Origin of the sequence: Ectopseudomonas oleovorans (genome assembly GCF_003052605.1) — a bacterium.
GTDB classification, from domain to species: domain Bacteria; phylum Pseudomonadota; class Gammaproteobacteria; order Pseudomonadales; family Pseudomonadaceae; genus Aquipseudomonas; species Aquipseudomonas oleovorans_A.
In genome coordinates, this window is the sequence record NZ_QASO01000121.1 from 1 (window position 1) to 55,774 (window position 55,774).

General features: G+C 60.2%; 57 protein-coding genes and 3 pseudogenes (1 of these 60 cut by a window edge). 39 read left to right on the forward strand and 21 right to left on the reverse strand.

Annotated elements, in window-relative coordinates:
* Positions 1-242 precede the first annotated feature (242 nt).
* The 6 genes from leuA to DBO86_RS20650 all read right to left on the reverse strand — a co-directional run bounded on the left by leuA (position 243) and on the right by DBO86_RS20650 (position 7,602).
* A complete protein-coding gene (gene leuA / locus DBO86_RS20625; protein ID WP_108234698.1) occupies positions 243-1,913 on the reverse strand; it encodes a 2-isopropylmalate synthase in 1,671 nt (556 codons plus the stop codon).
* A gap of 307 nt (positions 1,914-2,220) precedes the next feature.
* Positions 2,221-2,886: a glutathione S-transferase family protein gene (locus DBO86_RS20630; RefSeq protein WP_074856582.1), complete on the reverse strand. Its 666-nt coding sequence runs from the start codon at positions 2,884-2,886 to the stop codon at positions 2,221-2,223.
* Positions 2,887-2,954: 68 nt separating this feature from the next.
* A complete protein-coding gene (locus DBO86_RS20635; protein ID WP_108234699.1) occupies positions 2,955-4,217 on the reverse strand; it encodes a mechanosensitive ion channel family protein in 1,263 nt (420 codons plus the stop codon).
* A gap of 119 nt (positions 4,218-4,336) precedes the next feature.
* Positions 4,337-5,155 carry a peptidoglycan DD-metalloendopeptidase family protein gene (locus DBO86_RS20640; RefSeq protein WP_108234700.1) on the reverse strand — a complete coding sequence of 273 codons (819 nt, stop codon included), beginning with the start codon at positions 5,153-5,155 and terminating at the stop codon, positions 4,337-4,339.
* 91 nt (positions 5,156-5,246) lie between these two features.
* Positions 5,247-6,626 (reverse strand): exodeoxyribonuclease VII large subunit, encoded by a 1,380-nt coding sequence (gene xseA / locus DBO86_RS20645; RefSeq protein WP_074856574.1) that lies wholly within the window; start codon positions 6,624-6,626, stop codon positions 5,247-5,249.
* Positions 6,627-6,669: 43 nt separating this feature from the next.
* On the reverse strand, positions 6,670-7,602 hold the full coding sequence (locus DBO86_RS20650) for a LysR family transcriptional regulator (protein ID WP_104727013.1): 933 nt from the start codon (positions 7,600-7,602) through the stop codon (positions 6,670-6,672).
* Between the two features lie 34 nt (positions 7,603-7,636).
* Here DBO86_RS20650 and DBO86_RS20655 point away from each other — a divergent pair, with 34 nt between their 5' ends.
* Positions 7,637-8,104, forward strand: coding sequence for a multidrug/biocide efflux PACE transporter (locus DBO86_RS20655; protein ID WP_104727014.1), 468 nt, complete (start codon positions 7,637-7,639; stop codon positions 8,102-8,104).
* 55 nt (positions 8,105-8,159) lie between these two features.
* Complete coding sequence (locus tag DBO86_RS20660) at positions 8,160-8,714, forward strand: sugar ABC transporter ATPase (protein ID WP_104727046.1); 555 nt, start codon at positions 8,160-8,162, stop codon at positions 8,712-8,714.
* Between the two features lie 107 nt (positions 8,715-8,821).
* Here DBO86_RS20660 and DBO86_RS20665 read toward each other — a convergent pair.
* Positions 8,822-10,925: pseudogene (locus tag DBO86_RS20665) on the reverse strand (TonB-dependent siderophore receptor).
* A gap of 144 nt (positions 10,926-11,069) precedes the next feature.
* On the opposite strand from DBO86_RS20665, the gene guaB reads away from it, so the two are divergent.
* The 12 genes from guaB (at position 11,070) to DBO86_RS20725 (ending at position 22,828) form a co-directional block, all read left to right on the forward strand.
* A complete protein-coding gene (gene guaB, locus DBO86_RS20670; RefSeq protein WP_108234701.1) occupies positions 11,070-12,539 on the forward strand; it encodes an IMP dehydrogenase in 1,470 nt (489 codons plus the stop codon).
* A gap of 262 nt (positions 12,540-12,801) precedes the next feature.
* Positions 12,802-14,379, forward strand: a complete 1,578-nt coding sequence (gene guaA, locus DBO86_RS20675) for a glutamine-hydrolyzing GMP synthase (RefSeq protein WP_108234702.1) — start codon at positions 12,802-12,804, stop codon at positions 14,377-14,379.
* A gap of 308 nt (positions 14,380-14,687) precedes the next feature.
* The gene (locus tag DBO86_RS20680; RefSeq protein WP_011785209.1) at positions 14,688-15,875 is read left to right on the forward strand and encodes a tyrosine-type recombinase/integrase; all 1,188 of its coding nucleotides are present in this window, start codon (positions 14,688-14,690) and stop codon (positions 15,873-15,875) included.
* 201 nt (positions 15,876-16,076) lie between these two features.
* Positions 16,077-16,301, forward strand: coding sequence for a helix-turn-helix transcriptional regulator (locus tag DBO86_RS20685; RefSeq protein ID WP_011785208.1), 225 nt, complete (start codon positions 16,077-16,079; stop codon positions 16,299-16,301).
* 4 nt (positions 16,302-16,305) lie between these two features.
* Positions 16,306-17,190, forward strand: coding sequence for a helicase RepA family protein (locus tag DBO86_RS20690; protein WP_011785207.1), 885 nt, complete (start codon positions 16,306-16,308; stop codon positions 17,188-17,190).
* Positions 17,180-18,088, forward strand: a complete 909-nt coding sequence (gene repC, locus DBO86_RS20695; protein ID WP_011785206.1) for a replication protein C, IncQ-type — start codon at positions 17,180-17,182, stop codon at positions 18,086-18,088. Before DBO86_RS20690 ends, repC begins: the two co-directional genes overlap by 11 nt.
* A 1,125-nt stretch (positions 18,089-19,213) precedes the next feature.
* Complete coding sequence (locus DBO86_RS20700; RefSeq protein ID WP_011785205.1) at positions 19,214-19,405, forward strand: FitA-like ribbon-helix-helix domain-containing protein; 192 nt, start codon at positions 19,214-19,216, stop codon at positions 19,403-19,405.
* 147 nt (positions 19,406-19,552) lie between these two features.
* Positions 19,553-20,332, forward strand: coding sequence for a P-type conjugative transfer protein TrbJ (trbJ, locus tag DBO86_RS20705; protein WP_104097032.1), 780 nt, complete (start codon positions 19,553-19,555; stop codon positions 20,330-20,332).
* A gap of 12 nt (positions 20,333-20,344) precedes the next feature.
* Entirely contained in the window at positions 20,345-20,581 is a 237-nt protein-coding gene (gene trbK / locus DBO86_RS20710; protein ID WP_011785202.1) for an entry exclusion lipoprotein TrbK, read from the forward strand.
* Positions 20,582-20,592: 11 nt separating this feature from the next.
* Complete coding sequence (trbL, locus tag DBO86_RS20715) at positions 20,593-22,245, forward strand: P-type conjugative transfer protein TrbL (protein ID WP_011785201.1); 1,653 nt, start codon at positions 20,593-20,595, stop codon at positions 22,243-22,245.
* Positions 22,246-22,257: 12 nt separating this feature from the next.
* Entirely contained in the window at positions 22,258-22,524 is a 267-nt protein-coding gene (locus DBO86_RS20720) for a hypothetical protein (RefSeq protein WP_011785200.1), read from the forward strand.
* 67 nt (positions 22,525-22,591) lie between these two features.
* Positions 22,592-22,828, forward strand: coding sequence for a type I toxin-antitoxin system ptaRNA1 family toxin (locus tag DBO86_RS20725; protein WP_011785199.1), 237 nt, complete (start codon positions 22,592-22,594; stop codon positions 22,826-22,828).
* Between the two features lie 40 nt (positions 22,829-22,868).
* On the opposite strand, the gene DBO86_RS20730 is transcribed toward DBO86_RS20725, so the two are convergent.
* The 6 genes from DBO86_RS20730 to DBO86_RS20755 form a co-directional block, all read right to left on the reverse strand.
* Entirely contained in the window at positions 22,869-23,282 is a 414-nt protein-coding gene (locus DBO86_RS20730) for a very short patch repair endonuclease (RefSeq protein ID WP_011785198.1), read from the reverse strand.
* A gap of 12 nt (positions 23,283-23,294) precedes the next feature.
* Positions 23,295-23,882 (reverse strand): DUF4928 family protein, encoded by a 588-nt coding sequence (locus tag DBO86_RS20735; protein ID WP_341865950.1) that lies wholly within the window; start codon positions 23,880-23,882, stop codon positions 23,295-23,297.
* Between the two features lie 6 nt (positions 23,883-23,888).
* The gene (locus DBO86_RS20740) at positions 23,889-24,509 is read right to left on the reverse strand and encodes a glutathione S-transferase family protein (protein ID WP_104097033.1); all 621 of its coding nucleotides are present in this window, start codon (positions 24,507-24,509) and stop codon (positions 23,889-23,891) included.
* 37 nt (positions 24,510-24,546) lie between these two features.
* A complete protein-coding gene (locus DBO86_RS20745; RefSeq protein ID WP_104097034.1) occupies positions 24,547-25,014 on the reverse strand; it encodes a MarR family winged helix-turn-helix transcriptional regulator in 468 nt (155 codons plus the stop codon).
* Between the two features lie 10 nt (positions 25,015-25,024).
* Positions 25,025-25,450 (reverse strand): organic hydroperoxide resistance protein, encoded by a 426-nt coding sequence (locus DBO86_RS20750; protein WP_108234704.1) that lies wholly within the window; start codon positions 25,448-25,450, stop codon positions 25,025-25,027.
* A 429-nt stretch (positions 25,451-25,879) separates the two neighbouring features.
* Entirely contained in the window at positions 25,880-26,851 is a 972-nt protein-coding gene (locus tag DBO86_RS20755; RefSeq protein ID WP_104097036.1) for an IS5 family transposase, read from the reverse strand.
* A gap of 384 nt (positions 26,852-27,235) precedes the next feature.
* Here DBO86_RS20755 and DBO86_RS20760 point away from each other — a divergent pair, with 384 nt between their 5' ends.
* The 3 genes and pseudogenes from DBO86_RS20760 to DBO86_RS26875 all read left to right on the forward strand — a co-directional run bounded on the left by DBO86_RS20760 (position 27,236) and on the right by DBO86_RS26875 (position 29,612).
* Positions 27,236-28,606, forward strand: a complete 1,371-nt coding sequence (locus DBO86_RS20760; RefSeq protein ID WP_108234746.1) for a multicopper oxidase family protein — start codon at positions 27,236-27,238, stop codon at positions 28,604-28,606.
* Positions 28,607-28,647: 41 nt separating this feature from the next.
* Positions 28,648-29,124, forward strand: a complete 477-nt coding sequence (gene tadA / locus DBO86_RS20765; protein ID WP_108234705.1) for a tRNA adenosine(34) deaminase TadA — start codon at positions 28,648-28,650, stop codon at positions 29,122-29,124.
* Positions 29,125-29,145: 21 nt separating this feature from the next.
* Positions 29,146-29,612, forward strand: a pseudogene (locus DBO86_RS26875) (hypothetical protein).
* 4 nt (positions 29,613-29,616) lie between these two features.
* Here the strand turns inward: DBO86_RS26875 and mltF are convergent.
* Positions 29,617-31,083 carry a membrane-bound lytic murein transglycosylase MltF gene (gene mltF / locus DBO86_RS20775; RefSeq protein ID WP_108234706.1) on the reverse strand — a complete coding sequence of 489 codons (1,467 nt, stop codon included), beginning with the start codon at positions 31,081-31,083 and terminating at the stop codon, positions 29,617-29,619.
* A gap of 167 nt (positions 31,084-31,250) precedes the next feature.
* On the opposite strand from mltF, the gene purL reads away from it, so the two are divergent.
* The 3 genes from purL (at position 31,251) to DBO86_RS20790 (ending at position 36,327) form a co-directional block, all read left to right on the forward strand.
* A complete protein-coding gene (gene purL, locus DBO86_RS20780; RefSeq protein ID WP_108234707.1) occupies positions 31,251-35,147 on the forward strand; it encodes a phosphoribosylformylglycinamidine synthase in 3,897 nt (1,298 codons plus the stop codon).
* Between the two features lie 310 nt (positions 35,148-35,457).
* On the forward strand, positions 35,458-35,634 hold the full coding sequence (locus tag DBO86_RS20785; protein WP_082065012.1) for a CDGSH iron-sulfur domain-containing protein: 177 nt from the start codon (positions 35,458-35,460) through the stop codon (positions 35,632-35,634).
* Positions 35,635-36,009: 375 nt separating this feature from the next.
* Positions 36,010-36,327 carry a hypothetical protein gene (locus tag DBO86_RS20790; RefSeq protein WP_108234708.1) on the forward strand — a complete coding sequence of 106 codons (318 nt, stop codon included), beginning with the start codon at positions 36,010-36,012 and terminating at the stop codon, positions 36,325-36,327.
* 276 nt (positions 36,328-36,603) lie between these two features.
* Here DBO86_RS20790 and DBO86_RS20795 read toward each other — a convergent pair whose 3' ends face one another.
* The 3 genes and pseudogenes from DBO86_RS20795 to DBO86_RS27360 all read right to left on the reverse strand — a co-directional run.
* On the reverse strand, positions 36,604-36,930 hold the full coding sequence (locus tag DBO86_RS20795; RefSeq protein ID WP_108234709.1) for a recombinase family protein: 327 nt from the start codon (positions 36,928-36,930) through the stop codon (positions 36,604-36,606).
* Between the two features lie 38 nt (positions 36,931-36,968).
* Positions 36,969-37,439, reverse strand: a complete 471-nt coding sequence (locus DBO86_RS20800) for a hypothetical protein (RefSeq protein ID WP_167399151.1) — start codon at positions 37,437-37,439, stop codon at positions 36,969-36,971.
* Between the two features lie 24 nt (positions 37,440-37,463).
* Positions 37,464-37,595, reverse strand: a pseudogene (locus DBO86_RS27360) (DUF6538 domain-containing protein); the annotation flags it as partial.
* A 109-nt stretch (positions 37,596-37,704) separates the two neighbouring features.
* On the opposite strand from DBO86_RS27360, the gene DBO86_RS20805 reads away from it, so the two are divergent.
* On the forward strand, positions 37,705-38,022 hold the full coding sequence (locus DBO86_RS20805) for a YqfO family protein (protein WP_108234711.1): 318 nt from the start codon (positions 37,705-37,707) through the stop codon (positions 38,020-38,022).
* Between the two features lie 136 nt (positions 38,023-38,158).
* Here DBO86_RS20805 and DBO86_RS20810 read toward each other — a convergent pair whose 3' ends face one another.
* The gene (locus tag DBO86_RS20810) at positions 38,159-38,662 is read right to left on the reverse strand and encodes a L,D-transpeptidase family protein (RefSeq protein WP_003462732.1); all 504 of its coding nucleotides are present in this window, start codon (positions 38,660-38,662) and stop codon (positions 38,159-38,161) included.
* An 18-nt stretch (positions 38,663-38,680) separates the two neighbouring features.
* Positions 38,681-39,235 carry an NUDIX hydrolase gene (locus DBO86_RS20815; RefSeq protein ID WP_108234712.1) on the reverse strand — a complete coding sequence of 185 codons (555 nt, stop codon included), beginning with the start codon at positions 39,233-39,235 and terminating at the stop codon, positions 38,681-38,683.
* Between the two features lie 148 nt (positions 39,236-39,383).
* Between DBO86_RS20815 and DBO86_RS20820 the strand changes: the two genes are divergently transcribed.
* The 5 genes from DBO86_RS20820 to DBO86_RS20840 are packed head-to-tail and all read left to right on the forward strand — an operon-like array spanning position 39,384 to position 42,662.
* Positions 39,384-39,989 carry a CoA pyrophosphatase gene (locus DBO86_RS20820; protein ID WP_108234713.1) on the forward strand — a complete coding sequence of 202 codons (606 nt, stop codon included), beginning with the start codon at positions 39,384-39,386 and terminating at the stop codon, positions 39,987-39,989.
* 21 nt (positions 39,990-40,010) lie between these two features.
* Positions 40,011-40,538, forward strand: a complete 528-nt coding sequence (locus tag DBO86_RS20825; RefSeq protein ID WP_108234714.1) for a gamma carbonic anhydrase family protein — start codon at positions 40,011-40,013, stop codon at positions 40,536-40,538.
* Positions 40,531-40,728 (forward strand): DUF1289 domain-containing protein, encoded by a 198-nt coding sequence (locus tag DBO86_RS20830; protein ID WP_108234715.1) that lies wholly within the window; start codon positions 40,531-40,533, stop codon positions 40,726-40,728. Before DBO86_RS20825 ends, DBO86_RS20830 begins: the two co-directional genes overlap by 8 nt.
* Before the next feature lie 21 nt (positions 40,729-40,749).
* The gene (purT, locus tag DBO86_RS20835) at positions 40,750-41,931 is read left to right on the forward strand and encodes a formate-dependent phosphoribosylglycinamide formyltransferase (protein WP_108234716.1); all 1,182 of its coding nucleotides are present in this window, start codon (positions 40,750-40,752) and stop codon (positions 41,929-41,931) included.
* Positions 41,928-42,662, forward strand: a complete 735-nt coding sequence (locus tag DBO86_RS20840; protein WP_108234717.1) for an SGNH/GDSL hydrolase family protein — start codon at positions 41,928-41,930, stop codon at positions 42,660-42,662. Before purT ends, DBO86_RS20840 begins: the two co-directional genes overlap by 4 nt.
* Here DBO86_RS20840 and DBO86_RS20845 read toward each other — a convergent pair.
* Positions 42,634-43,920, reverse strand: coding sequence for an HlyC/CorC family transporter (locus DBO86_RS20845; protein WP_108234718.1), 1,287 nt, complete (start codon positions 43,918-43,920; stop codon positions 42,634-42,636). The two genes, DBO86_RS20840 and DBO86_RS20845, sit on opposite strands and share 29 nt — an antisense overlap.
* 10 nt (positions 43,921-43,930) lie before the next feature.
* Positions 43,931-44,731: a cytochrome C assembly family protein gene (locus DBO86_RS20850; RefSeq protein ID WP_108234719.1), complete on the reverse strand. Its 801-nt coding sequence runs from the start codon at positions 44,729-44,731 to the stop codon at positions 43,931-43,933.
* Between the two features lie 157 nt (positions 44,732-44,888).
* Between DBO86_RS20850 and ffh the strand changes: the two genes are divergently transcribed.
* The 13 genes from ffh to DBO86_RS20915 form a co-directional block, all read left to right on the forward strand.
* Positions 44,889-46,268, forward strand: a complete 1,380-nt coding sequence (ffh, locus tag DBO86_RS20855; RefSeq protein WP_108234720.1) for a signal recognition particle protein — start codon at positions 44,889-44,891, stop codon at positions 46,266-46,268.
* 141 nt (positions 46,269-46,409) lie between these two features.
* Entirely contained in the window at positions 46,410-46,661 is a 252-nt protein-coding gene (gene rpsP / locus DBO86_RS20860) for a 30S ribosomal protein S16 (RefSeq protein WP_003246162.1), read from the forward strand.
* Positions 46,662-46,669: 8 nt separating this feature from the next.
* Positions 46,670-47,206 carry a ribosome maturation factor RimM gene (rimM, locus tag DBO86_RS20865; RefSeq protein WP_003462707.1) on the forward strand — a complete coding sequence of 179 codons (537 nt, stop codon included), beginning with the start codon at positions 46,670-46,672 and terminating at the stop codon, positions 47,204-47,206.
* Between the two features lie 5 nt (positions 47,207-47,211).
* The gene (trmD, locus tag DBO86_RS20870; protein ID WP_092377102.1) at positions 47,212-47,955 is read left to right on the forward strand and encodes a tRNA (guanosine(37)-N1)-methyltransferase TrmD; all 744 of its coding nucleotides are present in this window, start codon (positions 47,212-47,214) and stop codon (positions 47,953-47,955) included.
* Positions 47,956-47,997: 42 nt separating this feature from the next.
* Positions 47,998-48,348: a 50S ribosomal protein L19 gene (gene rplS / locus DBO86_RS20875; protein ID WP_045734872.1), complete on the forward strand. Its 351-nt coding sequence runs from the start codon at positions 47,998-48,000 to the stop codon at positions 48,346-48,348.
* An 81-nt stretch (positions 48,349-48,429) separates the two neighbouring features.
* Entirely contained in the window at positions 48,430-48,843 is a 414-nt protein-coding gene (locus DBO86_RS20880; RefSeq protein ID WP_092377099.1) for an acyl-CoA thioesterase, read from the forward strand.
* A 106-nt stretch (positions 48,844-48,949) separates the two neighbouring features.
* Positions 48,950-49,846: a site-specific tyrosine recombinase XerD gene (xerD, locus tag DBO86_RS20885; protein WP_108234721.1), complete on the forward strand. Its 897-nt coding sequence runs from the start codon at positions 48,950-48,952 to the stop codon at positions 49,844-49,846.
* 119 nt (positions 49,847-49,965) lie between these two features.
* Positions 49,966-50,691, forward strand: coding sequence for a bifunctional protein-disulfide isomerase/oxidoreductase DsbC (dsbC, locus tag DBO86_RS20890; RefSeq protein WP_003462695.1), 726 nt, complete (start codon positions 49,966-49,968; stop codon positions 50,689-50,691).
* 361 nt (positions 50,692-51,052) lie between these two features.
* Complete coding sequence (locus DBO86_RS20895) at positions 51,053-52,357, forward strand: homoserine dehydrogenase (RefSeq protein WP_108234722.1); 1,305 nt, start codon at positions 51,053-51,055, stop codon at positions 52,355-52,357.
* Between the two features lie 58 nt (positions 52,358-52,415).
* A complete protein-coding gene (gene thrC, locus DBO86_RS20900) occupies positions 52,416-53,825 on the forward strand; it encodes a threonine synthase (RefSeq protein WP_108234723.1) in 1,410 nt (469 codons plus the stop codon).
* Between the two features lie 216 nt (positions 53,826-54,041).
* The gene (locus DBO86_RS20905) at positions 54,042-54,626 is read left to right on the forward strand and encodes a GNAT family N-acetyltransferase (RefSeq protein WP_096825762.1); all 585 of its coding nucleotides are present in this window, start codon (positions 54,042-54,044) and stop codon (positions 54,624-54,626) included.
* A 30-nt stretch (positions 54,627-54,656) separates the two neighbouring features.
* On the forward strand, positions 54,657-55,382 hold the full coding sequence (locus DBO86_RS20910; protein WP_096825763.1) for an iron-containing redox enzyme family protein: 726 nt from the start codon (positions 54,657-54,659) through the stop codon (positions 55,380-55,382).
* Positions 55,383-55,420: 38 nt separating this feature from the next.
* Positions 55,421-55,774, forward strand: the beginning of a protein-coding gene (locus tag DBO86_RS20915; RefSeq protein ID WP_096825764.1) for an MFS transporter. 867 nt of this gene lie beyond the right edge of the window; 354 of the gene's 1,221 nt are visible here — the first part of the coding sequence; it begins with the start codon at positions 55,421-55,423; the stop codon falls past the right edge of the window.

A 55,774-nucleotide genomic window follows, 5' to 3' on the forward strand; every position in this document is an offset into this window, starting at 1 on the left:
CGCAGCCAGCGTAACCGGCTCCAGTGGTCACGCTTTGGTCGTCTCGCAGACATCTACATACCGAAGCCCAGAACTGCACATCCCTATCCGGAGGAACGCTTCGCGTCACGAACCTGAGGCAGGAGCCGTATGCGGTAGTTCCGCACGTACGGATCTGTGCGGGGGGCGGCAGGTAACTGCCGTCCCTACCGCGACCACAAAAACGCCGGGCATTGCCCGGCGTTGTGCGTTCAGCTCAGGGCTCAGGCCGCTTGCGACTCGGCCTGGCTCAGGGCTCGGTTCAGCGCGCTGAACAGGGCGCGGAAGCTCGCGGTGGTCAGGTTCTCGTCGATGCCGATGCCGTGCAGGGCACGACCGCCGTTGACGCGTAGCTCGATGTAGGCAGCCGCCTTGGCATTGGTGCCGGCGCCGATGGCGTGCTCGCTGTAGTCCATGACTTCCACCGCGACGGGCAGGGCTGCGGCCAGGGCTTCCAGTGGGCCCTTGCCAATGCCGCGCCAGTGGTGTTTTTCAGCGCCTTCGATAACCTCGATATCCACCGCGCTGGTGCCGTTTTCTTCCTGCAGACGATGGCCTTTCAGGGTGTAGGGGCTGCGCGCTTGCAGGTATTCGGTTTCGAGCAACTGATAGATCTGCGCAGCAGTCATTTCCAGGCCGAGGCGGTCGGTTTCACGCTGCACCACCTGGCTGAACTCGATCTGCATGCGCCGCGGCAGGCTGATGCCGTATTCCTGCTCGAGCAGGAAGGTGATGCCGCCCTTGCCCGACTGGCTGTTGACGCGAATCACCGCCTCGTAATCGCGGCCAATGTCGGCCGGGTCGATCGGCAGGTACGGCACTTCCCACAGCGCATCGTCCTTCTGCTGGGCGAAGCCCTTGCGGATGGCGTCCTGGTGCGAGCCGGAGAAGGCGGTGTGTACCAGGTCGCCGACGTACGGGTGGCGCGGGTGTACCGGAATCTGGTTGCAGTCCTCGACCACCTTGCGTACGGCATCGATGTCGGAGAAGTCCAGCTCCGGGTCAACGCCCTGGGTGTAGAGGTTCAGAGCCAGGGTCACCAGGCAGACGTTGCCAGTGCGCTCGCCGTTGCCGAACAGGCAGCCTTCGACGCGATCGGCACCAGCCATGACGGCCAGCTCGGAAGCGGCGACGCCGGTGCCACGGTCGTTATGGGTGTGTACGCTGATCAGCACGCTGTCGCGGCGGTCGACGTGGCGGCCGAACCACTCGATCTGGTCGGCGTAGTTATTCGGCGTGGCGCACTCGATGGTGGCCGGCAGGTTGAGGATCAGCTTGTTCGCCGGGGTCGGCTGGAACACGTCGATCACTGCGTTGCACACCTCGACGGCGAAGTCGATTTCGGTGCTGCTGAACACTTCCGGCGAATACTCGAAGCCCCACTGAGTTTCCGGCGCAGCATCGGCCAGGCGCTTGATGGTGGTACCGGCAGCCACGGCGATGGCTTTCACACCGGCCTTGTCCTGGTTGAAGACAATCTTGCGGAAGCTCGGCGCACAGGCGTTGTAGTAGTGGACGATGGCCTTCTTGGCGCCTTTCAGCGACTCGAAGGTGCGCTCGATAAGGTCGTCACGGGCCTGGGTCAGCACCTGGATGGTCACGTCGTCGGGGATGTGGCCGCCTTCGATCAGCTCGCGGACGAAGTCGAAGTCGGTCTGCGAGGCGGACGGGAAGCCCACTTCGATTTCCTTCAGGCCCACGGCCACCAGGCATTTGAAGAAGCGCATCTTCTTCTCGGCATCCATCGGCTCGATCAGTGACTGGTTACCGTCGCGCAGGTCGGTGGACAGCCAGATCGGCGCCTTGTCGATGATCTTGTCCGGCCAGGTGCGGTCCGGAATCTGGATCTGGGTGAAGGGGCGGTACTTCTTCGACGGGTCTTTGAGCATGCTCATGAGAGGATCCTGCGAAATGGGAGTCGAACACGAGGCCGGGCGGCCATGTAAAACGGATTTTCAGGCGGGGCTTCGCAGTCGCGGGCTGACCAGTCGCAGGCATGCGAGCTGGCGGACGAGAAAGATGTTTTTCATGTGGGCACCCTATCCATAGCAGGTGGATATGGCAATGCTTGCTTAAAAAACGCCGATTTATTGCTGGATAGCTTTTGTTGGCGGATTTTATTGCTTTGAAAGTGATGTTTTCGGCGAATCGTGTTTCCAGGGGGCGTGCACAGGCTCGCCTCCGTCCCTCGATGATCCGTCTTCAGTCGGCGTAGTCGTAGGCGCCGCCTTTTTCCAGGGCACGGCGATAGGCTGGCCTGGCATGGATGCGTTGCAGGAAATCGCTCAGGCGCGGGTGGTTGTTGAGTACGCCACGGGCGGCAGCTGCTTCAAGCGGGAAGCTGAGCTGAATATCGGCAGCGCTGAAGGCATCACCGGCAAACCAGTCGCGCTCGCTCAGTTGGCTCTCCAGGTAGTCGAAATGCAGCTTCAGCTGCGGCGAGATGAACGCCTGACTGACCTTGTTCGCGATGCCTCTGGCGATGGGTTTGATGAAGAACGGCATTGGCGCGCTACGCAACTTGTCGAACACCAGCTTGAGCAACAGTGGTGGCATCGCCGAACCTTCGGCGTAATGCAGCCAGTAGCGGCAGCGCAGGCGCTCCGGGCTGTCGGCGGCCGGTAGCAGCCAGTCGCCGTAGCGTTCGGCCAGGTATTCGATGATGGCGCCGGATTCGGCCAGGGTTAGCTCGCCGTCGGTGATCAGCGGCGACTTGCCCAGAGGATGCACTTGGCGCAACTCGGCAGGGGCGAGCATGGTCTGCGGGTCGCGCAGGTAGCGCTTGATCTGGTAGTCAATACCTATCTCTTCGAGCATCCAGAGAATGCGTTGCGAGCGCGAGTTGTTCAGGTGATGCAGGGTAATCATGGCAAGCTCCGACCGATTTTGGGGCAAAGGCTCTGTAACACGTCGTTCAGGGACGCACCACTAGCGTTTCATTGAGCCGCCCCGCGCTGTTCGACGATTGCTGGCCGCAGTTCGCGCATGTCTGCACCGCTCGGATGCTGGAACACGCGCAGGCCGAACTCGGGGAGGATGGCCAGCAGGTGGTCGAAGATGTCCGACTGGATCCCTTCGTAAGCATTCCACGCCACTGTATTGGTGAAACAGTAGATTTCCAGCGGCAGGCCGTCGGCGGTCGGGCTGAGCTGGCGTACCAGCAGGGTCATGTTCTGGTGGATGTTGGGGTTGTGACGCAGGTAGTGCTCGACATAGGCGCGGAAGCTGCCGATGTTGGTGATGCGGCGGGTGTTCACCGCTTCCTTACCGTGCTCGGCCAGCTTGGCGTTCCACTCCCGCAGTTCCTGGTTCTTGCGATCTAGGTACTCATCCAGAAGCATGAAGCGGCGCAGCCGTGCGATCTCCTCGTCGCTGAGGAAATGTACGCTGGTCTGATCCAGAAACAGCGCACGTTTGATCCTACGCCCACCGGATTCCTGCATGCCGCGCCAGTTCTTGAACGGGTCGTTGATGAAGCGCTTGGTCGGGATGGTGGTAATGGTCTTGTCCCAGTTCTGCACCTTGACCGTGTGCAGGGCGATGTCGATCACGTCGCCGTCAGCGTTGAGCTGAGGCATCTCGATCCAGTCGCCGACACGGATGATGTCGCTGGAGGAGATCTGCACGCTGGCCACCAGCGACAGCAGGGTGTCCTGGAAGATCAGCATCAGCACGGCGGCCATGGCGCCGAGGCCGGAGAGCAGGATCAGCGGCGAGCGGTCGATCAGCGCCGCCACCATGAGGATCGCGGCAATGGCGAAGATGGCGATCTTGATCACCTGCAGGTAGCCCTTGATCGGCTTCAGGTGCGCATTGGGCCGGCGCTGATAGAGCGTGTTGAGAATGTCCAGCAGGGCGCCGATGGCCAAGGCGATGGTCAGCACGATGAAGGCGCCGCAGACGTTCTGCGTGACCGTTACCACGGCTTCGGGCATGCCCGGCACCACGGCTACACCGGAGGACAGCACCAGCGCCGGGACGATGTGCGACAGGCGCTTGATGATGCCGCTTTCCTTGATCTGGCCATGGCGACCCAGGGTGGTCGCGCCGACCACGCGGTAGATGGCGCGCACCAGGATACGTTTGACGATCCAGTTCGACAGCCAGGCGGCGACGATCAGGGCAAAGGTGGCGGTGAGGGTGAGCAGTTCAGGCTGTTCGTTCAGCCAACCCATCCAGGTATCGAACTCATTCGGCATTTCCGGCTCCGAAGCAGGCAGGAGGAAAGACCGACGCTTAAAGCCGGTCATTTTGGCCGCCGTACCCTAACAAAAATACGCCAGCAACCCAAACCGCAGGTATTGCAGGCTGCGTAGTTTCAGGGCTTGAACGCACCGATGAAGATCGCCGGGTCAACCCGTGCGTCGTTGAGGCTGACGTTCCAGTGCAGGTGCGGGCCGGTAGCGCGCCCGGTGGCGCCGACCTTGCCGATATGGCCGCCACGGGCGATCTCGTCGCCGAGCTGCACATCGATCTCGGACAGGTGGCAGAACATGCTGATCAGCCCCTGGCCGTGATCGATAAATACCGTCTTGCCGTTGAAGAAGTAGTCGCCGATGAGGATGACCTTGCCGGCGGCTGGCGCCTTGATCGGCGTGCCACGGTTGGCGGCGAAATCCAGGCCCGAATGCGGGTTGCGCTCTTCGCCGTTGAAGAAGCGCCGCAAGCCGAAGGGGCTGGACAGCGGGCCGTTGACTGGCCGGTCGAACAGCAGGTTGCTCGGCTGGCGTGCGCTGAACTGCTGGTAGGCGCGGGTCTGCTCGGCCAGTTCGCGTTCGATGCGCTTGAGGTTCTCGGCGTTGGGGGTGACCTGCTGCTGGTTCTTGATGGTGATGCGCTGCTCGGTGTAGTGCTTGGCACCGACCTGGAAATTCAGCTTCTGGCCGCCCTCGACCTCTATCTGCTGAGTGCCCGGCTTGACGCTGAGTGGAATGCCGACGATGGCGATCCAGCGCTTGCTGTCCTCATGCACGGTCAGCACCGGCTTGCCCTGATAGCGCACCTTGGGCGCCTGCGCCGGGTTGCCCAGGTCGACCACCGCCACGCCACCCGGCACCGGCTTGTTCAACAGGCGGGTGATAAAGCCTTCGGCGTGGGCGGGCAGGGCCAGGCACAGAGCCAGGACGAACAGACACAACTTGTGTAGGAGCGAGCTCTGCTCGCGAAAAGAGGGGCTGAAAAAGCTTCGCGAGCAGAGCTCGCTCCTACGCAGAGATGCTGGCATTAGTTCAATCCAGTAGCGACAAGGTCGCCGGTTGTATGTGGTTGTCTTCGATGCGCACGTCTAGCTCACCCTCGCCAAGGCGCGCCTTGAGGCGCTGGCCGGGCTGGGTCTGCGCGGCGCTGCGTACGGCCTGGCCACGTTCGTCTAGAAGGATGCTGTAACCGCGGCCCAGGGTGGCCAAGGGGCTGACGATCTGCAGTTGCGCAGCCAGGGCACCCAGTTGCTGGCGCTGGCTGCGGAGCTGGCTGTGCATGGCGCGCGGCAGGCGCGTGGCCAGGCCATCCAGGCGCTGGCGCAACAGAGCCAGGCTGCGCCCCGGATGCTGCGCGGCGAGGCGTGCGTCGAGGCGGGCCAGGCGTTCGCGTTGATTGGCCAGTTGCTGGTTGAAGGCGCGGCGCAGGCGCATGTCCAGGTCATCCAGGCGCTGGGCCTGCTGGCGCAGGCGTTCGCCGGGGTGGCGCAGGCGTCGGCTGGCGCCTTCCAGGCGCAGGCGTTCGCGGGCTAGACGGCCCTGCATGTGCAGCGCCAGGCGCCGTTGCAGGTTGTGCAGGCGCTGCACCAGCTCGCTGCTGTCCGGGGCCAGCAGTTCGGCGGCGGCCGAGGGCGTCGGCGCGCGCACGTCGGCGACGAAGTCGGCGATGGATACATCGGTCTCATGGCCCACGGCGCTGACGATGGGCGTGACACAGGCGGCCACGGCGCGGGCCACGACTTCCTCGTTGAAGCACCAGAGATCTTCCAGCGAACCGCCGCCACGGGCCAGGATCAGTGCGTCGTAACCTTGCGCATCGGCGCGCTGCAGGGCGCGGACGATCTGCGCCGTGGCCTCGCGGCCCTGTACGGCGGTGGGGATCAGGTTCAACTCCACCTGCGGCGCGCGGCGGCGGAACACGCTGATGATGTCGCGGATCACTGCGCCGGTGGGCGAGGTGACGATGCCGATGCGCTTGGGATGAGCGGGCAGGGCAATCTTGCGTTCGGTAGAGAACAGACCTTCGGCGCCGAGCTTTTCCTTGAGTGCCTCGAAGGCCAGGCGCAGGGCGCCGTCACCGGCTGGCTCGACGGCATCGAGAATCAACTGGTAGTCGCCGCGGCCCTCGAACAGCGAAACCTTGCCGCGCACCTTCACCGCCAGGCCATCACGCAGGGCCTGGCGCACGCGTGCGGCGTTCTGCCGGAACAACGCGCAGCGCACCTGGGCCTGGCTGTCTTTCAGGGTGAAATAGATGTGGCCGGACGCCGGGCGGGCGAGGTTGGAGATTTCTCCCTCGACCCAGATGCCGGCGAACACGTCCTCCAGCAGCAGGCGGGCGCGGTTGTTGAGCTGGCTGACACTGAGTACCTCGCGGTCGAGGTTCAGGCGGGCAAAAGGGTCATTGATCATGGGGCGGCATGATAAGTCGAGAGCGACATCAGCGCGACCTTCATCAGGCGTCTTGCTGCAGGCGGTCGAGCAACCAGGCCGCGACTGGACCGAGTTCGCGCTGGCGCGACCAGATGGCGTCCACCGTTACCTGCCGTGGCCAGCCACTGCAGGGCAGTTCATGCAGGCCGCGAAAGCCGTAGGCATCGACTAGTTGCCTGGGCAGTTCGGCCCAGCCGAAGCCCAGGCGGGCCATCTCCAGCAGCATCAGGTAGTCCGGCGCGGCCCAGCAGCGTCCGCCGCTGCCGGGCAACTCGTCCGTGTTCGCATCGACATGGGCAACGCTGCTCAGGCGCAGCAGACGCCAGCGCGACAAGTCGTCCTGACGCACTCGTGGCAGCTTGCTCAGGGGATGATCCTTGGCGACGAACAGGCCGAACTCGCTGCTCATTTCCAGGCGGGCGTGGGCGATATGCGGTGGATAGGCCGCTTGCGCGGCGAGCAGTCCCAGCTGCGCGCGGCCCTGGGTGATCAGGTCGAGCACATCGGCCTGTTCGGCGATCAGGCTTTCGAACTGCAGATCGGGGAAGCGCTGATCCAGTTCCTGCAGGCGAACTTCGTATTGTTTCGGCTGGTAGGCGTCGGACAGTGCCAGGGTCAGTCGCGCCTCCTGGCCTCTGGCCAAGCCTGCGGCGTGTCGCGCCAGGCGGTCGCTGGCGCAGAGCACTTCTTCAGCGTGGGCCAGCAGGCTGGCACCGGCTTCGGTCAGCTGCAGCTTACGTGGGCCGCGTTCGAACAATGCCACGCCCAGATCGATCTCCAGGCGCGCGACGGCCTCGCTGATGGTCGACTGGCTTTTGCCCAGGCGCCGCGCTGCAGCGCTGAGCGAGCCGCTGTTGGCGGCTTGGGCGAAGGCCTGGAGGGAGTCGGGGGAAATATTCATATCGGTTTTGCCGATGGCAGCTGCCTTTGGATTGGCTGATATTCCGATGATCATAGCGCTCGTTGTCACCTATCACGAGGTTTGTTTCATGACTCACCCCCTGCCGCGCTCCCTGCGTGAGCGCATCGGTCACGCCCTGGCCTTCGAAGGTATTGCCGTGCTTATCTGCGCGCCGGCCATGGCCTGGTTCATGGACAAACCGCTGCTGCACCTGGGGGTGCTGACCCTGATGTTCTCCACCGTGGCGATGCTGTGGAACATGCTGTTCAACTACCTGTTCGACCGCGCACAGAGTCGTCTGGGCTTCGAGCGCGGCTTGTGGGCGCGGGTCGGTCATGCGCTGCTGTTCGAGGTGGGCTTGATCATCGTACTGGTGCCACTGGCCGCCTGGTGGCTGTCGATTGGTCTGCTCGAGGCGTTGCTGCTGGATATCGTGCTGATCCTGTTCTTCCTGCCGTACACCCTGGCATTCAACTGGGTTTATGACGTGTTGCGTGCTCGCTGGGTGGCCCGCCGTGAAGCACAGGCGACTGCCGTGATTTGTCGCGGGGCTTGATTTGCCGGCGGCAGCGCCTAAGCTGCCGCCTTTCTTCGCCGACCGTTCGAACACCATGACCGCGCAACTGATCCTCGTCCCGCAGATATCCACGCTTCCCGCTCACGAGCAAAAGGCCCAGGCTATGCTGCGCTGGCTGGTCAGGCGGGAGATCGTCGAGGCGTTGCCGACCACCTGCGGCCAGGGCGGCAATGGCATGGCCTACGCCATCGGGCCGGGCGCTCGGCGTATCGCCCAGCGCCCAGAGTTGCTGCCCTATGGCCAGGCTCACAATGGCCTGGAAATCATCACCCACCGCTGCATCTATATGCCGACACGCAGCTTCCTCGAAGAAGCGGGCTGTGCCGAATGCCGCAGGGAAGTGGGCGTGCCGCTGTTCGACAGCCTGGAGGTGTGGTGGCCAGGGGAAACCGACAACTTCACCTGCCCGGAATGCGGGCATGAAGATGACATCAACGGCTTCCTGTTCCTGCAGCCGTGCGGCTTTTCCAACCTGGGTTTCATCTTCAACGGCTGGGCTGAGGCAGGCCTGCGCCCGGCGTTCGTCGAAGAATTCGGCGAACGCCTGGGCTTTGCCGTGAGGCAGGTGCGGGTCGACGATCCGGCTTGAGCGGTTTTCAGCCGATTGTGGGAGGGGCTTTAGCCGCGACTTCATATGGTTTCAGTCGCCGCTGAAGCGCCTCCCACAGGCGCTCAGCAGTTGCCATCGGGATTGGCTCAAAACTCGACGCTGGCCGACAGGCGCAGCTCGCGCGGCTCGCCTACGGCAACGCGTAGATTGCCGCCGCTGGAGGGGTAGTAGCGCTCGTTGAACAGGTTACGTACGTTCAATTGCAGGCGTGTCTTTTCTCCAAGCAATTGGCTGTCCCAAGTGACGAAGGCATCGGCCACGGTGTAGCTATCCAGCCAGAATGTGTTGGCGTTGTCGCCAGCACGCTCGCCGACGTAGCGGGCGCCACCACCCAGTTTCCACTGACCCAGCTCCAGGGGTAGATGCAGGTGATGGACGAGGTAGAGACTGCCGACATTGCGTGCGGCGTTGACCAGCTCGTTGCCTTCGTCGCTCGGGTCATCGAGGATTTCCGTATCGGTGTAGGCATAACTGCCAAGCAGCTCCCAGCGCTCGCTCAGGCGGCCACTGATATCCAGTTCCACGCCGCGCGAACCAACCTTGCCGGCTGCTTCCGATACGGAATTGTTGGTGACCACGACGTTTTTCTTCTCGATATCAAACAGCGCCAGACTGGCGCCGATACCCTGAGGCAGATCGAGTTTCACGCCCAGTTCGTAGCTGCGACCTTCTTCGGGATCGAATGCCTGGCCAGTACTGGTATCCGAGGCATTGGGCACGAAGGAGCGGCTGTAATTGCCATAGAACACCACCTGGTCGCTCAGCTGGAATACCAGGCCACCGAAGGGCAGGAAGGTGGTATCGGTACGGTCGGTGGTGCGGGTATAGGTAGCGCCGCGGCCCTGTTCCACGAGTTGCCCGAAGCGCTGGTAGCGGCCGCCCAGTACCAAAATCCATTGATCGCTCAGGTGCCAGTTGTCCTTGGCGTAGATCGAGCGCGAGTGCAGTTCGTCGCTGCGGTCACTGTCTTTGAGGCTCAGCGTTGAGGGCGCGGCGAGATTACCGTACACGGGGTTGTAGATATTGAAGCCGCCGACTGCCGAGCCCCGCCAGGTATCGCCACGAAAATTATCGACTCGCTCGGTGTCGGCACCGATCAGCAGGTCATGACGCTGGCCGAACAGGCTGGCGTTGCCGATCCAGTCCCAGGCCAGGTACTGGGTCTGGTTGTCATGCGTGCTGCCATCGGAGCGGCGGCTCATTGCGCCCGTGCTGGCATTGAGCACATTCGGCCGTGCTTCGGCATAGTCGTAGCGCTCGTTGTTCCAGCCATAGGTGAGGCGGGTCGACCAGTCGTCGCTGAGCTGATATTCGGCGGTGGCAGTAAGCAATTCGTCGATGCCCTCTGCCTTCGACCAGCTCTCGCCGAAGCGGTCGTTGTAGGACACATTGGCTGGCTTGCCATTGACGATCACCGTGCCGCGATCCACTGGCGTGCTGTATTCCTTGTATTCATAGGCGATGTTGAGGCGCAGGCGTTCACCTTCTCAGCTTAGCGAGGGTGCAATCAGGCTGTTTTCCTTGGTGCCGAAGTTGCGCCAGTAATCCTCGTTCTGCCTCTCGGCGATTAGGCGAAAGGCCAGGCCACTGTCTGGCAATCGGACCGGTCACGTCGACTGCCAGGCTGCCGCCGCCGAAGCTGGAACTGTCCGCGCTCAGTTGCGTGCCCCATTTGTACTGCGGCTTCTTGCTGATGACGTTGATCAGGCCGCCTGGCTCCAGCGCGCCATATAGCAGCGAGGCCGGCCCTTTGAGCACTTCCACGCGCTCGGTGGTGGCGCTGAAGTTGCGCGACAGGCTGGATCGAATGCCGTCGCGCAGGATGGAGCCATCGGCGCTGCTACCAAAACCGCGTTTGACGAAGCCATCCTGAGTACCGGCCAGGGTGTTGCTCTGGGTCATGCCGCTAACGAATTTCATCGCATCGTCCAGCGATCTGACCTGAAAGTCCTCGATGGTCTGTGGCGTTACCACCTGTACCGACTGGGCTTCATCCTTGAGTGCCACTGAAGATTTGCTCGCCGTACTGGCGCGCTTGGCCTGGTAGCCATTCTCGTCAGCCACGGGCGCCGCGACGACTTCCTGGCTGGGCAGCTCCAGCTCCTGGGCCAGCAGGTGGCCTGCTGGAAGCAGGCAAAAAGTGAGAAGGGCGGCGCCTTGGCCACTCAAGGAAAAGCGGTTGAATTTCATTTGGCACTCAAGTGCAAGAGTTTCTGAGAATCATTATTTTATGTGTTTCGAGGTATGACTGCCTAGAGACACACTTTGCATTGAGTGAAATGAGCTCGCTGGGTATAATGCCGCGCTTCTTATTTTCCCGCTCGGGAGCCCTCCATGCTGCGCATCAGCCAAGAAGCACTCACTTTCGACGACGTCCTGCTCATCCCCGGTTATTCCGAGGTGCTGCCCAAGGATGTCAGCCTCAAGACCCGCCTGACGCGCGGTATCGAACTGAATATCCCGCTGCTGTCCGCTGCCATGGACACGGTCACCGAGGCACGCCTGGCCATCGCTATGGCACAGGAAGGCGGCATCGGCATCATCCACAAGAACATGACCGTCGAGCAGCAGGCTGCCGAAGTGCGCAAGGTCAAGCGCTTCGAGTCGGGCGTGGTGAAAGATCCGATCACCATCGAGGCCGATGCCACCGTGGGTGATCTGTTCGACCTGACCCGGCAGAACAATATTTCCGGTGTGCCGGTGCTGCATCATGGCGATCTGGTCGGCATCGTTACCAGTCGGGATGTGCGTTTCGAAAGCAATATGGCTGCCAAGGTGCGCGACGTGATGACGCCCAAAGAGCGTCTGGTCACCGTCAAGGAAGGCGAAGACACCCAGGTGGTGCGTAAACTGCTGCACAAGCACCGCATCGAGCGCGTGCTGATCGTCGATGACCAGTACCGCCTCAAGGGCATGATGACCGTCAACGACATCGAGAAGGCCAAGGCCTACCCGCTGGCGAGCAAGGATGATCAGGGCCGTCTGCGCGTGGGCGCTGCCGTGGGTACCGGTGCCGATACCGGTGACCGTGTTGCGGCGCTGGTCGCAGCCGGCGTCGATGTGATCATCGTCGATACTGCCCACGGCCACTCCAAAGGCGTGATCGACCGCGTGCGTTGGGTGAAAGAGAACTTCCCTGAAGTTCAGGTGATCGGCGGCAATATCGCCACGGGCGCCGCTGCCAAGGCGCTGGTTGAAGCCGGCGCCGATGGCGTCAAGGTCGGCATCGGCCCAGGCTCGATCTGCACCACCCGTATCGTCGCCGGTGTCGGCGTGCCGCAAATCAGTGCTGTGGCCAATGTGGCCGCTGCTCTGGCCGGCACTGGCGTACCGCTGATTGCTGACGGTGGTATCCGCTTCTCTGGCGACCTGTCCAAGGCCATCGTCGCTGGCGCTTCCGCCGTGATGATCGGCTCCATGCTGGCCGGTACCGAAGAAGCTCCGGGCGAAGTTGAACTGTTCCAGGGCCGCTCCTACAAGGCATACCGTGGCATGGGTTCGCTGGGTGCCATGGCGCAGGCGCAGGGCTCTTCCGACCGTTACTTCCAGGACTCCTCGGCCGGTGCCGAGAAGCTGGTGCCGGAAGGTATCGAAGGTCGTGTCCCCTACAAGGGCGCGATGAGTGCCATCGTTCACCAGCTGATGGGCGGCCTGCGTGCCTCCATGGGCTACACCGGCTGCGCCACCATCGAAGAGATGCGTACCAAACCTGAGTTCGTGCGCATCACTGGCGCCGGCATGGCTGAGTCGCACGTCCACGACGTGCAGATCACCAAGGAGGCGCCGAACTACCGCGTCGGCTGAAAAAATCGATTTGACGCTGCTGCGCTTGCGCATGCGGCGTTGGAGAAAAACTCGACACTGGCTCGCCAGTGAACGTCCGAAAGGACGGCCCGGAGGGCGAACGTAGTGAGTAAATGCTTGCTTCAGCAAACTCCGCTTTCTCGTTTCTCTCCGCCTTGCCTGTCCGGCGCTCGCGACGCGGCAAATCGATTTTTACAATGTATGAATAACGGGGCTGTTCGATCAGCCCCGTGTCATTTCTGAATACCTACGAGAGACGGCCATGGCCCACGACATTCACGCCCACCGCATCCTCATTCTGGACTTCGGTTCCCAGTACACCCAGCTGATCGCGCGCCGTGTGCGCGAGATCGGCGTCTATTGCGAACTGCACCCCTGGGACATGAGCGACGAAGACATCCGCGCCTTCGCTCCGCGCGGCATCATCCTCGCCGGTGGTCCGGAGTCGGTGCACGAAGCCAATAGCCCGCGCGCACCGCAAGCGGTGTTCGACCTGAATGTGCCGGTGCTGGGTATCTGCTACGGCATGCAGACCATGGCCGAGCAACTCGGTGGCAAGGTGGAAGGTTCCGACCTGCGTGAGTTCGGCTACGCCCGTGTCGACGTGGTCGGCAAGAGCCAACTGCTGGCCGGTATCGAAGACCATGTCGACGCTGACGGCGTGCTTGGTCTCGACGTGTGGATGAGCCACGGCGACAAGGTCACCCGCCTGCCGGAAGGCTTCAGCATCCTGGCCAGTACCCCGAGCTGCCCGATCGCCGCCATGTGCGACGATACGCGCCACTATTACGGCGTGCAGTTCCACCCGGAAGTGACCCACACCAAGCAGGGCGGTCGCATCCTGTCGCGCTTCGTGCTGGAAATCAGCGGCTGTGAAGCCCTGTGGACGCCGGCCAACATCGTAGAAGACGCCATCGCCGCCGTGCGTGCCCAGGTTGGCGACGCCAATGTGCTGCTCGGCCTGTCCGGCGGTGTGGACAGCTCGGTGGTTGCAGCGCTGCTGCACAAGGCCATCGGCGACCAACTGACCTGCGTGTTCGTCGACAACGGCCTGCTGCGCCTGCACGAAGGTGATCAGGTTATGGCCATGTTCGCCGAGAACATGGGCGTCAAGGTCATCCGCGCCAATGCCGAAGAGCAGTTTCTGTCCAACCTGGCCGGCGAAACCGACCCGGAAAAGAAGCGCAAGATCATCGGTCGCACCTTTATCGACGTGTTCGATGCCGAGGCCAGCAAGCTGGACAACATCCAGTTCCTCGCCCAGGGCACCATCTACCCGGACGTGATCGAGTCGGCTGGCGCCAAGAGTGGCAAGGCTCATGTGATCAAGAGCCACCACAACGTTGGCGGCCTGCCGGAGGAAATGAACCTCAAGCTGGTCGAACCACTGCGTGAACTGTTCAAGGACGAAGTGCGCAAGATCGGCCTGGAGCTAGGGCTGCCCTACGACATGGTCTACCGCCACCCGTTCCCGGGCCCGGGCCTGGGCGTGCGCATCCTCGGCGAAGTGAAGAAGGAGTACGCCGATATCCTCCGTCGCGCCGACCACATCTTCATCGAAGAGCTGCGCAAGGCCGACTGGTACCACAAGACCAGCCAGGCGTTCGTGGTGTTCCAGCCGGTGAAATCGGTGGGCGTGGTCGGTGACGGCCGTCGCTACGCCTGGGTCGTTGCCCTGCGCGCCGTAGAAACCGTGGACTTCATGACCGCGCGTTGGGCACACCTGCCCTACGAGCTGCTGGAAACCGTCAGCGGCCGCATCATCAACGAGATCGACGGCATCTCCCGCGTCACCTATGACGTGTCGAGCAAGCCGCCAGCGACCATCGAGTGGGAGTGATCACACGTTAGGCACTGGCTGGTACTAACTGGCATTAAATGACGCTTAAGCCCATGTTTTCATGGGCTTTTTTGTTTTTATGTCTGGCATTGTCTGGCAACCAATGGCATTGGGAAGCACCGCTTGAGCGTGGTATCTGAGGTGGTATTATCGAGGCATGATGCCATGAGTGATAGCCGATACCATGCTGCTTGATCCTGTGTTTTCATGGTATCGAAAATGCTTAAGTTACTGTTTTTATTGTGATTAAAGCCTGAATTTTGGGTGATCTTTCAGCATGGTATCGGAATCGAAGAAGGATAAGACTCTTGCTGACCGATACCAAGCTGCGAAACCTCAAGCCGAGGGATAAACTCTACAAAGTGAATGACCGGGACGGCCTTTATGTGGCTGTCACCCCTGCCGGTTCCATCTCATTCCGTTACAACTACTCGATCAATGGCAGGCAAGAGACGATCACCTTTGGTCGTTACGGCGTTGGGGGTATCACTCTCGCAGAAGCCCGTGAGCGACTTGGTGAGGCCAAGCGGATGGTCGCTGATGGAAAGTCGCCAGCGAAGGAGAAGGCCCGAGACAAGGCGCGTGTAAAAGGAGCTGAAACCTTTGGTGCCTGGGCGGAAAAATGGCTACGTGGCTACCAGATGGCCGACTCTACCCGTGATATGCGCCGCTCGGTTTATACGAGAGAGCTGGAAACAAAATTCGGCAATCAAAAGCTGACCGAAATCACTCACGAGGACTTGCGAGCATTGACCGACGCCATCGTAGAGCGTGGAGCGCCTGCTACGGCGGTTCATGCGCGTGAGATTGTACTCCAGGTATACCGCTGGGCCACTGAGCGAGGCCAGAAGGTTGAGAACCCGGCAGATCTGGTGCGGCCAGCAAGCATTGCCAGATTTGAGCCGAGAGATCGAACTCTGGCGCCTGAAGAAATCAGGATCATGTATCAGTACATGGGGCGTATTGGTACATCACCATCGATCCGTGCAGCGGTCAAACTGTTGTTGTTGACGATGGTGCGAAAAAGCGAGCTGACGAATGCTACCTGGAGTGAGATCAACTTCAGCGAAGCGCTCTGGACGATCCCCAAAGAAAGGATGAAGCGGCGTAATCCTCACCTGGTGTTTCTATCCAGGCAGGCTATGGACATCTTCATCGCTTTGAAGACGTTCTCCGGTGGATCGGATTATGTGCTGCCGTCGCGTTACGATTCTGACGTGCCCATGAGCAGTGCCACGCTGAACCGGGTGATGACGATGACTTACAAGCTGGCTCAGAAAGAGGGGCAGCTGCTTGCCAAATTCGGCCCGCACGACTTGAGACGAACAGCCAGTACCTTGCTCCATGAAGCCGGTTACAACACCGACTGGATTGAGAAATGCCTGGCGCATGAGCAAAAGGGTGTGAGGGCGATCTATAACAAAGCCGAGTATCGCGAGCAGCGCACAGCCATGTTGCAGGACTGGGCTGACATGATTGATGAATGGACTGCCTAAAAGTGGGTAGTTGTCATTTTTTTAAAGGTTCGATGGTTGCTAATTTTGATATCTTTGATAGCATAATTGGCGTACATTGATGCCAAATTTCCATTCAAGGCCGCCCTCCGGCATCGGGAAGGTCAATTACCGATTAGCAGACGCTACTCGATGAATAGTCCGCTTGAGACATCAAGCGCATTCATTTGAGAGGTATTGACCATGCACACTGCCAAAACCCTCATCAACAGGAAGCAGCTCCTGGAGATGATCCCTCTTTCAACGCGCACAATTTATAACCTGGAACAGCGTGGGGAGTTCCCACGCCGAATTGCGCTTACCAGCAGAAACGTCGCATGGGACTTGTCAGAAGTAGAGCAATGGATTGAGGAGCGTAGGTCTTCAGGCATTCAGGCTGCTCGACCTGGCAATACCATAGAGGCGTAACAGCATGGCCATCGAAATTTCGTGGCTCGATTTAAGAAGTGCTGTTGAGAACGAGCCGGAACCCCTTGATTTTGTATTTCCTGGTTTCAAATCAGGAACAGTTGGAGCATTGGTAAGTCCTGGTGGAACAGGTAAAACCATGCTTGCTCTACAAGTTGCCGTAACGGTTGCTACCGGTGCGGATCTATTGAATTTGTCTGAGATGGACAGTGCGTGGCGGCTGGTCACTGGTCCAGTGGTATTTTTAACCGGAGAAGATCCTGCAGACGTGTTAAATGGACGTTTTCACGCTATAGGTCGACACCTCAACACCAGCCAGCGTGAGGCCATGTATAACAACTTAGCGGTTGTCCCTCTGGTCGGTTTCAGTGCCGATATGATGAGTGGAGAGTGGCGGAATTGGATTGAGAACGTCACTCGAGGTGCTCGCCTAGTAGTAATCGACACGTTACGCCGGTTTCATCAGTTGGACGAAAATGATGGAGGCCATATGGCAGGGTTGTTGGCCTACATGGAACAACTTTGCAGAGCTAATAGAACCAGCATTTTATTCCTGCACCATACAAACAAAGCCGGTGCGTTTAACAGTGGCGACGCTCAGCAGGCTAGCCGAGGCAGTTCTGTGCTCACGGATAACGCCCGCTTTCAAGCGAATTTAATTGGCATGGGGGCGGCAGAAGCCGAAACATGGGGAGTAGACGAAGAATGCCGCCGCCATTTTGTGCGATGGTCCTTCCCTAAGCTTAATTACTCTGCCCCTATCTCTGACAAGTGGTATCGACGACATGAAGGAGGGGTACTAAAGCCTGCCGTATTAGAGAAGCAGAGTAAATCCAATAGAGTGCTGCCATTCAATAAATCTAAGAGTGGTATGCGCGATGAGCTTTGATCTTACCCATGTTCGACATGACCCAGCCCATTGCTTGGCTCCTGGCTTGTTTCGTAGCCTGAAGCGTGGAGAGCGGAAACGGCTTAAGCTGGACGTAACCTATACCCATGGCGAGGATTCTATCCGTTTCTGGGGACCTGAGCCTCTGGGAGTTGATGATCTTCGTATCCTACAAGGGCTTGTGGCTATGGCCGCAATTTCTGGTGATGGGGGGCGCGGGATTGTGCTGCGAAACGAAACAGAGTCAGAGGTTGGGCAGCAATTGCGCCTCTTGCTAGACCTCAAGTGGGACGCGGTTGAGAAGGACGCGATGGTTGCTAAGGGCAGCTTCCGACAACTGGCCCGGGAACTTGGATATGCCGACGATGGAGGCAGCCAGTTCAAAACTATCCGCGATAGCATCGAGCGACTATGGGCAGTATCTGTCATTGTGGAACGTAACGGGCAGCGTCAGGGGTTCCGTATCCTGTCCGATTACGTCAGCGACGACCGGGAAGGTAAGCTGTTTGTCAGCCTGAACCCTCGATTAGCAGAGGCTGTAATGGGAGAGCGTCCACATACTCGCCTCGACATGACTGAGGTTCGGGCGCTACAGACCGATCCCGCTCGATTAATTCATCAGCGATTATCGGGCTGGATTGATGCCGGTAAATCTGGACGCGTAGAACTGGATACCCTTTGCAACTACGTCTGGCCGGACGAAACGAAGAACCCCAACACCTTGAAAAAGCGTCGCCAAACGGCCCGAAAAGCGTTGACTGAACTGATTTTAGTGGGCTGGACTGTACATGAATACGCCAAGGGGAAATGGGAGATTAGGCGGCCAGGGATCAACCATGCCAACCCCCGGCGTGACAGCACCCTTCCCCGGCATAATAGCACCCGTCCCCCGGCATAACAGTATCCCATCCCCGGCATAACGGTATCCGCTCCAATCGCGCAAACGCTTGCAGGACAAGGCTTTCCGGCCTGTTTTGGAAATCGATCCAAGATATTCCAAAGAATATCCATCATGCGCGGCATAGCCCGCGCCTTAATGGCGCGTTCATGCCTTGCCAATTCTATCGGCCTCCGGCCGATGTTTTAACGCCAAGAGGGAGGCCGATTTTGTATGCTCGCCAGGCGCAAACCCTTCTCCTTGGCGTTCAATCCGTCCGAAGGACGACCAAACCGGCCTCATAAGCCCTAGGAGCGTCGATCATAGGCTGACAGTGGTGAAGAGGAGGTAATGTCTGAAACGCCTTACAGGGACGCTCAGGAAAGCTGTATTCCCATACATCAGGATAGTAGGCAGTTAAAATCTGGTAGCAGGCTGAAATGTGTGCGGTTTGTAGATTGTAGTATGTAGTAGCACCATACAACATACTACAACGCTACATTCCTATTCGCATATACATTGTGCTTGAAACCTGTCCGAAGGTGGGCGCGCGGCGCAGCAAAAATGCCTCAACTAATACCGGCCCCAAAAAGTCAATGAAAGGCCGCCAAGTGGGTGGAGTAATAGGTAAGCCTTTGTAAAGCAGGGAAATGTGTCGGGTTTTCACGTGTTTCATTGACATTTGAGGGGCGGGATTACAAGCAAGGTAGCCACATGAGGTAGCTCACAGGAAAGCTGTGTTTTTGTGTGTAGTGAATGGCGAGGAAAGTAGTCATCTCAAAACGCTGCTAGACCGCTATTTTAGCGCTGCCGAGTCGCTATAAGTGCGCTGTCATACCGCTGTAAGTGTCGATTTGCTCGGAAAAAACGGTTTGCACAGGAATAAACAGGTTACTGCACAGAAATGCACATACCGTACGCGCAAGAATCAACGCTGTGGTGCGGGCAGGATAGGTGAAGTTAGCTAACCGGCGGAGCCGATTAACTATCTTCACTTCCCCTTATTCGCCCCGGAGGCGCTCAACGGGTAATCCTGCTCTGCGAGGCTACCGGCTACCGCCGATTTGTGAGGTGGGTAGAAAACATGGTTGTTGTTTATGCTATCTTTGATATCATTAGTAGCTAGTGCATCAAGAAGGTATTAACATGGCGAATGTACTTGTCCGTAATTTGCCTCCCGAAGTTCACCGGGCGCTAAAAGTGCGTGCGGCGCTTAACGACAGGAGCACTGATGCGGAAATACGGGAAATACTGGCAGCGGCAGTGCAACCGCTTGAGCTGGATGTCATTGGTCGAGAAGTTGGATTAAGCGAAAAAGCCAAGACCCCAGCAAAGTAAGTTTGAGATTGATGCCGTGATTCCACAGAAAAAAGGCCGCCTTTCGGCATCGGGCTGGTCAATTACCGATTAGCTGCTTCGGCAGCTTCTCGATGACTTTAACGCTTGTATCACAAGCGTTCATTTACTCATCGAGAGGTATTGACCATGCGAAAGAAGAAAATTTTAGCGGCTAAAATTCCAATCCTACCGGTTGCCTTGGCAACCTCGATTCTCATCACCCTGGTACAGCCTGTACAAGCGGGCATCCCTGTCATCGACGGCACCAACCTGACGCAAAACATCATGTCAGCCCTGGAAGCCGTTGCGCAGACGGCCAAGCAAATTCAGCAGTACCAAACGCAGTTGCAGCAGTACGAAAACCAACTGCAAAACACGATGGCCCCGGCGGCCCACATTTGGGACCAAGCGCAGCGCACCATCAACGATCTGAACCAGGCGACCAACACGCTTGCCTACTACCAGAACCAGCTTGGCAGCCTCGATGCTTACTTAGGCAAGTTCCAGGACGTGGCCTATTACCGTGGATCGCCTTGCTTCTCGTCTACAGGGTGCAGCGATGCCGAGCGGGCCGCGATGGAAGAAAACCGCCGCTTGGCGTCCGAATCCCAGAAGCGGGCCAACGACGCACTGTTTAAGGGCCTGGAGCAGCAGCAAGACAACTTGGAAGCCGATGCCCGTCAGCTCACACGCCTGCAATCTGCCGCTCAAGGTGCAGACGGCCAACTGGCCGCCATTGGCTACGCCAACCAGCTCGCCAGCAACCAAGCCAACCAGCTCCTGCAAATCCGCAGTTTGCTAATTGCTCAGCAGAATGCCGAAGCGACACGCCTGGCGTCTGAACTGGATGACAGTGCCAGAGGGGAGGCACGAGAAAAGCAGCTTCGTACTTGGGAATACCAACCCAGCTCAGCAGATCGCTACTAAGGAGGACATAGCATGAAAAGAGCAATTTTCCTTATGCTGGCCGTCACTGCTGTTTTGTTGGCTGGGTGTGAGGACACACCACCGGAACCCAATAAGGCGACCTGCACCGGCGATGCCTATCAACAGGCCCTTTCCGAGATCAGCAGCGAGGCGAAACGCCAGGCGTTTGCTGCCGAGTGCGAATCTTTCCAAAAAGCTCAGCAAATGGGTGAATGGGAGTTCAAACCCAGCTCCCCCGACAGATATTGAGGGAGGGCATCATGAAACGATTTGTCTTTGGCGGATTGGCTGTGATGGCCGCCGTCATGCTGTCCGATACGGCAATGGCCCAGGAACTGTCCAGCACTAACATCATGGATGATGTGCTGGACCGCTTTCACGCCGCTGCATCAACATGGGGACCAGCCATTGAAGCCGCTGCCACTCGGTTGTTTTGGACCCTCGTTGTTATCTCGATGGTCTGGACGTTCGGCATGATGGCGCTGCGCAAGGCCGACATTGGCGAGTTCTTTGCCGAGCTTGTCCGCTTTATCATGTTCACCGGCTTTTTCTGGTGGCTGCTTTCCAATGCTACACAGGGAATGAATATCGCCGGAACCATCATCGCTTCATTGCAGCAACTCGGGGCCGAAGCCGGGGGGCTTGGTAGTAGCACGCTTGGGCCATCGAGCATCCTGGATATGGGATTCGAGCTTTACGATAAGACTGTTGAAGCCACTTCGGAACTGAGCTGGCGACAGTTTCCAACCGCGTTAATGATGGAGCTGATGGCTTTGGCCGTGTTGGTGGTTCTGGCACTTATTTCCATCAATCTGCTGCTGTTATTGGCAGCCAGTTGGATACTGCTTTATGCCGGAATTTTCTTCCTAGGCTTTGGCGGTTCGCGTTGGACTTCAGACATGGCCATCAACTACTACAAAGCCATTCTTGGTTTAGCGGCCCAGTTGTTGGCAATGGTGCTGATCGTTGCGATTGGTAGGCAGTTTCTTGTTGATTACCACGGCCAAATGCGGGCGGAAAACATGGCAAGCCAGGAGCTGGCCGTCATGTTCGTTATATCCCTGGTCTTGCTGTTCCTGGTAAACAAGGTTCCCCCAATGATTTCCGGCCTGGTGACAGGAGGTAGTGTCGGTTCTATGGGAGTTGGCTCCTTTGGTGCCGGGGCCGCCGTGGGGGCTGCGATGACAGCGGCAAGCATGGGAATGGCCGGGGCCAAAATGGCCGGTGCGGCGATGCTGGGAGGTGCGGCAAATAGCGTTGGTGGAGCGAGTGCCATCAAGGCTGCCTTTACCAAGGCACAGTCCAATATGTCTGGGGGGGACATGCCAAGTTTCGGCGGTGGTGGCTCTGGTGATACCGGCGGTGGCTGGGGTAGTGGCGACACGGGCAGCGATAATGTGAGCACAGGTGATACCCCGTTTGCTCAGGCGGCGGGCTTTGCCAGTTCTTCACCGTCTGGCAGCTCTGGCTCTTCAGGTGGTGGCTTTCGCAGGGCGGCTTCCTTGGTGGCTGGTACGGCGGGTGAGCTGGCTAAAGGGGCTGGGTCCAAGATGGCTGGGAAGTTTCAGGACAAAGTAAACCAGACTGCCGGCGGTCGTTTGGCGTCCTCGATCCGCGAAAGCATGGAGCCGAAGGGCGATAGCAATGCCGGGGCGGACAGTGCTTCACCGTCGTTCGATAGCGATAGCTTGAGCGGTGGAAGCGGCGGCTGGGTAAACCAATCAGGCGGCTTTGATGCTCTGTCCAGCGAGGACCAGGACAAGGCCCGCCAATCACACGCTGAGTGGCAAGCACGCGATCCGGAAAAGCACACCTTCGACGTTGGGGACTACGTTTCGTATGCCCAGGAACGCCAGCAGGAGCGTAACGAAGAGGTTGCCAGCTTTGTGAACCGAGGCCCACAGGCCACGTAAGGAGATACCACGATGACACAACGTAATTTCATGGCTGCCCTGGATATGATCGACGAGGTCCAGGAAGCCCCCACAGAGACGGCTTTTGTGCCGGTTGTCGAACCAACAACCGAGGGAGAGAAAGACGCTGAGGCGGAGATTGCAGCCTTTGTGAACCGCCCGAACCCGACTGGTAGGGTGGAAGCATCGAGCAGCACACGCATTAGCAATGATGCAGTGGTTGGAACTGGGAAAACCCCGTTTTCAGAAGCTGCCGGGTTTTCCAGTACCGGGCTTTAAAAGCACACGGGCCGGTGATGGTGCACCGGCCCGCATTTCCACATACCACCTGACAGAGAGGTGACACATGACAGCCACGCATAATATCGAAGTTCAGCAAGCAATTCATCAGGCAGCGACCAAGCTGTCCGCCCTGAAGTTCATCGACCAGGAAACCGCCCGGCAGATTTCACCCGTCGCGGAAGCGGTCGCCAATATGTTCACGATCCTGTACTACCAAGCCGAGACTGGTCGAGCGACGCAGGAGGACTTCCAGGAGGCGTTAGCCACTATCCGGCAGGCGACAGAATATGATGAACGTTAAGACAGAACGAGTAACGAGGAAGATTTGATCCTCTGATTTCCTATCGCCCACGACTTGACCGAATGGCCTTGGCCAGTCGGTCAAGTGCATCCCGTTTGCGTATCTCGCATTCCCATATTACAAGAACAGTCCATCCCGACGCTTCCAGCTCGGCACGATTGCGCTCGTCACGCTCGACGTTGCGAGTTAGCTTCCGTGACCAATACTCCGTGTTGGTCTGAGGACGAGACGCAGCGGCGCAGTTGGGGTGCTGATGCCAAAAGCAGCCATGCACGAAAACCACAGTGCGGTATTTCGGGAATACCAAATCAGGCGAGCCAGGCAGGCGCCGGTCATGCAGGAGGTAACGCAGCCCTGCGGCATGAAGGAAGCGCCGAACAGTCAATTCTGGCTTTGTGTCGCGAGAGCGAACAGCTCGCATTGTGCGGCTGCGTTGCTCCGGCGTCTCCTTCATGCTATTTGGACCTTATTGCTTAAATTCGATTTTCAAGCTCGGGTCTGTTTCGAAGTTTTCGACAATTTCATTATATCGAGTTACAACGTCCCCGACCGCTGTGCGTCGCCCTTCGGCTGCGAACTTGCCCAACTCGTACAAGTTGAGAGCTACGAACTGTTCAACCTCAAACACGTCTATACGATCACCTAACCCAGCATTCTCAGCCAAGACTTCTGCGGCTGAAACGCCTCGCGATGTAGTGACAATAATCGGTCGGTGACCGTCATCGATATTGTCGCGGCACCGACCAATAACGGCTTCACCCGGAGCTGTTGTAACGTGCAATGCGACATCTCCGATAAAGAAATCACCGGCGCGCCCTGACTGTGCGTCCGAAGTGGAAAAGCTATTATGCTCAAAGTTGCCTATTCCCAGAGCGCAATCAAGCTTGGCTCCCACCAGGTGTTGTAGCACCGCTCCGGCGTACTGCATCCCTGGGGCATTGCGCTGGCGTTCCTCAGCCTGAACGATCATGTCGCGAACCAAAGTACTGATGGTTGAAGTGAGTGGAAACCAGAAAAATGGGGTTGCAACAAATCCACAGGCGCTTGAGCTCAGATTGCTCTAATCGAGTTTCAACACCAGATCCGGATCGGCCTTGGCCATGGCGCGCTGAAAGGCAGGCCGGGCGGCCAGGCGTTGCAGATAGGCGAGAATGTTCGGATAGGGCGCGAGGTCGAGCGGTACGAACTGGCGCATGGTGGTGAGCGGAAACGCGGTCATGATGTCGGCGACCGTGAACGTATCGCCGGCAAGCCAGGTGTGCCCCTCGGCGAGATGGTCGTCGAGCGCCTTGAATCCGCGATCGGCCCGCGCCCGCATCGTCTCCGCCATCGCGCCCTCGGCCATCAGCATCATCATGCTCGGCATCAGCGAGCCGTTGGCGAAGTGATACCAGTATAGATAGCGGGAGAATGCCGGATCGTCCGCCTTGAGCGTCAACCGGCCTTCACCGTAACGCGCCACCAAGTAGTCGATGATGGCACCGGATTCGGCAAGCACCAGATCGCCGTCGGTGATGACCGGGGCGGTGCCGCACGGATGCAGGGCCTTGTACTCCGGCGGCGCCAGCCGGGTGACCGGATCGCGCTCGTAGCGGACCAGTTCATAAGAGAGTTCAAGCTCCTCGCAGAGCCAGACGATGCGATCCGATTGCGAAACGCCGAGATGGTGAACCTTGAGCATGGGAGTCTCCTGAGAAAGTCGGTTATGAGAAAGTCGGTTAACGGTCATTTGCACGCGCCGGTCCGCGCAGCGCCGCGACCAGGGCCTGGACCCGCGTGCGCAGTTCGATGACGTCATCGGGCTGCATGTCGAGGCCGGCGGCAAGGGTCGCCGGCACATTGCGGGCGGCCTCGCGCAATGCGCGCCCCTCGGGGGTGAGCTCGATCAGCACCCGCCGCTCGTCCTCGGCATCGCGGGTGCGCGTTACCAGGCCCGCCAGTTCCATCCGTTTGAGGAGCGGCGTGAGCGTCCCGCTGTCGAGGTTGAGGCGATCGCCCAGCGATCCGACGGTCTGGGGCGTCTGTTTCCACAGCACCAGCATGACCAGATACTGGGGATAGCTCAAGCCAATCTCCGCCAGCACCGGGCGATAGAGACGGGTCAGCAGATTGGATGCGGCATAGAGCGGAAAGCAGACCTGCCGATCGAGATCGAGCAGGTCATCCTCCTGATCAGACCAATCCATGCCACCCCCTCTAGTCGGCGCTGACGATGATGGCGACATCGATGTTGCCGCGCACCGCGTTGGAATACGGGCAGACCTGATGCGCCGCTTCGACGATGGCCTCGGCCGTCGCCTGGTCGACGCCGCTGATCGTGACGTCGAGCGCCACGGACAGGCCGAAACCGCCGCTACCGTTGGGCGCCATGCCGACGGTTCCCACCACCACGATATCGTCGTCGCGGACCCTCTCATCCTGGTTGCGGGTTACATGGATCACGGCGTTCCCGAAGCAGGCGGCATAGCCCGCGGCGAACAACTGCTCCGGATTGGGGGCGTCACCCTTGCCGCCGAGCGCCTTCGGCAGGGCCAGCGGCAGATCCAGAAGGCCATCGTCGCTGTTGACGGAGCCGTTGCGGCCGCCGATGGCTGTCACTTTGGTGGAATAGAGCGTGTTCATGAATCATCTCCTGTTTGAGTGGTTCAAATAAATATATCAAGCAATTTAATTGTGCGCAATACAAATAAGCGCGATTGCAGACGCATTTTCCGCCAGCCACGGCTCACCCCTGGCGGTGGGGTCGTGCTGGCCGCAAGCGGCCAGGGGTCGGGCAAACCCACCACGTCGGCATAGGGCAGGAAACCTGCCAACACGGCCAATTCACCGTTTGATGTAAGCTTCCCAGTGCTCTCCCAGGCTGAGACTTGTCGTTGCCATGTTACTCTCCAAGTATTCATAATTAATAAATATGAATATAGGTTAGGGAAGGTGTGAACAAGCCATCACCCTTCGCTCCAAAATCCAGTTTGACGGCGACCGGAAGCAAAAATAGCTATATTTGCCTGGTTTTAACCGCCTTCAGCCGCCTTTTCAGGCAGTGCGGACGGATTAACCCCTTGCTCTCAACATCTGATCCACACGCACGGCATTGGATAGCGCGAACAGCATGGCCAGCTTGCCATCATTTTTCATCAGGCCTCGGTAGCGTGCTTTCACAAAGCCGAACTGACACTTAATGATGCGGAACGGGTGCTCTACTTTCGCGCGCATGCTGGCTTTCAGGTATTCAGTCCGGATCCTGAGCTTGTTGATGCGCGGGTGCTTTTTCAGGGTCTTTAACTTCCCCGGTTGCTCGGCGATGTGCCAGTCAGCCCGCACATTCTTCAGCTCTGCGCGCTTTTCAGCCCCGCGGTAGCCGGCGTCAGCAAAGATGAAAGCTTCCTCACCATGCAACACCTGGCCTGCCTGATTGAGATCGTGCTCATGTGCCGCCGTTGTTGTGAAGCTATGAGTGATACCGGTGCGGGCATCCACGCCGATATGGGCTTTCATCCCGAAATGCCACTGATTTCCTTTTTTCGTCTGATGCATCTCGGGATCACGCTCGCCGGCTTTGTTCTTGGTGGAGCTGGGGGCCTCGATGATGGTCGCGTCAATCAGCGAGCCTTCCTTGAGCAGGATGCCGGACTCGGATAGCCACTGACTCATCTCGTTGAAAATCTGACGGGCAAGACCGTGTCGTTCCAGCAGGTGACGAAACTTCAGAATGGTGGAGTGATCGGGAATTGCCCTGTCCAGTGACAGGCCTGCGAACAGTCGCATGGACGCTATCTCGTACAGCGCATCTTCCATGGCGGGGTCACTGAGGTTGTACCACTGCTGCATGCAGTGAATCCGCAGCATGGTGGCCAGCGGGTATGGCCGGCGACCGTTGCCTGCTTTGGGATAGTGAGGCTCAATAATCGCTTCGAGGCGTGCCCACGGAATCAGCTTGTCCATTCGGCCCAGGAACTTCTCCTTGCGGGTCTGACGGCGCTTGTTGCTGAACTCGCTGTCAGCGAATGTGAGCTGCTGATCCATTCGGTGATCCTCGATGTGGATGATCGGGCGATTGTCTCATGAGGGGGGCTTGTTCACACCTTCCTTAGGGTGGAATCATAGGCAACTGGTTTTTAATCCATGTTATTTTGCGGGTTCATTCGGCAATTTCTGAGCGTGGTATTTTTCATGGTATTACCGTTTGGCAGGAAAATAAGCCATTGAATATAAAGGATAAAAAGGGCTTGTTTACAATCGAGTGGGAGTGATCCCCTGCGTTGTATGAAGAAACCGGCTTAGGCCGGTTTTTTCATGCCTGCAGATCGGTGCTGCGGCAACCCGTCTCTGTTTGCGGACTCGTTTTTCAAGTGATGAAAATGAGAAGATACCGCAATTGAGTATGACTGCAGATTGCCGAGGATGAAGATGTCGTTTACCCGCAGACAAGTGCTTGCCGGCCTAGCTGGCCTGGGTGTGGCCGGCCTGGGCGCAGGTGGTGTGCGTTATTGGCTGGGGCGCCCGGAGAACGTGGCGAGCCATGACTATGAGCTGATCGCCGCGCCGCTTGATCTTGAGTTGGTGCCGGGGCAGGTGACGCCGGCCTGGGCTTATGGCGGACAGGCGCCAGGTGTCGAATTGCGCTGTCGGCAGGGTGAGCGTTTGCGGGTGCGCTTCATCAACAAGCTGGATGTACAGAGCACCATCCATTGGCACGGCATTCGTCTACCGCTGGAAATGGACGGCGTGCCCTATGTCTCCCAGGCACCGGTGCTGCCGGGCGAGTACTTCGATTACGACTTCATCTGCCACGATGCTGGCAGCTTCTGGTATCACCCGCATACCACCAGCGCCGAGCAATTGGGACGCGGCCTGGTTGGGCCGCTGATCGTCGAGGAGCGCGAGCCGAGCGGCTTTGGCCATGAGCGCACGTTGAGTCTTAAGACCTGGCACATCGACGAGCAGGGCGCCTTCACCGAGTTTCTGGTGCTGCGTCAGGCGGCGCGTGAGGGTACGCGTGGGCGCTTGACTACCATCAACGGTGAACCCAGTCCGACTCTAGAGTTGCCGGCAGGGCAGGTGGTGCGTCTGCGTCTGATCAATGTCGACAACACCGTGACCTATCGGCTCAATTTGCCGGGTGGAGAGGCGCGCATCTATGCGCTGGACGGTAATCCGGTGCAGCCGCGCCCCTTGGGCAAGGAATACTGGCTGGGGCCGGGCATGCGCATCGATCTGGCGCTGAGGGTGCCGGCAGCCGGTGAAGCGTTGTCGCTGCGCAATGGGCCGCTGCGTCTGGCGACGCTCAAGGGTGTAGCCACTGGCGAAACGACGGGAAGCTGGCCGCCGCCCCTGCCGGCCAACCCGATTGCCGAGCCGGATCTGGCGCGCGCCGAAACGCTGCGTTTCAACTTCGAGTGGGCGGCGATGCTGTCCGGTAACGTTGAGCGTGGCGGCAGTTACAAGTATTGGCAGATCAACGGTCAGGCCTGGGATATCAACGACAAAACCTGTGCCGAGCGCCCGATTGCCACGCTGAAGAAGGATGGCCACTACATCTTCGTGCTCCGCAACATGGCGCAGTACCAGCACCCGATTCACCTGCACGGCATGACCTTCAAGGTGCTGAGCTCGGATCGACGCAAAATCATTCCCTACTTCACCGACACCTACCTGTTGGGCAAGAACGAGACGGCGCGCATCGCCTTCGTCGCCGACAATCCCGGTGTGTGGATGTTCCACTGCCACGTCATCGACCATATGGAAACGGGGCTGATGGCGGCCATCGAAGTGGTGTAGGGTAGGCGCCGTTTTTCGCCGGCACCCTATGGATTGTTGCAATGAAACGACCGCAGATCATCGACCGCTCGCGTGACGAGCACTTCATGCGCCTGGCGCTGGCGCAGGCGCATCTGGGGGCTGAGCAGGGCGAGGTGCCGGTCGGCGCCGTGCTGGTACAGGATGGCGAAGTGGTCGGGCAGGGCTTCAACTGCCCGATTCTGCGTCACGACCCCAGCGCCCATGCCGAGATGGTGGCGATTCGCGCGGCGGCGCAAAGCGTGCAGAACTACCGACTGCCCGGCAGCACCCTGTATGTCACCCTGGAACCCTGCAGCATGTGCGCCGGCCTGATCGTGCATGCGCGCATCGCCCGGGTGGTGTTCGCCGCCAGCGAGCCGCGGGCGGGGGTGGCGATCAGTCAGGGGCAGTTCTTCGACCAGGGCTTTCTCAATCACCGCGTGCGGGTGGAGGGTGGCTTGCTGGCCGAGGAGAGTGGGGCGCTGCTAAAAGAGTTCTTCAAGGCTCGGCGAGGCTGAGCGTTCTTGCAGGGAATGAGCATGAGCAAACGGATCTTGAGTCTGCTGGCGCTCCTGGCTGCGTCGGCGTTCGCTGAGCAACCCGAGGTGTATCTGGTCGCCAGCGTGCAGCTGGGCGGCTCCAACCTGGCGCAGAGCATTTTCCTGCACGAACCGCAGATCACCACGCTTGCAGAGTGCCAGGAGGCCGTGCGTGTCGGGCAGCGTGATCGCGACTGGCAGCGTTATCACCACATTTTCATGCGTGATCGTTTTCAGGGCTTTACCGGCCATCTGGACTATCGCTGCGTGTTCAGCGCTCAGCGTTTCAGCGGCTGGAATGACCGCGCGCGTTACAACCATACTTATCTGATCAGCATCGACGAGCAGGCCAGCCTGCAGGTGGAGCGGATTCTAGTCAGGCGCAGTGCGCCACGCGGCTCAAAGGCCTGCCGCAGGCGCGGCAGGCGGTCAGTCACTGTGCGCTGGGGAATCAGAGTTTGCTCTGACTGCTTAGAGCGGCGGGGTTTCTTCTTCGGGCTTGCGCTTGTCGATGCCGGGCAGGTGGATACCGCTCTCGGCCACTTGCGTGCCTTCCAGCTGCGGTTGGGTCACCCAGGTGAGAATGTCGTAGTAACGACGGATGTTGCGCACGAAATGCACCGGCTCACCGCCACGCGCATAGCCGTAACGGGTCTTGCTGTACCACTGCTTTTGCGCCAAACGCGGCAGGATCTTCTGCACATCGGCCCATTTGTTCGGGTCCAGGCCTTCGGCCTCGGTCAGCTTGCGTGCGTCTTCCAGGTGACCACCGCCAACGTTGTAGGCAGCCAGGGCGAACCAGGTGCGATCCGGCTCCTGAATGCCTTCAGGCAGTTGCTGATGAATCTGCACGAAGTAGCGGGCACCGCCGTCGATGCTCTGCTTGGGGTCGAGGCGATTGGAGACGCCGACCGACTGCGCGGTGCGTTGAGTGAGCATCATCAGGCCACGCACGCCGGTCTTGGAGGTGGCATTGGGTTGCCACAGCGACTCCTGATAGCCCATGGCAGCCAGCAGGCGCCAGTCCACCTGATTGGCCTGACCGGCCTGGCGGAACATCTTCTCGTAGCGCGGCAGGCGCTGTTGCAGGTGTTGGGCAAAGGTGTAGGCGCCGACATAGCCGAGCACGTCGACATGGCCGTAGTAGCGCTCTTTCAGGCGCTGCAGGGTGCCATTGGCTTCGGCGCGCTCAAGAAAGGCATTGATTTCCTGCAACAGGCTGTCATCTTCGCCAGCGGCCACGGCCCAGCGCATGCTGTTGGTATCGCCCAGGTCGAAGGCTACGCGCACGTTGGGGAAATACACTTGGTTCATCGCCAGCTCGTTGGAGTCGACCAGGGTCAGGTCGATCTGCCCTTCGTCGACCATGCGCAGCAGGTCGACCACTTCCACCGCGTCAGACACCTCGAACGCCAGCTGCGGCTGCTCCAGCTTGAGCGCTTCCAGCTGTTCGGCATGGCTGCTGCCGGCGAGCACCAGAATGCGTTTGCCAATCAGATCTTCAGGCTTGGTCGGGCGGCTTTCGCCCTGGCGATAGATGATCTGCGGAGTCACTTCCAGGTACGGAATCGAGAAGCGCGCCTGGCGCAGGCGTTGGGGTGTGTCCACCAGGCCCGCGGCGGCCATGACCGGGCCGTCGCTGCGCGCCAGGCTGGAAAACAGGCTGTCGAGATTGTCGGCAGTTTCGATCTTCAGTTCCAGGCCCAGATCGGTGGCGAAGCGTTTGGCCAGTTCGTATTCGAAACCGGTGGCGCCGTTGCGGTCCTGGAAGTAGGTGGCGGGACTGTTGCGAGTAACCACGCGCAGCTCACCCTCCGCCTTTACCTGCTCGAGTACGCTGGGCTTGGGGTCTTCGCCACAGCCAGCAAGCATCAGGAGGGTGCCAATCGCCAACAGCCCTGTGGCGCAACGCATGCGTATCGCAGGTCGTGCAAACATCGGCGCAGTATACGCAAAGCGCAGGCGGTGCCATATCTCGACAGCGCTTCGCTTCTCTGCTAGAGCGCGTTCGTCCTTTAAGCGCCAGGCTACAGCTGCCGCAGGCCGCCACTTTAGGGTAGAATGCCCGGCCTCCAGCACACCCCTTCCCAGAGGCTGTTCCGACGATGTTGATTCTGCGCGGCGCTCCCGCCCTTTCCGCTTTCCGCCATGGCAAATTGCTTGAGCAACTGACCAGCAAGGTGCCGGCCGTGACCGGGCTGTACGCCGAGTTCGCGCATTTCGCCGACGTCACCGGCGTGCTCAGCGCCGATGAGGAACAAGTGCTGGCCCGGCTGCTCAAGTACGGCCCGAGCGTGCCGGTGCAGGAGCCCAGCGGCAAACTGTTCCTGACCATTCCGCGTTTCGGCACCATTTCGCCCTGGTCGAGCAAGGCCAGCGACATTGCCCGTAATTGCGGCCTGGCCAAGGTCCAGCGTCTGGAACGTGGTATCGCCTATTACGTCAGCGGCGAGCTGAGCGAAGCCGATAGCGCCGCCGTCGCCAGCCTGCTGCACGACCGCATGACCCAGCTCGTTCTGAATGCGCTGGAGGACGCCGCCGCGCTGTTCAGTCACGCCGAGCCCAAGCCGCTGACTGCAGTGGACGTACTCGGCGGTGGCCGCGCCGCGCTGGAACAGGCCAACCTGGATCTGGGCCTGGCCCTGGCCGAGGACGAAATCGACTACCTGGTGAAGAGCTTCAATGACCTGGGGCGCAATCCGCACGACATCGAACTGATGATGTTTGCCCAGGCCAACTCCGAGCACTGCCGCCACAAGATCTTCAATGCCAGCTGGGACATCGACGGCGAGAGCCAGGACAAGTCGCTGTTCGGCATGATCAAGAACACCTACCAGATGCACAACGAAGGTGTGCTGTCCGCATACAAGGACAACGCCTCGGTGATCAAAGGCCACACCGCCGGGCGTTTCTTCCCCAACCCGGAAACTCGCCAGTACGGCGCGGTGCAGGAGCCGGTACACATTCTGATGAAGGTCGAGACGCACAACCACCCGACCGCCATCGCCCCGTTCCCTGGCGCGGCCACCGGCTCCGGTGGTGAGATTCGTGACGAAGGCGCGACCGGCCGTGGTGCCAAGCCGAAGGCCGGCCTGACCGGTTTCTCGGTCTCCAACCTGAATATCCCCGATTTCCTCCAGCCCTGGGAAAAGCCCTACGGCAAGCCCGAGCGCATCGTCAGCGCGCTGGACATCATGATCGAAGGCCCGCTGGGCGCCGCCGCGTTCAACAACGAGTTCGGTCGCCCGGCACTCAATGGCTACTTCCGTACCTTCGAGCAGGCTGTCAGCAGCCCCCGCGGTGAGGAAGTGCGTGGCTACCACAAGCCGATCATGCTCGCCGGCGGTCTCGGCAACATCCGCGAGAACCACGTACAGAAGGGCGAGATTTCCGTCGGTGCCAAACTGATCGTGCTCGGTGGCCCGGCCATGCTCATCGGCCTGGGCGGCGGCGCCGCTTCGTCGATGGCCACCGGTGCCAGCTCGGCCGATCTGGATTTTGCCTCGGTGCAGCGCGAGAACCCGGAGATGGAGCGCCGTTGCCAGGAGGTCATCGACCGCTGCTGGCAGTTGGGCGAGGCCAATCCGATCAAGTTCATCCACGACGTCGGCGCCGGTGGTATCTCCAATGCCCTGCCGGAGCTGATCAACGACGGCGGTCGCGGTGGCCGTTTCGAGCTGCGTAACGTGCCCAACGATGAACCGGGTATGGCTCCGCACGAAATCTGGTGCAACGAGTCGCAGGAGCGTTACGTGCTGTCCGTCGATGCGGCCGACTTCGAGCGCTTCCAAGCCATCTGCGAACGCGAGCGTTGCCCCTTCGCCGTGGTCGGCGAGGCCACTGCAGAGCCGCACCTGACCGTGACCGACAGCCACTTCAGCAACACCCCGGTGGACATGCCGCTGGAAGTGCTGCTGGGCAAACCGCCGCGCATGCACCGCAGTGTCAGCCGCGAAGCCGAGCAGGGTGATGATTTCAGCGCCCCCAGCGTCGATATCGAAGAAGCCCTGGGTCGTGTGCTGCATCACCCGGCCGTGGCCAGCAAGAGCTTCCTGATTACCATCGGCGACCGCACCATCACCGGTCTGGTTGCTCGCGATCAGATGGTCGGTCCGTGGCAGGTGCCGGTGGCCGACTGCGCCGTTACCGCCACCAGCTTCGACGTCTACACCGGTGAAGCCATGGCCATGGGCGAGCGCACGCCGCTGGCGCTGCTCGACGCACCGGCTTCCGGCCGCATGGCGGTGGGTGAGGCCGTTACCAACCTGGCCGCTGCACGCATCGAGAAAATCTCCGACATCAAACTGTCGGCCAACTGGATGGCGGCTGCCGGCCACCCCGGCGAAGACGCCCGCCTGTATGACACTGTCAAGGCTGTCGGCATGGAACTGTGCCCGGCTCTGGGCATTACCATTCCGGTGGGCAAGGACTCCATGTCCATGAAAACCCGCTGGCAGGAAGAGGGCGTGGACAAGAGCGTGACCGCGCCGTTGTCGCTGGTGATCACCGGCTTCGCTCCGGTGCAGGACATCCGTCAGACCCTGACCCCGCAACTGCGCATGGACAAGGGCGAGACCGATCTGATCCTGATCGACCTCGGCCGTGGTCAGAACCGCATGGGCGCCTCGATCCTGGCGCAGGTCTATGCGCAGATCGGCCAGCAGGTGCCGGACCTCGACGACGCCGAAGATCTCAAGGCCTTCTTCGCCGTGATCCAGGGCCTGAATGCCGACGGCCACCTGCTGGCTTACCACGACCGTTCCGATGGCGGTCTGCTGACCACCGTGCTGGAGATGGCCTTCGCTGGTCATTGCGGTCTGTCGCTGAACCTCGACGCGCTGGCTGATGACAGCTCCGAGCTTCCAGCCGTGCTGTTCAACGAAGAGCTGGGTGCGGTGATCCAGGTGCGCCAGGACGCCACTCCGGAAGTGCTGGCGCAGTTCAGCGCCGCCGGTCTGGACGACTGCGTGGCCGTGATTGGCCAGGCCGTGAACAACGGCGAGGTCAGCATCAGCTTCAATGGCGAACCGGTGTTCGCCGGTGAGCGCCGTCTGCTGCAGCGTCAGTGGGCTGAGACTAGCTATCGCATCCAGCGTCTGCGCGATAACGCGCAGGGCGCGGATCAGGAGTTCGACCTGCTGCTGGAAGAAGACAATCCCGGTCTGTCGATCAAGCTCGGCTTCGACGTCAATCAGGACATCGCTGCGCCTTACATCAAGAAGGGCGTGCGTCCGCAGGTGGCGATTCTGCGTGAGCAGGGCGTCAACGGCCAGGTGGAAATGGCCGCCGCGTTCGACCGTGCCGGTTTCTCCGCCATCGACGTGCATATGAGTGACATCCTCGCCGGTCGCGTCAGCCTGGAAGAGTTCAAAGGCCTGGTGGCCTGCGGCGGCTTCTCCTACGGCGACGTGCTCGGCGCCGGTGAAGGCTGGGCCAAGTCGGTGCTGTTCAACGCTCGCGCCCGCGATGCCTTCCAGGGTTTCTTTGAGCGGCGCGACAGCTTCGCCCTCGGCGTGTGCAACGGCTGCCAGATGATGAGCAACCTGCACGAGCTGATCCCGGGTACCGAATTCTGGCCGCACTTCGTACGCAACCGCTCCGAGCAGTTCGAAGCGCGCGTGGCCATGGTGCAGATCCAGGAGTCGGCATCGATCTTCCTGCAGGGCATGGCCGGTTCGCGCATGCCGATCGCCATCGCTCACGGTGAAGGTCATGCCGAGTTCGAGAGCGAGGAAGCGCTGCTGGAGGCCGATCTGTCCGGCACCGTGGCCCTGCGTTACGTTGACAACCACGGCAAGGTCACCGAAGCCTACCCGGCCAACCCCAACGGTTCGCCGCGTGGCATTACCGGCCTGACCAGCCGCGACGGTCGCGTGACCATCATGATGCCGCACCCGGAGCGGGTATTTCGCGCCGTACAGAACTCCTGGCGCCCGGACGAGTGGCAGGAAGACGGCGGCTGGATGCGCATGTTCCGCAACGCCCGAGTGTGGGTGGACTAAAAGCGGTCGCGTAGCGGCCCTCTGCTAACCCTCTCCCGCTTGCGGGAGAGGGTGCCCGAAGGGCGGGAGAGGGTGTTGTGGCCAACGCGGAACCCTCTCCCCCGACCCCTCTCCCGCAAGCGGGAGAGGGGAGCAGGGCGCGTAGCCCGGATGCAATTCGGGGCAGTTTCCCTCACACCACTAACCCGGATTCCATCCGGGCTACACAGGCCCAGCCATGGCCGATGATCCTCTCCCCATCCTCCCCGAAGTTCGCTTGGTCAAACCCGGTGAAACCCATCGCCTATGCCGCTGCGGGCATTCGCCCGACATGCCGAACTGCACACCCGACTGCGTCCAGTCTCTGATTCTGCAGCCCGAGCGCGAGCAGCGTCTGCTGCTATGCCGCTGTAGCCGATCCGCAAACCTGCCCTACTGCGATGGCAGTCACAGCCCGCCGACCACCGGTCTGGCCGACAAATGGCGGCGCTTTTTCAGCGGTCGCTGAGAACGCCGCGCCCTTTGCCTGAGTCGAAAGCAACGAATCGTTTTAATGCTGCGTATGGATTTGTGCGGGCGATCTCAAGACAACTCCATGGCGAAATGACATCATATTGGCGTCATGGCTTGTCTGTTGTTCGGTTGCCCATCTGCGGAGAACTTGATGTACAAACTGTGTTTCTATATGTACTTGTAAAATCCCTTACTAATCAATAAGTTAAGATAGTTGCTCAAGTGGGTTTCTACCCATTTCTCCTACCCAAAGTAACCACCCACCGGCCCAAATCTGGCGTGCTATTTCAGATGGGCGGCTATCCGATACCTTCAAATCCTGGCTATGTGCTACCTTCTCAGGGGCCAGCAAATCACAGGAGCAAGGCAGATGGATTGGGAAGTCAATTACTCTTATCACTGGGGCAGCGTGGAAGGTGACGGCATTTACACCGCTACAGGCGTTGCGGCTAATCACACAGAAGAAGGTGGCAAGCTAGCCTTGGGGCAGGTCAAGGAAGAGATAGCTACGAAGCTGTATGAGGAAAGCGGGGTTGTCTTGTATGAGACAGGGAAAGACACGCAAATCAACTGTGGTGTCGCAGGTCTGCACAAGGGGCCATCACGGGGCACGCTAGTCGGTCACGCTGCCTTGAACATAGACGGAAATTTCACGCTAGACGTTTACGAGGCCGTAAAGCCTCTTTAGACGTTTGGGGCTTAAACCCCAGCGGGATAGCTCAACTGCCGAACCACCCCAGCGGTTAAGGGCTGTAAAGCGGTTTGGATTCGAGAAATCCGACAGGCAACGCTCAAACGTCGAAGCAAATACGCGATTGAATAGGGGTTTATACACCTAAAACAAGCGTTCAGGCTTTGAGGGTAGTCAGGGGTAGGTTGGACAAAGCGGCTTATAGAAGGCTGTAGAACGCAAAGAAAAGCCCCGGCTTGTTGGGCTGGGGCAGTTGGTTGTGGGTTGTGAGTGCTAAGCAGCAAGGTACTTGTACAGCGTAGAGAGGCCCATTTTAAGATGCTTAGCAACGGCAGGCTTGGCCATGCCCTCGGCTACAAGCTTTTTAGCAGTCTGCACCACAACAGGGTCTAGTGCCTTGCGGCCAGTGTACTTACCATCAGCCTTTGCTTTCTCAATTCCGATACGCTGGCGCTCAAGCATCAGCTCCCTTTCCATTCGCGCCATGCCTGCCATCATCGTCAGGATCATTTCACCTGATGGCGTGGTCACGTCAATGCCCAGGTTGTCGATAATCAGGTGGATGCGGCGAGCCTTCAAGTTCTCTGACAGCTCCAGCACCTCAATGCTATTACGGCCTAGTCTTGATACCTCTCTGACTACCAGTAATGGGCCGCAAACCTCTCTTGCAGGCTTTTACTTAGGGGAGATTTCGGCTTGTAGGATTTGTGATCCCTTAGGATGCCGCTTGCCTCCTCAGTCTGCCCCTTGGTCAACCCGTAGTCAGCCACTAGCTGATGAGCTATTCCGTCTTTAAAGAACTCTGTGAGTTTCTTGTACTCGGAGACGGCTTCGCTTGGAGACTTATCGGTGATATCGAACGTATGGGATGCGATGGTTTTAACCTTCCCGTGAATCGAGGGGTCATAGACCTCTGCGCTACCCTCGATTCTGTCGATTTCTTCCTGGCTCTTCTCTGGTAGAGCTTGTACGCCCATCGCATCAAGCACCATCTCATTCAAGAATCCTGAGAGGCTTTTTGAAGCTTTGGCGGCATCATCTCTCCATCCATCACCACGGCGAATTTGTGCTTCTCTCAGCTGTCGAAACTGAAGCTTCCACTCTGCCACCTGTCTCGCTGCTAGCTCTCGGGCCAGCAAAGCGTCACCGGTTCTCAAGCTCTTGCTGAGAATGCGCCTGTTGCCGAACGCAGGGCGAAGCGCAGCGGGGATATCGATTCTCGCGTGGTAGATCGTGCCGCGTTGTACGATATGGCTTGATGGCATAATGAGATTGCGTCCGAGGTTTCTACCCCATGATTCTACGCATAATTTCTACCCAAAATCACTGCTCGGCCCTTGAAGTGCCCTATTTTACTGGGTTTGGGGACTATTAATGTACAAACTGTGTTTTTACGTGCCGGAAGCCCATCTGGAGCCGGTGAAAAAGGCGGTGTTCGCAGCCGGCGGCGGGCGCATCGGGCGGTACGACAACTGCTGCTGGCAGGTGTTGGGCCAAGGTCAGTTCCGCGCTCTGGAAGGTAGCCAGCCGTTTATCGGTCAGGTTGGCAGCGTCGAGCAGGTTGCCGAGTGGAAGGTGGAAATGGTCGTTGCCGACGAGTTGATCCACGATGCCGTGAAGGCACTGAAGAAGAGTCATCCTTACGAAACACCGGCCTTCGATGTCTGGCGCTTGTCCGATCTGCAGTTCTGAATCACCTCAGCTAAGGCCTGCAACGCAGCCCTTCGTAGGAGCCCCGCCTCGGGGCGAAGCTTCTCACCTCCCTTGCGGCACGGGTTCGCGGCGGGGCGCCGCTCCTACAGGTTCAACGGGCGATTCAGTGTCTGGCTCAGGGCCTGATTTCGATCAGCGTCCCATCCTTGACCAGGCTCCATACCTCGCGCATGTCGTCGTTCTTCATGGCGATGCAGCCTTCTGTCCAGTCCAGGGTGTGGAAGAACCACTCCGGGTATTCCTCATCCAGCGGCGTGCCGTGGATCATGATCATGCTGCCCGGCGGCACCCCGGCTTCCTTGGCGCGAGCCAGATCGCGTGCGTTGGGGTAGGAGATATGCAGCGACATTTGGTACTTGTCGCTCGGCTTGCGCCAATCGATCCAGTAGAAGCCTTCCGGTGTGCGCAGGTCGCCTTCGCGCTGTTTGGCACCATTGGGCTGCTTGCCCAGCGAAATACGGTACGACTTGATGGTTTCGCCACGCTGCTGCAGATGCAGTTTGCGCTCGGATTTAAGCACCAGCACCTTGTCCACGGTCTGCTGGCTGGTCGCAGGCGTAGTGCTGGCCAGGGCGTTGAAGCTGAGAGTCAGGCAAAGTAGGGGCAACAACCAGCGCATCAGCAACGTCCGCAAGGGTCAACGGGGTGTGTAGTGGGCACGCAGTGCTTCGAGTGGCTCATTGCGTACCGGAAAGAGATTCTGCCGACGGTCGGCGAAGAAGCATTCTAAGGTACGGCCTATGGTCGGGAAAGCCAGCTCTGACCAAGGGATTTCGCTTTCTGCAAACAGTCGCACCTCCAGGCTCTCTTCGCCCACGGCGAAATCCAGGTCGACCAGCTCGGCGCGAAATATCATGTACAGCTGGCTGATATGCGGCAGGTCGAACAGGGTGTAGAGGCTCAGATCGCGCACGCGGGCGCAGGCCTCTTCCAGGGTTTCGCGGGCGGCGGCTTGCTCGATGGTCTCGCCGTTTTCCATGAAGCCCGCAGGTAATGTCCAATAGCCTCGGCGTGGCTCGATAGCGCGTCGGCACAGCAGCACCTGGTCACGCCATACGGGCAGGCAGCCGGCGACGATGCGCGGGTTTTCGTAATGCACGGTGGCGCAGTGAGCGCAGACATGGCGCATGCGGTTGTCGCCCGCGGGGATCATGCGGGTGACCGGGTTGCCGCACTGGCTGCAGAATTTCATGCCGGTTCCTCTTCTCTTGCCACTATCTTGGTCGTCTGAACAATGGCCGGCAAGCCCGCGATTACGGCCAGCTCGTCCTGTTTCAGGGTTGGGCGCCTGGCTGCTTTCATGCCATGATGCCTGGCAAAACAAGACTCCGAGTATGCCCATGCTGGACGAGTTGCTCCATCGTGTGCGCGGTTACAGCCCGCGCCTTCTGGAGGCCGAGCGCAGCTTCCCCGAGGCGGCGGTGCTGGTCCCGATTACCCGCAGTGATGAACCCGAGTTGGTGCTGACCCTGCGCGCCAGCGGTTTGTCGACCCACGGCGGCGAGGTTGCCTTTCCCGGTGGCCGGCGCGACCCGGAAGATCGCGATCTGGTGGATACCGCGCTGCGTGAGGCCGAGGAGGAGATCGGTCTGCCGCCCGGACTGGTCGAGGTGGTCGGGCCGCTCAGCAGCCTGGTCTCGCGACACGGCATTCAGGTCACGCCCTACGTCGGGCTGGTGCCTGATTACGTCGAATACAAGGCCAATGATGCGGAGATCGCCTCGGTATTCTCGGTGCCGTTGGAGTTCTTCCGCAGCGACCCGCGCGAAGTCACCCATCGTATCGACTACCTCGGGCAGAGCTGGTACGTGCCGTCCTACACCTATGGCGAATACCGCATCTGGGGGCTCACCGCGATCATGGTGGTGGAACTGGTCAACCTGATCTTCGACGATGCGCAGATCGCCCTGCACCAGCCACCCGAACACTTCATACACCTGCGCTGATAGCGCCGAGGACTGACGAGCATGAAATACCGCCTGGGAAGCTCCCGTGTCGACGCCCATCCCGAGAGTTGGGTCGCGCCAAGCGCCGACCTGATCGGCAAGGTTCGCCTAGAGGCCGGTGCCAGCGTCTGGTTCGGTGCCGTGCTGCGCGGCGACAACGAGCTGATCCATATCGGCGAGAACAGCAACGTGCAGGACGGCAGCGTCATGCACACCGACATGGGTTTTCCGCTGACCCTGGGCAAGGGCGTCACCGTCGGCCACAACGTGATGATGCACGGCTGCACCGTCGACGATTACAGCCTGATTGGCATCAACGCGGTGATCCTCAACGGCGCCAAGATCGGCAAGTACTGCATCATCGGCGCCAACAGCCTGATTCCCGAAGGCAAGGTGATTCCTGATGGCAGCCTGGTCATGGGCAGCCCAGGCAAGGTGGTGCGCGAACTGACCGAGGCGCAGAAGAAGATGCTGGAGGCCAGTGCCGCTCATTACGTTCATAATGCGCAGCGCTATTCCCGTGAGCTGGTACCTGATGACGATGAGTGATGTAGAAAAGCCGGTGCGTTCGCCCTGCGTGCATGTCTGCGCGCTGGACGAGCAGGATGTCTGCATTGGCTGTCAGCGCACCGTCGCCGAGATCACCCGTTGGGGCCGCATGGACAATGCCGAGCGCCGCGAGGTACTGCAACTCTGCCTGGAGCGCGCCCGCGCTTCCGGTCTCTTAATGACTTCCTGATTCACTGTTCGAGGAACACTCATGCCCCGTATTGGAACCCCTCTGTCGTCCTCCGCGACCCGTGTGCTGCTGTGTGGCTGCGGCGAGCTCGGCAAGGAAGTGGTGATCGAGTTGCAGCGCCTGGGCTGCGAAGTCATCGGTGTCGACCGTTACGCCAATGCGCCGGCCATGCAGGTGGCACATCGTAGCCACGTCATCGACATGCTCGATGGCGCAGCGTTGCGTGCAGTGATCGAGAAAGAGCAGCCGCACTACATCGTCCCGGAAATTGAAGCCATCGCCACTGCCACTCTGGTCGAGCTGGAGGCCGAAGGCTTCAACGTGGTGCCGACCGCGCGTGCCGCGCAGCTGACCATGAACCGCGAAGGCATTCGTCGTCTGGCGGCCGAGGAACTGGGCCTGCCCACCTCGCCGTACCATTTCTCCGACACCTTCGAGGACTACACCGCGGCGGTGAAATCCGTCGGCTACCCCTGCGTGGTCAAGCCGATCATGAGCTCCTCCGGCAAGGGCCAGAGCGTGCTCAAGAGCGACGCCGACCTGCAGCGCGCCTGGGACTACGCCCAGGAAGGCGGCCGTGCCGGCAAGGGGCGGGTGATCGTCGAGGGTTTCATCGACTTCGACTACGAAATCACCCTGCTCACCGTGCGTCATGTCGGCGGCACCAGTTTCTGCGCCCCGATTGGTCATCGTCAGGAGAACGGCGACTACCAGGAGTCCTGGCAGCCGCAGCCGATGAGCCCGAAGGCACTGGCCGAGTCCGAGCGCGTGGCGCTGGCGGTGACCGAGGCGCTCGGTGGTCGTGGCCTGTTCGGCGTCGAGCTGTTCGTCAAGGGCGACCAGGTATGGTTCAGCGAAGTTTCGCCGCGCCCGCACGACACCGGTCTGGTGACGCTGATTTCCCAGGAATTGTCCGAGTTCGCCCTGCATGCCCGCGCCATTCTCGGTCTGCCAATTCCGGCAATCCGCCAGATGGGCCCGTCGGCGTCGGCGGTGATTCTGGTGGAGGGCGATTCACAGCAGGCCAGCTTCGCCAACCTCGGCGCCGCGCTGAGCGAGCAAGACACGGCGCTGCGCCTGTTCGGCAAACCCGAAGTCAAAGGCCAGCGCCGCATGGGCGTGGCGCTGGCGCGTGACGAGTCCATCGAGGCTGCTCGCGCCAAGGCGCTGCGCAGCGCGCAAGCGGTTCTCGTCCAGTTGTGAGTCGGCATGCGCTGTGGTGGCTGGCGACTGTGCCACTGCTGCCATTGGCGCTGCCTCTGGCCCTGCATACCCGGCGCACGGCATTGCGTCTGCCGGTTGCGCAGGGCGAGCCAAGCGGCACCGCTGCCGCGCATTTACCGGGTGAGCCGTTACGCCTGCTGCTGATCGGTGAGTCGACCGTGGCAGGCGTTGGGGTCACCCACTTCGATCAATCGCTGGCAAGTTGCCTGGCCGCCGCCCTGGCTGAGCGCCTGGGGCGACCGGTGCGCTGGCGCGCCTGTGGCGAAAATGGCATCACCGCGCCTGAGGCCCATGAACGCCTGTTACCGCAGGCATTGATGGAGCCCGCGGACCTGGCGCTGCTGGTGTTCGGCGTCAATGACACCACCCACCTGACACCGAGCAAGCGTTGGCTGCAGTCACTGGCCGGGATGGCCGCTGCGCTGGGCGAGCAGGGCTGTCACGTGGCATTCAGCGGCGTACCGCCGTTGCAGCACTTCAGCGCCTTGCCCTGGTTGCTGCGGCAGTTGATGGGCTGGCGGGCCCGCTTGCTGGATGCTGAGTTGCAGGGCCTGGCGCAACGCCTTGGCGCATTGCATTGCCGGCTGGACCTGCCGTTCGAAGCGCATTACCTGGCCGAGGATGGCTATCACCCATCGGCAATGGGCTACCGACGCTGGGCCGATGGCCTGGCCGAGCGTCTCACTCCGTCGTTGCAGCGTCCGGTTTGACCTTTTTCACCTGCCAGACGCGCACGCTCTTCACCCGGTTTTCCGCTGCCTGGAGAATCTCCAGGCGATAGGGGCCGATCTTCAGGCAGACGCTGCTGTCCGGGATGCTCTCCAGGGCTTCGGTGATCAGGCCGTTGAGGGTCTTGGGGCCGTCGCTGGGCAGATGCCAGCCGAGGGTCTTGTTCACTTCGCGAATGTAGGCGGCGCCGTCGATGATCAGGGTGCCGTCTTCCTGCGGGTGGATATCGGGGCTGCGCAGGCTGTCCTGGTTGCTGAAGTCGCCGACGATCTCTTCGAGAATATCTTCCAGAGTGACGATGCCGATCACGTCGCCATATTCGTCAACGACAATGCCGATGCGCCGCTTGTGCTTCTGGAAGTTGATCAGCTGGGTCGCCAGGGGCGTGTTTTCCGGGATGAAATAAGGCTCGTGGCAGGCTGCCAGCAACGACTCCTTGGTCAACTGGTTGTGGCTCAGCAGGCGGGCGATCTGGCGCATGTGCACCACGCCTTCGATCTGATTGATGTCGCCACGAAACACCGGCAGGCGCGTGTGCGGGGTGGCGCGCAGCTGGTCGACGATGCTCTCCAGGTCGTCGTCCAGGTCGATGCCGGCCACCTCGTTGCGCGGGATCATGATGTCGTCCACCGTCACCCGTTCGAGGTCGAGGATGCTCAGCAGCATGCTCTGGCGGTTCGTCGGCAGTTCCGAGCCGGACTCACGCACCACGCTGCGCAGCTCCTCGGTGGAAAGACTGTCGCTGGCGCGCTGCGACGGATCGACGCCGAGCAGGCGCAGCAGACCGTTGCTGATCACGCTGGTCAGCCACACCACCGGGTAGAGTACGCGCAGCAGCAGGCTGAGCACGCGACTGGCGGGGAAGGCCACCAGTTCCGGGCGCAGCGCAGCCAGGGTCTTGGGCGTGATTTCACCGAAGATCAGCACGATGATGGTCAGGCCTGCCGTGGCAATGGCGATGCCGGCCTCCCCCCACATGTCCACAGCCAGCACCGTGGCGATGGAAGCGGCGAGAATGTTGACCACGTTGTTGCCGACCAGGATGGTGCCGAGCAGGCGATCCGGGCGATCCAGCAGGCGAGTGACGCGCTTGGCGCCACTGTGCCCTTCCTTGGCCAGGTGCTTGAGCCGGTAGCGGTTAAGGCTGAGCATGCCGGTCTCGGAGCTGGAAAAGAACGCCGAACAGAGAATGAGGAAAATCAGCAGGCCGAGCAGATAGCTCGAATGTAGGTCGTCCACGAGGTCTGCCTCAGATGTGCAGGATGAACTCGCGTACCAGCTTGCTGCCGAAATAGGCCAGCATCAGCAGGCAGAACCCGGCAAGGGTCCAGCGAATGGCCTTGTGCCCGCGCCAGCCGAGCTGATGACGGCCCCACAGCAGCACGGCGAACACCACCCAGGCGAAGCAGGACAGGAAGGTCTTGTGCGCCAGGTGCTGAGCGAACAGGTCATCGATGTACAGCGCACCAGACAGCAGCGACAACGACAAGAGTAGCCAGCCGGCGAAGAGGAAGCCGAACAGCAGGCTCTCCATGGTCTGCAGCGGTGGAAAGTTGCGAATCAGCCCGGACGGGTGCTTGTGCTTGAGCTGATGGTCCTGCAGCAGCAACAGGATCGACTGGAACACGGCGATGGTGAGCATGCCGTAGGCCAGGATCGAGAACAGGATGTGGGCGAGGATTCCAGGGTGCTCGTTGATCGGATTGATGGTGCCGCTGGGCATGAACTGCGCTGCCAGCACGGTCAGCGTGCCGAGCGGGAACAGAAGTAGCAGCAGGTTTTCCACCGGTATGCGCAGGCAGGCCAGCAGAATCAGGCCGATGACCGCGCAGGCAATCAGGCTGGCCGCATTGAAAAAGTCCAGGTTGAGGCCGTGTACGTCATACAACTGGAAGAACAGGCTGATGCCGTGCAGGCACAAGGCGAGCACGCCTAGCGACGCCAGCAGGCGTTTGTCGGGGGTGCTGCGCTGCGTCAGGCGCAGGCCTTGGTAAGCGGCGGCGCCGGCGTAGAGGAGGGCGGCGGCGAGACTGGGCAACAGAGGGTGCATAAATCCGTGTAAGGCGAGCCCGAAAGGCGCTGAGTGTGGCACAGAAGGGCGTCAGCACGAAAGACCGCCGGCGGTGTCGGCAGCTCGGCGACTTCGCTATAATCCGCCGCCTGTCGCACACCCGGCGCGCCGGGTCGCACCTATCAAAGGAACGCGCATGTTCGAAAATCTTACCGATCGCCTGTCCCAGACGCTGCGTAATGTCACGGGCAAGGCCAAGCTGACCGAAGACAACATCAAGGATACGCTGCGCGAAGTGCGCATGGCCCTGCTCGAGGCCGACGTGGCTCTGCCGGTGGTCAAGGACTTCGTCGGCAAGGTCAAGGATCGCGCCGTTGGTACCGAAGTCTCCAAGAGCCTGACGCCGGGACAGGCTTTCGTGAAGATCGTCCGCGCCGAGCTGGAAGAGCTGATGGGCGCGGCCAACGAGGATCTGGCACTCAACGCAGCCCCGCCTGCCGTGGTGCTGATGGCCGGCCTGCAGGGGGCGGGTAAGACCACCACCGCCGGCAAACTGGCCAAGTTCCTCAAAGAGCGCAAGAAGAAGTCTGTGCTGCTGGTGTCGGCCGACGTCTACCGCCCGGCGGCAATCAAGCAGTTGGAAACCCTGGCGGGCGACCTTGGGGTGACTTTCTTCCCCTCCGATGCCAGCCAGAAGCCGGTGGATATCGCCAACGCAGCGATCCGCGAAGCCAAGCTGAAGTTCATCGACGTGATCATCCTCGATACCGCCGGTCGCCTGGCCGTGGATAGCGAAATGATGGCCGAGATCCAGGCGCTGCATGCGGCGGTCAAACCGGTCGAAACGCTGTTCGTGGTCGATGCCATGACCGGCCAGGACGCCGCCAACACGGCCAAGGCCTTTGGCGAGGCGCTGCCGCTGACCGGTGTGGTGCTTACCAAGGTCGACGGTGATGCCCGTGGTGGTGCCGCCTTGTCCGTGCGTCATATCACCGGCAAGCCGATCAAGTTCATCGGTATGGGCGAGAAGAGCGACGCACTCGAGCCCTTCCATCCGGATCGTATCGCCTCGCGCATCCTTGGCATGGGTGATGTGCTCAGCCTGATCGAACAGGCCGAGCAGACCCTTGATCGCGAGAAAGCCGAGAAACTCTCCAAGAAGCTGAAGAAGGGCAAGGGCTTCGATCTCGAAGACTTCCGTGACCAACTGCAGCAGATGAAGAACATGGGCGGCCTCGGCGGCCTGATGGACAAGCTGCCGTCCATCGGTGGCGTCAACCTGTCGCAGATGGGCAGCGCCCAGGGCGCAGCCGAGAAGCAGTTCAAGCAGATGGAGGCGATCATCAACTCGATGACGCCGGCCGAGCGCCGCGACCCCGACATCATCAGCGGCTCGCGCAAGCGCCGCATCGCTATGGGCTCCGGTACCCAGGTGCAGGACATCGGTCGCTTGATCAAGCAGCACAAGCAGATGCAGAAGATGATGAAGAAATTCACCGCCAAGGGCGGTATGGCCAAGATGATGCGCGGCATGGGTGGCATGCTTCCAGGTGCCGGCGGAATGCCGAAATTCTGAGGCCTGTACCCCGGCCGATGGCCGTCCGGAAAAAGAGATTTGCAAACCGCCGCATAATCCTTAAAATATGCGGCCTTTCGGGCCTAGGCCCATTTTTAATGTGTGCCTCAAGTTAGCACCGACTATAGGAACGATGTTCACATGGTAACCATCCGTCTTGCTCGTGGCGGCTCCAAAAAGCGCCCCTTCTACCACCTGACCGTGACCAACAGCCGCAATGCGCGCGATGGTCGTTTCGTTGAGCGTATCGGTTTCTTCAACCCGATCGCTGCTGGTGGCGAAGTGCGTCTTTCCGTCGACCAAGAGCGTGCGACCTACTGGCTGGGCCAGGGCGCTCAGCCGTCTGAGCGTGTTGCTCAGCTGCTCAAGGAAGCTGCCAAGGCTGCTGCCTAAGCATCTTTATGAGTACGACGCCGGCCGTCGCCGAGGATTTGATCGTTCTCGGCAAGATTGTTTCGGTGCACGGCGTCAAGGGTGAAGTGAAGGTGTACTCCTTTACCGATCCCATCGATAACGTGCTCGATTACCGCAACTGGACGCTCAAGCGTGACGGTGAGGTAAAGAAAGTGGAACTGGCCAGCGGCCGCCTTCAGGGCAAGGTGCTGGTAGCCAAATTGAAAGGTCTGGATGATCGCGAAATTGCGCGTACCTACGCCGGTTTCGAGATCTGCGTGCCGCGTAGCGAGCTGCCAGAACTGGAAGATGGTGAGTTCTACTGGTACCAGTTACAGGGCTTGAAGGTCATTGATCAGGCAGAGCAACTGCTCGGTGTGGTCGACCACTTGTTCGAGACCGGTGCCAACGATGTGATGGTGGTCAAGCCCTGCGCGGGCAGTCTGGATGATCGCGAGCGTCTGTTGCCCTACACGGGGCAGTGCGTGCTTTCGATTGACCTGGCAGCTGGCGAGATGCGGGTCGACTGGGATGCGGATTTCTAAGGCTCATGCGCGTAGAAGTCATCACCCTGTTCCCGGAAATGTTTGCCGCCATCGGCGAGTACGGCATCACCAGTCGAGCGGTCAAGCAGGAGCTGCTCAAGCTCAATTGCTGGAACCCGCGAGACTACACGACTGATCGTCACCATACGGTGGATGACCGCCCTTTCGGCGGTGGTCCGGGAATGGTGATGAAAATCAAGCCTCTCGAGGATGCCTTGGCCAGTGCCAAGCAAGCCGCGGGAGAGACGGCGAAGGTCATCTACCTATCGCCGCAGGGCCGTAGCCTGAATCAGGCGGCGGTCCGCGAGCTGGCGCAGGAGGATGCACTGATCCTGATCGCCGGTCGTTATGAAGGCATCGACGAGCGTTTCATTGAGGCGCATGTCGATGAGGAATGGTCGATTGGTGATTACGTCCTGTCTGGCGGTGAGCTGCCGGCCATGGTGCTGATCGACGCGGTGACGCGCCTTTTGCCTGGTGCATTGGGTCATGCCGATTCGGCCGAGGAGGACTCCTTTACGGATGGCCTGCTCGACTGCCCGCACTACACCCGCCCGGAGGTGTATGCGGATAAACGTGTTCCCGAGGTGTTGCTTAGTGGCAACCACGAACACATCCGGCGCTGGCGTTTGCAGCAGTCCCTTGGTCGGACCTGGGAACGTCGCGCTGATCTTCTGGATAGCCGCTCGCTTTCTGGAGAAGAGAAGAAGCTGCTGGAGGAATACATCCGCCAGCGGGACGATAGTTAACGTATCGATGATGGGCCGGGAGGCTTGTCTTAGGAGCGCAGCATGACCAACAAGATTATCCAGATGCTCGAAGCTGAGCAGATGAACAAAGAAATCCCGACTTTCGCACCGGGCGACACCGTAGTCGTACAAGTGAAAGTAAAGGAAGGCGACCGTCAGCGTCTGCAGGCCTTCGAAGGCGTCGTTATCGCCAAGCGTAACCGCGGCCTGAACAGCGCTTTCACCGTGCGCAAGATCTCCAGCGGTGTTGGCGTTGAGCGTACCTTCCAGACCTACAGCCCGCTGGTTGACAGCCTGGCAGTCAAGCGTCGCGGTGACGTGCGCAAAGCCAAGCTGTACTACCTCCGCGATCTGTCCGGCAAAGCCGCACGCATCAAGGAAAAGCTGTCCTAAGTTCGGACGCTTCTCTGACAAAAGCAGCCTAAAGGCTGCTTTTGTCGTTTCTGGCTTGCAGTAATCATGAGTGGCAGTGAGATGACCCCGAGAGAGCAAGAGATCCAGCGACGCATCGCGCTGTCGGAAACCCGTGTGACCAAGGCGGTGTTTCCACCGACCACCAATCATCACAACACCCTCTTCGGCGGCACCGCGCTGGCCTGGATGGACGAGGTGTCGTTCATCGCCGCCACGCGGTTCTGTCGCCTGCCGTTGGTCACCGTTTCCAGTGATCGTATCGATTTCAAACACGCGATACCGGCGGGCTCCATCGTCGAGTTGGTTGGGCGGGTAATCAAGGTCGGCAATACCAGCCTCAAGGTGGAAGTCGAAGTATTCGTCGAGGGGCTGTATCAGGAAGGGCGCGAGCGGGCGATCAGCGGCAGCTTCAGCTTCGTCGCCGTCGATGATCAGCAGAAGCCGGTGCCGGTATTGCCGGGATTCTCTAGCTAGCCATTTGCCGGCCTTGGGCGAGGGCCGCTGATCGTCAGGCCGGTCTGCTGGTGCGTCGGGTGTTGGCTGTGGAACACTTGCCTACCCTGTAATTGAAGGTCAATCAATGCCTGCGCTGACTCACCCTCTGATCGAGCGCTTTCTCGAAGCGTTATGGTTGGAAAAAGGGCTTTCCGCCCATACTCAGGCCGCCTATCGCAGTGATCTTGAGCACTTCAATGGCTGGCTCGATGGGCGTGGCCTGGCGCTGCAGCATATCGGTCGCGACGCCATTCTCGATCACCTGGCCTGGCGCCTCGAGCAGGGCTATCAGGCGCGCTCCACGGCGCGCTTTCTCTCCGGTGTGCGCGGCTTCTACCGTTTTTTGCTGCGTGAAACGCTGATCAGTGAAGACCCGACGCTGCAGATCGAGTTGCCGCAGATCGGCCGGCCGCTGCCCAAGTCATTGTCTGAAGCGGATGTCGAAGCGCTGCTGCAGGCGCCGGATCTGGATGACCCCATCGGTCTGCGTGATCGCGCCATGCTCGAGGTGCTCTACGCCTGCGGTTTGCGTGTCAGCGAACTGGTCGGTCTGACGCTGGAGCAGGTCAATCTGCGCCAGGGCGTACTGCGGGTATTCGGTAAGGGCAGCAAGGAGCGCTTGGTGCCACTGGGTGAAGAGGCCATCGCCTGGATCGAGCGCTACATGCGCGAAGCACGCCCGCTGTTGCTGGGCGGTAAACCCAGCGATGTGCTGTTTCCCAGCTTGCGTGGCGAGCAGATGACCCGGCAGACCTTTTGGCACCGCATCAAGCACCAGGCGCAGGTTGCGGGTATCAGCAAGGCGTTGTCACCGCACACGCTGCGCCACGCCTTCGCCACGCATTTGCTCAATCACGGTGCCGACCTGCGTGTGGTGCAAATGCTGCTGGGGCACAGTGACCTGTCCACCACGCAGATCTACACCCATATCGCACGTGCCCGTTTGCAGGAGCTGCATGCGCAACACCACCCGCGTGGCTGATGCGCTGGCGGAATGGGGGGCCGTTGGCTGCGCCATCTGCTAGCTGGTCGGCTGTCCGGTGTTGCATCTGTGGTAGGCTGTTGCGATCTTCAACGGTCCGTCGTTCGACAGGAGTATTCATGTCCCTGACCCGTATTTCCCTGGCTCTGGCACTTGTGCTGGGCAGTAGCGCCGCCCTGGCTGCCGATCCTGATCAGGCCATTCGCCAGTCGCTCAAGTCGCTCGACGCCAATTTGCCGATCGAGGCGATTGCCGAAAGCCCGTTGCCGGGTATCTATCAGGTGCAGCTGGAGGGCGGCCGTCAGCTCTATACCAGTGCCGATGGTCAGTTCCTGATCCAGGGTTATCTGTTTCAGGTCAAGGACGGTAAGGCCGTCAACCTGACCGAGCTCGAAGAAAGCCGCGCGGTGGCCAAGCAGATCAATGCCATTCCGGCCAAGGAAATGGTGGTGTTCGCGCCGAAGGCGCCGAAGACCCATATCACCGTGTTCACCGATACCGACTGCGGCTACTGCCAGAAGCTGCACAGTGAAGTGCCCGAGCTCAACCGTCTGGGCGTCGAAGTGCGTTATGTCGCCTTCCCGCGCCAGGGCCTGAACAGCCCGGCGGCCAAGGAGCTGGTCAATGTCTGGTGCGCCAAGGATCAGCAGGAGGCGATGAACCGCGCCAAGACCCGCCAGAGCGTAGCCGATGCCTCCTGTGACAACCCGGTGGCCAAGCAGTACCAGCTCGGCCAGATGATCGGGGTCAATGGCACGCCGGCCATCGTCCTGGCCAACGGCAAGATGATTCCGGGCTATCAGCCGGCGCCGCAGTTGGCCAAAATTGCGCTGGAGTCGAACTAAGAACCTGTCCACGAGCTGCTGTGCGTCGGCTCTGCTGCGTTAAAAACAGGCCCGGAAAGCCGCTTGCGGCTAACGCACCTCAGTGCGGCCCGAAAGGGTGAGCGAAGCGAGTAATGCTCATTTACACCTCGTAAACTGCGCTTCCTTGCCTGTTTGACTCGCTGGCGCTCGCCCTTCGGCCAGCCTTCGGCTGTTACTCCCGCTGGTCGTTGCGCCTTGCATAGCTCTAGCTCGCGAGCTCGTGATCAGGTTCTGTGAGCGGTGGATTGACTAACAAACAGCCGCTTCGTAAGGTGCGGCTCTTTATCTGCGGCCGGAGCATGCTCCGGCCGTTTCGTGCAGTGCTGATGGGGAATTGAGTGTGAAGCCGGTCAAAGTGGGCATCTGTGGGTTGGGCACCGTCGGTGGCGGTACGTTGAATGTACTCAAGCGCAATGCCGAGGAGATTACTCGGCGCGCCGGTCGCGGCATCGAGATTGCCCAGATCGCCATTCGCTCGCCCAAGCCGCAGTACGACACCACCGGCATTGCCATGACCAGCGACGTGTTCGAGCTGGTCAACAACCCCGAGATCGATATCGTCATCGAGCTGATCGGCGGTTACACCCTGGCCAAGGAGCTGGTGCTCAAGGCCATCGACAACGGCAAGCATGTGGTCACCGCCAACAAGGCGTTGATCGCCGTACACGGCAACGAGATCTTCGCCAAGGCGCGCGAGAAGGGCGTGATCGTCGCTTTCGAAGCGGCTGTGGCTGGCGGTATTCCGGTGATCAAGGCGATCCGCGAGGGGCTTGCGGCCAACCGCATCAACTGGCTGGCCGGCATCATCAACGGCACCGGCAACTTCATTCTCACCGAGATGCGCGAGAAGGGTCGTGCCTTCGAGGACGTGCTCAAGGAAGCGCAGGCGCTGGGTTATGCCGAAGCTGATCCGACTTTCGACGTCGAAGGCATCGATGCCGCGCACAAGCTGACCATTCTCGCATCCATCGCTTTCGGCATCCCGTTGCAGTTCGACAAGGCCTACACCGAAGGCATTACCAAGCTGACCACAGCCGACGTGAACTATGCCGAGGCGTTGGGCTATCGCATCAAGCACCTGGGTGTCGCTCGCCGCACCGATGCAGGCATCGAGCTGCGCGTGCACCCGACGCTGATTCCGGCCGATCGCCTGATCGCCAACGTCAACGGCGTGATGAACGCGGTGATGGTCAATGGCGATGCCGTCGGCAGCACCCTGTACTACGGCGCGGGCGCCGGCATGGAGCCGACCGCTTCGGCAGTGGTGGCTGATCTGGTAGATGTGGTGCGTGCACTTACTACCGATCCGACCAACCGCGTGCCGCACCTGGCCTTCCAGCCGGATTCGCTCTCCGATCACCCGATCCTGCCGATTGCCGAGTGCGAGAGCGCCTACTACCTGCGCATCCAGGCCAAGGATCATCCTGGCGTGCTGGCCCAGGTGGCGAGCATCCTCTCCGAGCGCGGCATCAATATCGAGTCGATCATGCAGAAGGAAGCCGAGGAGCAGGACGGCCTGGTACCGATGATCCTGGTCACCCACCGTGTGGTCGAGGCGCGTATCATCGAGGCCATCGCCGCCATGGAAGCGCTGGATGGCGTGACCTCGCCGGTCGTGCGTCTGCGCGTCGAACAGCTCAACTAATCCCGTGTCCACCCGCAGGCCTCTGGTCTGCGGGTGCTGCAGAACGAAGGTTTATCCCATGCGCTATATCAGTACCCGCGGCCAGGCGCCGGCCCTGAATTTCGAAGACGTGCTGCTGGCTGGCCTAGCCAGTGATGGCGGCCTCTACGTGCCGGAGAATCTGCCGCGCTTCACCGTCGAGGAGATCGCTTCCTGGGCCGGCCTGCCGTACCACGAGCTGGCCTTCCGGGTGATGCGCCCGTTCGTTGCCGGCTCCATCGCTGATGCCGACTTCAAAAAGATTCTCGAAGAGACCTACGGTGTGTTCGAGCACAACGCCGTGGCGCCGCTGCGGCAGCTCAATGGCAATGAGTGGGTGCTGGAGCTGTTCCACGGCCCGACCCTGGCGTTCAAGGACTTTGCCCTGCAACTGCTCGGCCGCCTGCTCGACCACGTACTGGCCAAGCGCGGCGAGCGCGTGGTGATCATGGGCGCCACCAGTGGCGATACCGGCTCGGCCGCCATCGAAGGCTGCAAGGCCTGCGACAACGTCGACATCTTCATCATGCACCCGCACAACCGCGTGTCCGAAGTGCAGCGCCGGCAGATGACCACCATCCTCGGCGACAACATCCATAACATCGCCATCGAAGGCAACTTCGACGACTGCCAGGAGATGGTCAAGGCCAGCTTCGCCGACCAGGGCTTCCTCAAGGGCACGCGTCTGGTGGCGGTCAACTCGATCAACTGGGCGCGGATCATGGCCCAGATCGTCTACTACTTCCACGCTGCGCTGCAGCTCGGCGCGCCGGCGCGTTCCATCGCCTTCTCGGTGCCGACCGGCAACTTCGGCGACATCTTCGCCGGCTACCTGGCGCGCAACATGGGCCTGCCGGTCAGCCAGCTGATCGTCGCCACCAACCGCAACGACATCCTGCACCGCTTCATGAGCGGCAATCAGTACGTCAAGGAAACCCTGCACGCGACGCTGTCGCCGTCGATGGACATCATGGTCTCGTCCAACTTCGAGCGTCTGCTGTTCGACCTGCATGGGCGTAATGGTGCGGCTATCGTCGGCTTGATGGATACTTTCAAACAAGGTGGTGGCTTCAGTGTCGAGGAAGATCGCTGGAGCGAGGCGCGCAAGCTGTTCGATTCGCTGGCGGTGAATGACGAGCAGACCTGCGAGACCATCACTGAGGTGTACAGGGAGTGTGGCGAGCTGCTCGATCCGCACACCGCCATCGGTGTGCGCGCCGCGCGTGAGTGTCGCCGTAGCCTGGCGACACCGATGGTGGTGCTGGGCACCGCGCATCCGGTCAAGTTCCCTGAGGCGGTGGAGAAGGCAGGTATCGATGCCGTTCCGGCGTTGCCGGCGCACCTGACCGATCTGTTCCAGCGCGAAGAGCGTTGCACCGTGCTGACCAATGATCTGAAAGCCGTGCAGCAGTTCGTCGCGGCTCACGGCAATCGCGGCAAGCCGCTCTGATGGCGATTGGTGTTGCACGCATGAACCCGCCCTGATACGGCGGGTTTTTTATTGTGTGCATTTGTGGGTTAGGTGAGCGCTATGTGTTGGCCTGGTGATTCTTTCCCGACAATCATTCAGGTCATTTTTTCCACGTTTCCTGTCCGAAATCTGTCTGTTTTCTATGGGAGGGCTGCCCTCTAATAAGCGCCGTAGACGCTTTTGATGGAGACAGCGATGGGGCACTGGGAAGGCAGCATCAAGGTCACGAATGACGTTCGGCATGTCTCTCTGCGGTGGCTCGAGCGCATCGATCCGCAGGCAGCTGCTGCCATTGTCAGTCTGATCGACTGCACCGTCGAAGACGATGGAGTCCTGGGTTTTACGCAGGCGATGAGCGCCGGGCAGGCCCGTGAATTCTGTGTTGGCTTGCAGGCAGCCATTGATCGAGGCTGCGGCCATGCGCTGCTGGGCGAGAGCGTGGATGGCCCGGCGTGCTTTGTGATGATGACGCGTAGCGCCATGCCAAACTGCCGGCACCTCGCTGAGTTAACCAAGGGTGTGGTGCATCCGCACATGCGCGGTCATGGCTTGATACCGCAGCTCTTTCACGAAATCGTCCTGCGTGCTCGGCAGCTAGGCATCGAACGGTTGACCCTGGACGTCCGGGAAAACACTCGCGCACACAAGCTGTGGGGCCGTATGGGCTTCGTTTCGTTCGGTGTGCTGGAGGATTACGCGCGTGTCGGCGAGACCAGCCACCGCGGTCACTACATGACTCAGCGGGTCTCAGACCTAGCCGCACGCCTCGCTCTGGACTGACCCCGTAGTCATTTGACAAGGAGATAAACCATGACCATGCCCCAGGAGCAGTTCAAGCGCGCTCTGCAAGACACCTTGCACCAGCACTTGACCATTTCTCACCCAATCTTTCTCGAGTTGCTCGACCCTCAGACGAAGAATCTTGACCTGTTGCGCAAGGTCGCCACGCAGGGTTATCAACTGACCAAGTATTTCCTGACCTATGTCGAACACTTGTTTTTCTACTGTCCGTCGCCCACCTACAAGCGTGCGCTGCTGATCAACTGCTATGAAGAGGAAACCGGTCGCCTGTCTCGTACCGACAACCACGTCACTCTGATGCAGAACTTCATTCGCGCCCTCGGCGTCAGTGATGCGCAGCGCGATGCGGAAACTCCGCTCCCGGCCACCCAGCGGCTGATCGATTATCGTCTCGAGGCCGTGCGCGATCCGGCGCGTTATCACATCGGAGCGGCAGCGGTGATGATCGCCAGCGAGGGACAGAATCTGGAAACCGTTGCCGGCGATGCCCGCCATGAGCTGCTGGGCAGGGCCTATGGGCTGACCGAGGAGGACTTGCTGTTTTTCTCGGTCCACCAGAAAGAGGACGTTGGTCACGTCAATCAGGGCTTGGGGCTGGTCAGCGAAATCTGTACTTCCGAGCAGATGCAGCATGAAGCACTGCAGGCCGTGGATCTCACCTGCCGGATGTTCTACGGCATGTACGAAGACATGTACCGCCATTACTGCAAGGCTCGTGTCGTCGTACCCGCCTGATGCCAGCTCGCTGGCATATCTCATTGCGAGGAAAAACCATGTCCAGACAACATAGCTCTGCCTTGGTGGCGGGTGTGCTCGCCGTTGGTTTTCTGGTGATGTTTCTGTCCAGTGCCATCAAGGGCCTTTACCAGGTGTACTTTGTCGATCTGGCGGCGCATTTCGGGGGTGGCCGTTCCGGTTTGGCTCTGGGGGGGACATTGTTTGTCCTGACCATTGGCCTCGCTTCGCCTCTGGTGGGAGGGTTGAGCGATAGGGTCGGGCCGTTGTGGACGGTGGTTGCCGGCAGTTTCTGTGGTGGCCTGGCATTACTGGGAGTCAGTCTGTTCGATCACAGTCTTACCCTGTTCATCCTGCTCTACGGTTTGCTTGGAGCCTTTGCCTTGGCGGCG

Bases quoted from the DNA above. Each gene is read 5' to 3' on its own strand.
- leuA (WP_108234698.1), bottom strand. From the start codon at position 1,913: ATGAGCATGCTCAAAGACCCGTCGAAGAAGTACCGCCCCTTCACCCAG.
- DBO86_RS20630 (WP_074856582.1), bottom strand. From the start codon at position 2,886: ATGATTACCCTGCATCACCTGAACAACTCGCGCTCGCAACGCATTCTC.
- DBO86_RS20635 (WP_108234699.1), bottom strand. From the start codon at position 4,217: ATGCCGAATGAGTTCGATACCTGGATGGGTTGGCTGAACGAACAGCCT.
- xseA (WP_074856574.1), bottom strand. From the start codon at position 6,626: ATGATCAATGACCCTTTTGCCCGCCTGAACCTCGACCGCGAGGTACTC.
- DBO86_RS20650 (WP_104727013.1), bottom strand. From the start codon at position 7,602: ATGATCATCGGAATATCAGCCAATCCAAAGGCAGCTGCCATCGGCAAA.
- DBO86_RS20655 (WP_104727014.1), top strand. From the start codon at position 7,637: ATGACTCACCCCCTGCCGCGCTCCCTGCGTGAGCGCATCGGTCACGCC.
- DBO86_RS20660 (WP_104727046.1), top strand. From the start codon at position 8,160: ATGACCGCGCAACTGATCCTCGTCCCGCAGATATCCACGCTTCCCGCT.
- guaB (WP_108234701.1), top strand. From the start codon at position 11,070: ATGCTGCGCATCAGCCAAGAAGCACTCACTTTCGACGACGTCCTGCTC.
- guaA (WP_108234702.1), top strand. From the start codon at position 12,802: ATGGCCCACGACATTCACGCCCACCGCATCCTCATTCTGGACTTCGGT.
- DBO86_RS20685 (WP_011785208.1), top strand. From the start codon at position 16,077: ATGCACACTGCCAAAACCCTCATCAACAGGAAGCAGCTCCTGGAGATG.
- DBO86_RS20690 (WP_011785207.1), top strand. From the start codon at position 16,306: ATGGCCATCGAAATTTCGTGGCTCGATTTAAGAAGTGCTGTTGAGAAC.
- repC (WP_011785206.1), top strand. From the start codon at position 17,180: ATGAGCTTTGATCTTACCCATGTTCGACATGACCCAGCCCATTGCTTG.
- DBO86_RS20700 (WP_011785205.1), top strand. From the start codon at position 19,214: ATGGCGAATGTACTTGTCCGTAATTTGCCTCCCGAAGTTCACCGGGCG.
- trbJ (WP_104097032.1), top strand. From the start codon at position 19,553: ATGCGAAAGAAGAAAATTTTAGCGGCTAAAATTCCAATCCTACCGGTT.
- trbK (WP_011785202.1), top strand. From the start codon at position 20,345: ATGAAAAGAGCAATTTTCCTTATGCTGGCCGTCACTGCTGTTTTGTTG.
- trbL (WP_011785201.1), top strand. From the start codon at position 20,593: ATGAAACGATTTGTCTTTGGCGGATTGGCTGTGATGGCCGCCGTCATG.
- DBO86_RS20720 (WP_011785200.1), top strand. From the start codon at position 22,258: ATGACACAACGTAATTTCATGGCTGCCCTGGATATGATCGACGAGGTC.
- DBO86_RS20725 (WP_011785199.1), top strand. From the start codon at position 22,592: ATGACAGCCACGCATAATATCGAAGTTCAGCAAGCAATTCATCAGGCA.
- DBO86_RS20730 (WP_011785198.1), bottom strand. From the start codon at position 23,282: ATGAAGGAGACGCCGGAGCAACGCAGCCGCACAATGCGAGCTGTTCGC.
- DBO86_RS20740 (WP_104097033.1), bottom strand. From the start codon at position 24,509: ATGCTCAAGGTTCACCATCTCGGCGTTTCGCAATCGGATCGCATCGTC.
- DBO86_RS20745 (WP_104097034.1), bottom strand. From the start codon at position 25,014: ATGGATTGGTCTGATCAGGAGGATGACCTGCTCGATCTCGATCGGCAG.
- DBO86_RS20750 (WP_108234704.1), bottom strand. From the start codon at position 25,450: ATGAACACGCTCTATTCCACCAAAGTGACAGCCATCGGCGGCCGCAAC.
- DBO86_RS20755 (WP_104097036.1), bottom strand. From the start codon at position 26,851: ATGGATCAGCAGCTCACATTCGCTGACAGCGAGTTCAGCAACAAGCGC.
- DBO86_RS20760 (WP_108234746.1), top strand. From the start codon at position 27,236: ATGTCGTTTACCCGCAGACAAGTGCTTGCCGGCCTAGCTGGCCTGGGT.
- tadA (WP_108234705.1), top strand. From the start codon at position 28,648: ATGAAACGACCGCAGATCATCGACCGCTCGCGTGACGAGCACTTCATG.
- mltF (WP_108234706.1), bottom strand. From the start codon at position 31,083: ATGTTTGCACGACCTGCGATACGCATGCGTTGCGCCACAGGGCTGTTG.
- purL (WP_108234707.1), top strand. From the start codon at position 31,251: ATGTTGATTCTGCGCGGCGCTCCCGCCCTTTCCGCTTTCCGCCATGGC.
- DBO86_RS20785 (WP_082065012.1), top strand. From the start codon at position 35,458: ATGCCGAACTGCACACCCGACTGCGTCCAGTCTCTGATTCTGCAGCCC.
- DBO86_RS20790 (WP_108234708.1), top strand. From the start codon at position 36,010: ATGGATTGGGAAGTCAATTACTCTTATCACTGGGGCAGCGTGGAAGGT.
- DBO86_RS20805 (WP_108234711.1), top strand. From the start codon at position 37,705: ATGTACAAACTGTGTTTTTACGTGCCGGAAGCCCATCTGGAGCCGGTG.
- DBO86_RS20810 (WP_003462732.1), bottom strand. From the start codon at position 38,662: ATGCGCTGGTTGTTGCCCCTACTTTGCCTGACTCTCAGCTTCAACGCC.
- DBO86_RS20815 (WP_108234712.1), bottom strand. From the start codon at position 39,235: ATGAAATTCTGCAGCCAGTGCGGCAACCCGGTCACCCGCATGATCCCC.
- DBO86_RS20820 (WP_108234713.1), top strand. From the start codon at position 39,384: ATGCTGGACGAGTTGCTCCATCGTGTGCGCGGTTACAGCCCGCGCCTT.
- DBO86_RS20825 (WP_108234714.1), top strand. From the start codon at position 40,011: ATGAAATACCGCCTGGGAAGCTCCCGTGTCGACGCCCATCCCGAGAGT.
- DBO86_RS20830 (WP_108234715.1), top strand. From the start codon at position 40,531: ATGAGTGATGTAGAAAAGCCGGTGCGTTCGCCCTGCGTGCATGTCTGC.
- purT (WP_108234716.1), top strand. From the start codon at position 40,750: ATGCCCCGTATTGGAACCCCTCTGTCGTCCTCCGCGACCCGTGTGCTG.
- DBO86_RS20850 (WP_108234719.1), bottom strand. From the start codon at position 44,731: ATGCACCCTCTGTTGCCCAGTCTCGCCGCCGCCCTCCTCTACGCCGGC.
- ffh (WP_108234720.1), top strand. From the start codon at position 44,889: ATGTTCGAAAATCTTACCGATCGCCTGTCCCAGACGCTGCGTAATGTC.
- rpsP (WP_003246162.1), top strand. From the start codon at position 46,410: ATGGTAACCATCCGTCTTGCTCGTGGCGGCTCCAAAAAGCGCCCCTTC.
- rimM (WP_003462707.1), top strand. From the start codon at position 46,670: ATGAGTACGACGCCGGCCGTCGCCGAGGATTTGATCGTTCTCGGCAAG.
- trmD (WP_092377102.1), top strand. From the start codon at position 47,212: ATGCGCGTAGAAGTCATCACCCTGTTCCCGGAAATGTTTGCCGCCATC.
- rplS (WP_045734872.1), top strand. From the start codon at position 47,998: ATGACCAACAAGATTATCCAGATGCTCGAAGCTGAGCAGATGAACAAA.
- DBO86_RS20880 (WP_092377099.1), top strand. From the start codon at position 48,430: ATGACCCCGAGAGAGCAAGAGATCCAGCGACGCATCGCGCTGTCGGAA.
- xerD (WP_108234721.1), top strand. From the start codon at position 48,950: ATGCCTGCGCTGACTCACCCTCTGATCGAGCGCTTTCTCGAAGCGTTA.
- dsbC (WP_003462695.1), top strand. From the start codon at position 49,966: ATGTCCCTGACCCGTATTTCCCTGGCTCTGGCACTTGTGCTGGGCAGT.
- thrC (WP_108234723.1), top strand. From the start codon at position 52,416: ATGCGCTATATCAGTACCCGCGGCCAGGCGCCGGCCCTGAATTTCGAA.
- DBO86_RS20905 (WP_096825762.1), top strand. From the start codon at position 54,042: ATGGGGCACTGGGAAGGCAGCATCAAGGTCACGAATGACGTTCGGCAT.
- DBO86_RS20910 (WP_096825763.1), top strand. From the start codon at position 54,657: ATGACCATGCCCCAGGAGCAGTTCAAGCGCGCTCTGCAAGACACCTTG.